Here is a 50452-nt window from a genome sequence, read left to right as displayed (position 1 = left end):
CCTCTGCTCCTCTGCCCCCCTGCCCCCCCAGAAGTTAGGGGAGGTTCAGAAGCCGTATGGCTTCCTCGCGGGTTAGGGCATCTCCAGGTCCGATCCTGCGCATCGACTCTTGCATGGCTGCAAGCATATAGAGGTCATAGTAAAGGGGTTCGAGAATTTTCCAAGCGTCTGTAAGGCTTTCATCAGGGAGTTGATCGATTAAGCTAGGAAGCTGTTGGGTTAAACGCTGCAATCGACCTCTAAGCAAATTCATAGGGACTCACTCTTGAACGAGTAACGTTACGAACCAAGTTTTTTAGAAAATAGGGTGAATACTAGAGAGTTAGAGTCTCGGAAAGAACTATGACTGATACCTTCTTTTTGTACAGTCAAGGTACAATCCGATTGCCACTGATCGTCATCATCTAGCATAGGGAATGGTTAATTATTTAGTTTTTCTAGCGATTTCGGCAGCAACATATGCATTATTTAGTCTGGGATTAAATTTACAGTGGGGGTTTACGGGTTTGATCAACTTTGGGCATATTGCTTTTATGACCGTTGGAGCCTATACCACCGTGTTATTGAGCGCCCAAGGCGTACCTTTAGCGATCGCAGTCCTGATTGGAGCCTGTTTAGCCGCAATGCTGGGACTGTTAATCGGCATCTCTACCTTGCGCCTACGAGAGGATTACCTAGCAATCGTCACAATCGGTGTTTCCGAAGTGGTGCGGCTGGTAGCACTCAATGAGGAGTGGCTCACTCGTGGCTCGTTTGGGGTGCAAATTGAGCAAAGTGATCTGCCCTTAGCAAATTTTAACCCCAGTCTGCTGAGTAAGTTGGTGATGATCGGAGTGTTAACGCTAATTGCAGGGTTAGTGTTGTGGCAGTTATGGCAATCGATTCGCAAACGGTGGCGGCAAAATCGAGGGGGGGATAAAGATACTAAGGGGCGTAAACCGATTGGTGTTGCGATATCTGGGTTAATCGCGGGAGCGTTGATTTTAACCTTTTACGGAGTTGGGGCTGTGGCTCTGTACGACTATGACTACAGAGCCGGGTTGATGCTGTTATCCTTGATGGTGCTGAGTGTCGTTTATTGGCTGTTGGAACGGTTAGTGCGATCGCCTTGGGGTCGGATTCTCAAAGCTATTCGTGAAGATGAACAAGTGCCTAAAGCCTTGGGAAAGAATGTTTTTTGGTACAAGATGCAGGCGTTTATGCTAGGGGGAGCGATCGCAGGAATTGCGGGTGCTTTCTATGCGTGGCAGCTTACAACGGTTTACCCCAGTAATTTCGAGCCAATTGTCACCTTCAATGCCTGGACTATTGTCGTACTGGGTGGTGCAGGTAACAATGTAGGTACAATTTTGGGTGCTGTGATTTTTTGGGCTTACGATTCCATCACTCGCTTCGTTCTGCCTCAACTCGGCTTTATCGACGGTTCCCGTTTGGGTGCGTTTCGGATTATGATAATCGGTCTGATCTTAATGGTGCTGATGATTTGGCGACCTCAAGGGATTTTGGGTAAAAAGGAAGAACTCACTCTTGGTCGATAATTTCAGTTGGGAGTTGGGAGTTGGGAGTTGGGAGTTGGGAAAACAGAAGCTTTGCCAGAGTCTATTCATCACTAATGGAAAAACCGCAAACAATAAACACGAAGGAACAAATAACGAATAACCCACCCGTTCCCTTACTCGCAGCGAGTGCATTGTGTAAGGGCTTTGGTGGTATTAGAGCCGTTGATAATGCCGAAATTTTAGTAAAACCGAGTAGTATCACGGGGTTAATTGGTCCGAATGGAGCCGGAAAAACTACCTTATTCAACTTATTATCAAACTTCATTCAGCCAGATTCAGGTCGGGTTATTTTTGATGGCAAACCCATTCAGGATTTGCCGCCTCATGAAATTGCCCAGCAGGGGATGGTGCGTACCTTTCAAGTCGCACGGGTACTCTCCCGGCTGTCGGTGATGGAAAATATGCTCCTAGCTGCCCAACACCAAACGGGGGAAAACTTTTGGCAGGTTTGGTTTCAACCTCGGCGGGTGGTACGGGAAGAACGCCTGCTGCACCGTAGGGCGATGGAAATTTTAGAATCGGTGGGCTTGGCTGCCAAAGCACAAGACTATGCGGGTTCGCTATCGGGAGGACAGCGCAAGCTGTTAGAAATTGCTAGGGCGCTGATGAGTCAACCGAAGCTGATTTTATTGGATGAACCAGCAGCCGGGGTGAATCCGGCGTTGATTGATAAAATTTGCGAGCATATTCTCGAATGGCGGCGAGAGGGGATGACTTTTCTGATTATCGAACACAATATGGATGTGATCATGTCATTGTGCGATCGCGTTTGGGTGTTGGCAGAAGGACGCAATCTTGCTGATGGAACGCCGGCGGAAATTCAGAGCAATCCGGAGGTGCTGGAGGCGTATTTGGGTCAGTAGTTGAGGTTAGGACGATTCTGTGAAATCCAGTTTGTAGTTTTGGCACATCGTGATTAGTTTTTCGATCACGCGCGCTCGCACAGTTTCTGGTGACACTATTTCGCAATCGGAACCGTATGGTAAAACCTCTCGTATAAACCAGAAGGTACTTGAGATTCGCCGAACTACTTGTCGAACTGGTGGTTTTTCTGATAACCAGTCATTACTGATATCTGTAGGTTTAGCTTTGTAAGCAAAGGCTAAGCCACCAAAAAGATGCATTTCAACTTCTATCTGACTTAGATCAGAACACCACTGTCCCTCCACAGGCACAATTGCAGTCCCTATCGGAATGCGATCTAGGCGCAGACACCAGTTGTGATGCAGTTCTGGTAAGTCTTGATTTCCTTCTGTTTCGTCGCACCAACAGTCCAGATATTCCCGTTTTTCGTGCAAGGTAATCTGTGCGTGGCGAATGGTGAAACTCCAAGGGCGGTCGGCGGCATCGCGGTAGGCAATTTGAAAAGGTTGCTGGCGGCGGATGTAGCGTTCGATTTCTAATCGCCAAGGTGGGGGAGGGGTCTTGAGGGAGTCTTCTATTTGTTCTCGTAGAGGCATAGATAGTTCACTACGTTCGAGTAGCAGACTCGCAATTTCTGTAGCTTCTTCAATCTGCCCAGCATCCGTCAAGGTATGGACAGCCTGCACAAGTGATTGAATACGAGTTTCTGACCAGTCGTTGTTTGGCGCAACTAAGAATTGCTGGCGAGCGATCGCTTCTACTAATCCTGAGATATTCGGGCGATCGCCCCGCATCATGCCCAATTCACGAGCGATCGCTTCAAGCTGGGCTTTATCTTCGTCGGAGATGGACAAAGTAATTGACTGACCTTTTCGGCTCACTAGCGCTCCTGTTTTAAGTTGATACGGACAAATTTCTATTTTGTCCTTGCTAATTTCTATTTTGTCTGGCATAGTGGAAAAGTCCACAAATACGGACAAATAAATTTTAGATACGGACAAAAATATGACATCCGTATATTCCATAACTCTCAAGCCTGTTTACTCTTGCCCTGCATCCGAGATACCAAAGGATGTGAAATTACCCGAGGGTTGGTCACTTTCTTGGCATCAAGCGGCAACGTTGGAGGCAATACGCGACCCAAATATTGACGTTATTTTTAACACTGCAATGACGGGTGATGGCAAAAGTTTGGCGGCTTATTTAGAGACATTACTGACCTATTTTTGTGCGATCGGACTGTATCCAACGAATGAGCTTGCCCGTGACCAAGAAATGCAAATTCAGGAGTATGTTGAAAAATTTAAGCCTGATATTAAGCCGCGTGTGGTGCGACTCAGTGGGCAAGAGTTAGAGATTTATGCTGAAAATCAGGGATTAAAGAAAGCCGCAGCGATTGAGTCTCGTGCTGGTAATTCAGAAATTCTCCTAAGCAATCCTGATATTTTTCACTATTTACATCAAGGTAAATATTTAACTCGTGATGATAGTCCTGACAAGCTGTGGAACCGGATTGACAAAGATTTTAATCTATTCATTTTTGATGAATTCCATGTTTTCCAGGCTCCGCAAATCGCCAGCGTGATTAACACAATGCTGTTAATCAAAAACACTAATCGTCACAAGCAATTTCTCTTTTTGTCAGCCACTCCGAATAAACAACTATTAGAGCGATTGAAAATAGCTGGATTTCGGTGTAAGGAGATTAACCCAATTGATGAGAATAAGTATCAGTTTCCAGATACACACTCTCAGTGTCAGCAACTGCAAGCACAAGGATGGCGGCAGGTATCACGCGAAATTTCTCTTCAGTTTATCTCTCTTGAATCCAGTAATAAGGCTTCTGAAACTTGGTTGAAAGACAATAGCGACTTAATCCTTGCTCACTTTCAGCAGTATCCAGGGAGTAAAGGGGCAATCATTCTCAACTCAATTGCAGCAGTGAAGCGTCTGACATCGTTTTTTCGGGAACTGTTGCAGCCTCATGGGTTGGTGGTTGGGGAGAATACGGGGTTATCTGGGAAGGAGGAAAAAGAGCGATCGCTTTTAGCCGATTTGGTTCTCGGTACTAGCACAATTGATGTTGGGGTTGACTTCAAGATTAACTTTCTAATCTTTGAATCAGCAGATGCAGGTAGCTTTGTTCAGCGTTTGGGGCGCTTGGGACGACATGATGGCTATGAACGCAAGGGAGAAAAGATTAAGTTTGAAACGTTTACTGCTTATGCATTGATACCTAATTTTTTAGTAGAACGGCTGTTTCAAGGTGACTCTCCACCTTTAGAAGAAACTGGTATCTATGATCGTTGTTTCTTCCACAACCAAATTCGGGAAAATTACCGCAGAATCAATGATTTTGAAGGTTATTACTCTCGCTGGGGTACTGTACAATCGCTGAGGATTTGCCGACAACTAGGACATAAGACTATCAAGCAGCAGTATGAAGGTAGTCAGAAGGCATTTCAGGCAGCTTGCGAAGAAGTCTTTAATACTAGCCTGAAAAAGGTTTTTGGTCGTACTAAGGCATGGGAAAAAGAGTGGCAGGAACTTTCAGGTAGGGATAAGGGAAATCCGATTGCTGAAGATGCTGCTAGTTTTCGAGGGTTTAGTTCTCTCCAGTGTGGCATCTATGATTTAACTGAATCGAGTGAGGTAGATAGATTTAAAACTTATGATTTACCAGGGATTTTGAGTAATCTAGAAATTGAGGTGATGACGAAAGAGGAGTTTATGCGATCGCTTCTCGAAACCTCTCAACGCCTCGGACAACCTATTGCCAAAGGACGATTTGCACACTGTCTCGCATTCCTGAAGTTACGCGCTTATCGGGAGGAACGGCTGAACTGGCGATTTACCTATTCCGGCAAGTTGGATGCGATCGCAGATGCTTGGAAGGTTCAGGTTTTGACGGGTATCGAGGTTTGGCAACCTGAGAACTATTGGATTGGTGAAATCAATAAGCGGTTGAGGAAGGAAGCGTTAGTTTGTTATGTGCTACGGCGTCCGGTTGCGGAAGTGCGATCGCGTTTGCGGCTTCCCATGCACTTTGCGATTTACCCAATTAGCGATCGGTACAGTTTTCACGATGCAGTTGCACCTTATTCTATTGCGTTCAGTCAGTCGGCTTTGTTGCTGGATACGCTTGCTTACTCGTTTAAAAGTCAAGGAGGTGAAATATGGATTGCTGGATAGTTTCAATCCCTGATAGGGATTTGGGTCACTGTCATTCAGTGGGAGGGCGTAAGCCTACAAGTTCAGTGGGCGAAATTTCAATCCCTGATAGGGATTACAGGTCGATCAATAGTTTGAAAACGACATTTTTACCCTCCAACTTTAATTATACAGAGCAAGTGCCTCAAATATTCCCCTTGTCTTCACACACTGAACTATTAAAAACTGTGCTAACTTCTAGATGGTGGCGTCAGCCTTCAAGTACAGAGACCGAGCTTCGTTGTTCCGATGCCTACACTTGTCCAATGTTCCTAGGATTGAGGGCAGGATTTATTTCCTACCTCCACCCTACTGTTGCGACTAACACAAGCATCCGTCTAACGTTAACACGCCTCTTTGAGGATAAAAGTCACCATTCACAAAATCTGAATGGAGGTTCAGCTATATGGGAAACCATAAGCAGCTAGAACTCTTCGATCTGCGTACTTACACATCTAAGCAGTCTGCTGCAATTGATCGTGAGGAAAAGCAGTTCGAGGAAGTTCGGCAATGCGTCCAGTACAAACAACTGGAACTCGATCTGTTTCCACAGCAATCTTACAAAACTCTTAAAGAGCAGGTGAGGTTGGCAGCATAACTATTAATGGGGGCTTAGAATCAATCAGTTCACAAGCCCCCTTCTTCTCAAAATTCAAATAATAAGAGCATAAACAGCTATGAAAACACCAACCCTGGAAGAACTCAAGGTAGTTTCTCTACAACTTCCAGAGAAAATACCTTATCTCAAAATGCTAGTTCTATTTGGTTCTCGTGCCCGAGGCGATACCCATGCAAATAGTGATTGGGATTTTGCCGCTCTCTACGATGAAGAACTCAGAGAAGAATTTTGTAAAGATAGAGGTTTTGCGTGGTTTGAAGTTCCTGGAGTTATTGGTCAAGTTTTTAGCCTCAACAGCGACGAAATTGATGTTGTAGAGTTACATCGAGCTTCGCCTCTTATTGCACATTTTGTTGCGCGTGATGGCAAGCTCCTCTACGAAAAAGAACCAGGGGAGTTTGATGAATTTAAACAGAAAGCTCTCATGAGTGATGTAAAAATGCAAGAGCTAAGTCATAACCTTTGCCAAGGTATTGATGAATTCCTCAAAGAGAGGGGTTTGGTATGAGTATTGAGCGGATTGTAGTTTTGGCAAGGCTTAAGTTTATTGCAGACAATTTTCGGGAACTTAGGCGGTTTGAATCAATGAGTTTGGAAGATTATTTGAATAGTTTTGACCACCGAATAATTTCTGAAAGAATTATAGAAGTGATAGTCCAAGCCGCCGTTGATATAAATGAGCATATTCTCACTCGAATCCAAGAGATTGAATCAGTAACTAATCGAAGCTCTTTTCTGCAAGCTGAACAATATGGAATTATTACCCATGAAGTGGCAGAAGAGCTATCAAAGTCAGCAGGATTGCGTAACATATTGGCTCATCGGTATCTTGAGATAGATTATGTCAAGTTATTTGATGCTATTAAATCTGCTTTAATTTACTATCCAATCTATATCCGGCAAATTTCTGAATATATTAATCGATTAGGAGAGTAAGAATGGCTAAGAAACGTAAAGGTTCTGAACAAGAAGAGAAACAGTTATCGCTATTTGATCATCAAGATGAATCAGACCTAACCCCCCTTCCCTACAAGGGAATGGGGGAGCCGGACTCCCCTCTCCTTGCAGGAGAGGGGTTGGGGAAGAGGTTAACCGAACAGAATGAGGATTGGTTGCAAGATGATGATGCAGACTCGGAATTTGAACCTAGCGATCGCACTATTGAACCCCAGTCTCGTGAGTTACTAACTCTCAAGTTACTACGAGAGGCAATGCAATCTCAAAATCCTGGCGACAAGGTAATGAGTGACTTCGCCGAATATGTATTACCGAATCTGCTGCGGGTTGCAATTGGTGTTACTGCAAAAGGCGGTAAGTTTTTTGATGAACTCGATCGCAAAAATGAAGCAGAAGGAAAAGATAGGGTTCGGCGGGATAATGCAGGCGATCAATCGCTCAATACCCATTTACTGAATGGGCTATTTCCAGCTAATTTAATTGAGCAACGGTTGGAAAAACTGAATACCACTGTGCAACGGGTGGTGAGAGAACGAGAACGGAGAATTGTAATAGCTGGGTTTATTCTTCATGACTTTGAAAAGTTTAACTACAGTAGCTTTGGCGCATTACCACAAAAATACAAAGACCTACGAAAAGACGAAGATAGCAAAATTCGGAGCTTATCTTTGCTAGAACACAGAGAAATTATTGATATTATGGCTGTTGAGCTAGGAATTGATCGCTTTCTCAACCCTGATAATCCAGAAGGTTATCGAGAGTATCTGGATGATTTACTCTGTGTCGCTTATAACGCTCAACGACGTTGGGATACTAACTGGAATTTCTCGGAGTTTGGACTAAACCCAGTATTGCGCGATCGCACTCTCCGCACCCTCTCAGACTTAACCTGTTTAGCCGACTCCCTAGCTTCCATAATCAAACATCCCCAAGATGCTGAAAATACCAGGCTCAACGAGTTAATTCATAGCCTAAGTAATGGACAACTGAAATTTACTTACCACAGCATTGCTGAAAACCGAGGCGTACTAACTAATGTAGTGAATAACGCCTTGATGGAAGCTCACGTCAGCCTTAATAATGAGGATTGCACTTACTATGAACCACTCCTCTACCTGCCAACTGGCGTAATTTATTTAGCACGACGAGACGCGCCTTCTGTTCAAGTAGAAGATTTACCAGAACGGGTGGTTAACAAGATTAAATACTTCTGTGCCAGTCAGTTACGCTTGCGACAAACAGGCTTTGGCAGAGATGGCAAGGGGATGAAATATGCAGACTATTACAACTTGTTTTTTGATGATACAGGTTTAATGCAAGTCGCCCTTAGTGCCACACTAAAGATTCTCAATCCCAGCAAAAACTCTGTTGCCAAAAGCCGTAGTGAAAATCTGATTAAGTTTCAGCAGCAGGATGTTTTGTCGGCTGATTATAACTTGAAGTTTACTGACGATATTCGGATTGATCAGATTGCTGAATTTGGAGACTTAATCAGTCGTAAAATTTGGGGCGAACGAGTTAATCAAATCGAAGCAGAACGGAAGAAAGATAAGAAACTTACTAAAATACCCCATCTAGATATTGTTGAAGAAATTGCCAAGTTTTGGAATCTCTCGCAGTACCTACCTCCGATTCGAGAAATCCAGAGAATTAATGAAAGTCTGAAGGAACACAAACTCAAAGGAAATACTGGCGGTGTCCCCTATGAATGGTACTACTTAGCCGCTAAATATCTAGAGTGTCATCCTGGAATTGAGACTAGAGACATTCAGCAAATTTGTGAAGATGCGATCGCGCATATTTCTCAACTCATTAAACCCATTGTGTCACAGTACCAGTTACCGGATGGTTGGGAGGATTTGCGGCTTTGGGTGACGCGAGTTGTCATGCTACCAGGAAAAGTGATTTCTACAACAGCGTCGGCTGAAGTATTTCTCCAGGAGTTGTCAGGCTATCAGTTAGCGAAAAAACAGGGGAGAGGACGACAACTGATTTGCTCTATTTCTCATTCTCCTTACACTGTAACGGAGCAGATGGAGTCAGCGGTTTTATTCACCCCTCAGGTTTATACCAATAAGCAAATGTTAGGAGGTTCTAACGCTAAACGAAATATTTCTAGCATTGCTGGAATTGAAATGATGCTCAGGCAAATCTTGATGAATCAAACTCAAGCTGTGGGTAAGAAGTTTGAGGATGGGAAGTATCGTTATCTCTATTTCTATCCAACTTATTACTTCACGCCAGAGACAAATAAGTTTCTGCAGAAGGCATATAGTGGTATTGCTCAAACTCGTTTTGATACCAGCATCCGTAACCACTTTATTAGTAAGGATTTGCAAGCGAACTTAGAACGCGATCGCTACCAAAGCGTAGATGCTTTCCTTATTGATGAAAACATCGAGCCAGGAAAAGACAGAACTTTTAAACTATCTTACCCAGAAGACCAGCCCTTAACATTCTACTTCATGGCATTACCTCCTGGACGGGATGGCACTGATACGGAATCTTGGGTAATGCCTAGCTGGTTAGCCTTTGCTTTCCCAATGATTTTGGATGTCAAAACTGTAGTCTCAGAGTCCCCTATCCCGCCATTTAATGATGGTGCGGAGTTTGAGGAAAGCGTATTTCTCGATAGTGCGCCACAAGCGTTTAGGGTACTGACAAAACGCGATCGCTTCCGTCTTGACTACATCCTTGAAGGTTGGACAGAAGACGGTAAGGAATATCCAGCGCCTCTTAATGTATTAACTGCTGCTTATGCCATTCATTTAGATGTAAATGCACGACAGGGAAAATCTGGTTATGACTCTAATTGGGGAAGATTTACTGAACTGGCAAAAGATTTTGAAACCAGTCCACTCTATGTGTTTAGCTACCTCAATAAGTGGGTTCGGAACCAAAAAATTGACGCGCCAAGCATTAGCAAAATTAAGCTTTATGCTTACCATTTTTACCCATGCTTTGACCCTTATGCAAAATTTAACTCTGAATTGGAGGAACTGATTGTGGGAGAAGAATCACAGTTGAATCATCCCAAGAACTTGACTGAACTTTATCGTAAATTTTACCGAGCCAATAAGCGATACAATCCCAAAGCGAATGCAGTATTAAAACCCATTGACATTGCCTCAAAAACTATTCTTGAAGCTGATTTAAGTTTTCAAGGTGAAGTAATGGTTTATATGGTAGCTGCTGAAGTGTTCAAGCTCATGGATCGGGTTCATGCGTCCACAGCCGAAGGGCGTTGGATGTTCAAAAATCGAGAAGAGGAACGACAGGCAATTTTAGAGTTTGCTCAGTACTTTGTTGTAGAGGTATTTGAGAAATCTTTTGCAGGCGATCGCGCCCGTTTAGCAGGGCGTCAAATCAACCTGATTCGAGATACTTGTGAGTTCTTGTATCGCTTAGAAGATGACAAAGAAAATCGTGCAAGGAAAGAACAAGAGCAAGAAAATTCTGAAGACGATAGCTTAACAAGTGAGGAGGATAAGTCGTGATTTATCTACGCTTCCCAGTTTTGCAATTAAGGAAACAAACGGAACAACTGCAAGGTTACTTATATTACCTTTTGAGAAGTGAAACAGAGTTACTAGTCATTGAAGCAAAGCGCGAAGATTTAGACTACGGTTTTACACAACTTGTTGCAGAAATGCTCGCCCTCGATCAGTGGGATAGAACTCCTGAACAATCTACTCTAATCGGTGCTGTCACAACTGGCAAGATATGGCAATTTGGGCGTCTCAATCGCGCCACAAAACACATTGAACAAGGCTTGGATAGCTATCGAGTTCCAGACGATTTAGAGCCACTCATGCGAATTATTGTTCAAGTTCTTGTTGCCTAGTTTTTTTTCAAATATTTATCTTTAGGAGAATCAATCATGTCTTTACTCAAAACCCTTGACTCTAAATTATTCCACGCCGAAATTCCCTACAAACCAATGGGAAAATATGTTCATTTTTTAACGGTTCGTATCACCGAATCTTACCCCTTATTTCAAACAGATGGAGAGTTAAATAAAGCACGGGTGAGAGCCGGAATAAAAGCCGAAAATCAAGCCCCTATCAGCCGTATAACGATGTTTAAGCGCAAGCAATCTACTCCAGAACGTCTAGTAGGACGGGAGTTACTGCGAAACTATGGATTGATGACGGCTGAAGATTGTGAATATAACGTCAAGTTTGCGATGAATAATCCTGATTGTATTATCTATGGATTTGCGATCGGTGACTCTGGTTCAGAGAAGTCAAAAGTAGTAGTTGATACAGCATTTTCTATCACTGCTTTTGATGAATCTCACGAAACGTTTACCCTAAATGCTCCTTTTGAAAATGGCACAATGGCTTCTAAAGGTGAGGCAGGTTCTAAACCCGGTGAAGTGACTAGCCGAATTAATCAGCAAGATCATATTAAGCCTCAGGTTTTCTTCCCTAGCATTGTAACGCTAAAAGACCCGACAGAAGCTGGTTTTTTATATGTTCTCAATAACATTTTACGGACACGTCATTATGGTGCTCAAACAACTCGTACAGGTCGAGTTCGTAATCAATTAATTGGTGTGGTATTTGCCGATGGTGAGATTACGAGTAACCTACTGTGGACACAAGCTATCTACGACAAACTACAAGCTTACAACAAGATAAATTCCCGCGATCCACTCAATGAAGATGATGTAATTGCTGCTGCTACAAGTGCGATTGAAACATTAATGTCTGAGGAGTTTATTGTGCATACCGATTTTATTGGTACTCAGTTCACTGCTCTGTTAAATGAAGTAAAGACTTTAACAGGAAGTGAAGAAGGTATTAAGCAGGTTTTGCAAAAAGCTGATGAAGAAGCCAAAGCTTACAATCAAAAGCATATCAAGCAAAAACCTGAAGGGGAAAAAGCTAAAGCAGGAAAGTCTGGTAAGGCAGGATAAAAAAAATGACAATTATTTACCGTTGTCAGCTAGAACTTCATGACAGCCTTTACTTTGCGACTCGTGAGATAGGGCGATTGTACGAAACCGAACCCATGCTGCACAATTATGCTCTTTGTTATGCATTGGGATTAGTCGATAGTGAAGCTTACTCTACCCGTGTTTCTGAAGAACACTCCTATCGCTACTTCTGCCCTGAACAAATTCCCAAGTATGAGGAACATTTAACACCCCTTAACCAGCAAGGAATTTATGTTACTCCAGCACGGGCAGTGAATCATACCTCGGTTCTCAATACCTGGAAATATGCGGATAACCGCTACCATGTTGAGATGCAGAAAACCCAGAAGAACATTCCTAGTTTTGGCAGAGCAAAGGAAATTGCACCTGAAAGTAGATTTGAGTTCTTTGCAATCGCTCAAAAGCCTCTGAAGTTACCAAAATGGATTCGCTTGGGTAAATGGATGAGTAAGGCTGAGGTGACGGTTGGAGAAATTACCAAATTCAAGCAATCAGAAGGTGAATTTACCTTCCCTTATCCCCTCAATCCTCTAGATGTGATGTTCTCCCATCAAGTCATCAGTTACGACGTGATTAATATGCCCCCGGTTAGCTTGATTCAAAACATCAAAATTCGAGGGCAATATTACGAATTTGACAATCTGAAAATTCCCGCTCAAATGCAATACCGATTTAGCAGTTAATTCAAAAAATGCCCCACAGCCTAATCCTCAACCTCCTCCCCCAATCCCCCATCCCCCTGCAATTCTTGACGGGGCGGCATTTCCACGCCCTATTCCTTAACCTCGTTAGTTCCGTCGATCGCGAATTAGGAGACTATCTCCATGAAGCCAAAGCAGACAAACCCTTTACCCTCAGCCCTTTGCAAATTGTCCGTAGGGGCGCACCGCCGTGCGCCCCTACAAATCACAATCACATTCTGCAAGCAGAGCACACCAAGCCCATCGCTGCGGGAACTCCTTGCTGGTGGCGTATTTCCCTCCTGGATGACACCCTATTTAGCCAACTCACCCAACTATGGCTCAACCTCAACCCCAATCGCCCTTGGCATCTAGGACCTGCTGATTTGCTTATTACCAGCATTTTAGGGACTCCTCAATCCCCTCAACCTTGGGCAAATGCCATCAGTTATGCTCAACTTTATGAGCAATCGTCAGATAGCGATCGCCAACTCGATTTTTGCTTCTGCACCCCTACTGCTTTTCGTCAAAAGCAACATGACTGTGCTTTACCGACACGAGATTTAGTCTTTAACAGTTTAATTAAGCGCTGGAATCAGTACAGTGGCATTGAACTACCCAAAACTATTCTAGATTCAATCTTTCCCAGTTTTTTCAACATCCATACAGAACTCGTTACTGATTCTCGCAGCAAATTTATCGGCTGTGTTGGCGCGATGAGCTTTCGCCTGTTGGGAAATGTTGAACCTCTCGTTATTAAGCAAATTAATGCCTTAGCCAACTTTGCCCTTTATAGTGGCGTCGGACGCAAGACGACAATGGGGATGGGAATGGTAAGGCGGTTGAATCATCAATAACTGACATTCTGCACCTGCCCCCTTACCCGCCAGGGATTCAAGTCTCTGTCTCATAGCTAAAGTCATCTGAAGAGGACTAAACGCATACTCTATATAGATTTCAGTCCATTTTAATGGACTTGAGCTATCAGCAAGGGAATTAATTCCCTTGCGGGTGAGTGCGTTATGGACAAGATATCAAGCTAACTCCTTAAACCTATGCAAGAAACCAACTACATTCCTATCGCTGCACTGAACCAATATTCCTACTGTTCCCATCGATGGTGGCGGATGTTTTGTGCGGGAGAGTTTACGGACAATCAATACACCATTGAAGGGACAAGTTTACATGATCGCGTCCACACCTTAGGTGAGAATCACCGGGAAGAAACCTGGCAAATTCGAGCCATTTGGCTGAAATCTGAACGGTATAAACTGATTGGAAAATCAGACTTAATTGAATCAGAATCGGGTCAATTGTATCCCGTGGAATATAAGCGGGGGCGTAAAGGGGAATGGGATAATGATGAGTTGCAAGTTTGTGCTCAGGCGTTGTGTCTTGAGGAGATGAGCGAGAAGCCTGTAAACAGGGGTTATATCTATTACGCCCATTCCCATCAACGGCAACCTGTGGAAATTTCGGAAACATTACGAAAGGAGGCGATCGCAACTCTAGAAGCGATTACTACGTTACTGCAAACTGGACAAATTCCCAAGGCTATTTACACGAAGCGTTGTAAAGGATGTAGTCTTTATTCGCAATGTTTGCCCCGATTGGTGGATAAGGTAGGACGCTATCAGGAAGCGGATTAGATTTTGTATTGATTCACATTCATCTTTATTCCCCTCATTACCAAGGCAGGAGTGATAGAAGAAAGTTTCTCTTATTCCCCCCTTACCAAGGGGGGTTAGGGGGGTAATTAAAGTTTTTCACAAAATCAGGAGGAATTATGGGTACAGTTTATGTCACTCAAGAGGATGCATTTATCGGGAAAACCGATGAACGAATTAATGTCAAAGCCGACAAAAAGACCATTTTAGATGTGCCCTTGATTAAGGTGGATGGCATTGTGGTTTTGGGACGGGCTACGGTTTCTCCGGCTGTGGTGTTGGAGTTGATGGAACGTCATGTTCCCTTAAGTTTTATGCAGGGAACGGGGAAATATTTGGGACGATTGGAACCGGAGATGACGAAGAATATTTTTGTGAGAAAGGCGCAATGGCAAGCGGCTGGAGAAACGGAGCAAGCCGTTCATGTGGTGCGGGGGTTTGTGCGGGGGAAGTTGAAGAATTATCGCTCAATTTTGAATCGCAATCAGCGCAAGTATCCGGAGTTGGATTGGCAAACACCGATTAATCGTTTGCAAAATGCTCTTGCACCCATTGATACTACAGATTCGATTAATTCTCTACGGGGTTTAGAAGGGGCGGGAAGTGCCGCGTATTTTGGGGCGTTTAATCAGTTGATTCGGGTTGAGGGGTTTAGTTTTGCCGCCAGACGCCGCCGCCCGCCTACTGATCCGGTGAATGCGTTGCTGAGTTTTGGCTATTCCTTATTGCGTCACGATGTGCAAAGTGCGGTGAATATTGTCGGATTTGACCCTTATTTAGGATATCTCCACTTTCAACATTACGGGCGTCCGGGTTTGGCGTTGGATTTGATGGAGGAGTTTCGCCCGTTAGTGGTAGATTCGATGGTACTTAGTGCGATTAATCAGCGTATTATCCAGCCTACTGATTTTACGAGTGAGCCGTTGAGTAATGCGGTGTTGCTCTCGGTGGAGGGGCGGCGTGAGTTTTTGAAGCAGTATGAGTTGAAGAAGCAGTCGGAGTTTAAGCATCCCGTGTTGGGGCGCAAGTGTAAGTATCAGGAGGCGTTTGAGATTCAGGCGCGTCTGTTGGCGAAGTATTTGATGGGCGAAATTGATAAGTATCCACCCTTATTTCTGCGATAACCATGTATGTAGTTGTTTCTTATGATATTCCAGAAGACAAGCGCCGGACGAAAATCCACAAAATCCTTAAGTCCTATGGGCAGTGGATGCAGTACAGTGTGTTTGAGTGTGATGTAACTGATACGCAGTATGCTAAGTTGCGATCGCGTCTGGGTAAAATTATCAAGCCTGACCAGGATAGCATCCGCTTTTACTCTCTTTGTCGTTGTTGCCAGGGTAAGGTGGAGCGAATCGGCGGTGAGCAATTGCGAGATAATTCGATTTTTTTCGCTTGATGGTGACAACCTGTAGGTGTTTTCTGAGGTTGTTTGGATTTTGGGGCTGCATTCCTTATTGGACAAGGGTTTGCAGCCTTTGCCTTGTAAAGGAGGGTGTCACCGCTTCTGAAAGCCTTGCTATAAATGGATTTCAGCGAATTTTAAAATTTCGTCTTGTCAACCTTTGGCTCTGGAATGCTATTATAAGAGGAGACTGTCACCAACGCACCTTGAAAACTAAATACGGTAAGGGTTCTGGGTGCCTGCTGTCGAAATCCTCTATAATCCCTATCAGGGATTGAAACTTCAAGCTCAAGCCGACTCGACAGCCTCAAGTGGGTCGAAATCCTCTATAATCCCTATCAGGGATTGAAACGCAAAACCTATTTTTCCCCAGAATGGATATGAGTCGAAATCCTCTATAATCCCTATCAGGGATTGAAACTCTTCCGCTATCTTTATCAATTTTTCCATTGCTTGTGTGTCGAAATCCTCTATAATCCCTATCAGGGATTGAAACACTATTCTTGCGTAGTAGATGCACCAGCGCTGTGCTTTATTCCAGGTCGAAATCCTCTATAATCCCTATCAGGGATTGAAACCACCTGATGCCCTACAGGACTCCCATAACCGCGATGGTGAGTGGTCGAAATCCTCTATAATCCCTATCAGGGATTGAAACTTGAGCCTTCTTGGGCAGCTCGGCTCTCTCCTGCAAAAAGTCGAAATCCTCTATAATCCCTATCAGGGATTGAAACAAGCTCAAAGAACCAGATTGATCAGCGTTGAACCTCATCGACAACATCGCGATCGCATAGTCAGGACTTACGCAAATTTCCCTGTAAACCACTAATAGTAGGGAAACGATATATCATGTCCCTACTAGATGTAGCGTCTGTGCGTAAGTCCTGATAGTGATAGAAACTGATATCTTTAGCCTAAAACCTGAAAATCTTTATCTGTAATGGTTTCAAAGTTTGATCTAGCAATAGTGACACAAATCACTATAAAAGTTGATCGCCATCACTGCCAAAAGAGACTAAAATCACCTTAAAAATAGGAAATTCTCACCAATACGTCCACCTTGAATCACGTTCTTCCTCGACAAAATCCTTCACACTAGATAGAGTCGAGTTCTGCTTTATTCTATGAAAGCCCCAATTCGACTCTTGCCGGGTGCGATCGCTGATCTATTTGCTCAAGTCAGTCACTCTGGTAGAGTGACTCTGGCTGATCAATATGGATTGATGGCAGCCTTGTTAGAGGATTCACTAACCGAAGAAGAGAGAGCCTCCATTGACCGATTGCTGTATGCTTGTCGTCGGCGAAAGATGAGGATAGTGGATGAACTTTCAGTACTTTCGTAACTCTTTCGGAACACTATAGCATCAATATGACGACCCGAGCAATGTTCAGTCGGATGCAATGCACACAGTGCATTTAGAGGGGGAAAGGCAGGTAGACTTCTTCCTTTTCCCTTCTGTTTGATATTAATTAAGACTCTCAGGTTCTAAGAATTCCAATTACAACCGATTTCAGTTCGGCTATATCTTGGCGCAATGATGCCAAGTTTTCTACTCGCTGTTCTTGAGATAAGTTGCGATCGCTCACATTCACCTCTGTCCGTAAACCTGCGTCGGTTTGACGTAACTGCACTCATTGCAGCGTCGCAGCAGGTTTTAGGCAGTTCCCAAATAGGATGGGGAAACGAAAAAATGACCACTCCTGAATTAGTGTTGCTCGGCTGCACTAATAACTAATAACTAAGGATAGAATACTCACCGAATAATTGAATGGAAAGGGTTTCAGGTTTTTATAATATAAATTGTGACCTATATCACCAAAATCTTTCTAAATTTTCACCTATTATAATTAGTTTAACTCACCCTAAAATCAGATTTACAACACCAAAAAATGGTGATATTCATAAGGCTAAAAAATGACAATCGTCACCAACTATTTTACATTCAAATCACATCTTTAATTCAGTCAAAATCCCATAGTTAATAGTGTCGAGTTTATTACAGTCTAATGAACATTCCACTTCGACTAATACCCGGTGCGATCGCCGAGCTATTCGCTCAAGTGAGCTGCTCTGGAAAAATCACCCTGGCTGATAGATACGGACTCCTAGCGGCATTGCTAGAAGAAGATTCACTCACAGAAGAAGAGAGAGATTCAATTGATAGGATGCTGTATGCTTTGTATCGAGGACGTATGCAGGTAGTAGAGGAACTATCGGCGCTTCCTAGATGCTAGTGTACCGATTAAGTTGCTATTTTTTGATTGTTCTGGTAGAGTTTTATCATGGAAAAGTATGTGCGCCTGTAGATAAACCTTCGCCTCGGCACTCTCACTCATCTCCCTACACCCCTCACCAATAGTAGCAAGATAGATTGAGCATGGGCGCTCGCACTCCAATTAACGATACGCTCAATAAAGCATCCCCCAGTTAAGTTGCAGTAGACCTGAGCAATTCATTCGGGAATTGAATGGAGTTAATCTCGCATTAAGATAGAGGGGAAAGAAACGGTAAAAATCGAATAACTAATGACTTCAACTCTGCTCAAAACTCCCCCACTTAACGCTCCAACCATCCAGAAGTTACCTAATGGACTCACCATTGTGGCAGAGCAGATGCCTGTCGATGCCGTTAACCTGAATGTCTGGATTAACGTGGGTTCGGCTGTGGAACCTGATGACATCAACGGTATGGCTCACTTTCTGGAGCATATGGTTTTTAAAGGAACGCCCCGCATTAAAAGTGGTGAGTTTGAGCAGCTCATTGAAGAACGGGGTGCGGTGACGAATGCTGCTACCAGCCACGATTATACCCATTACTACATCACTACGGCTCCCAAAGATTTTTCGCAACTGGCACCCTTGCAACTTGAGGTAATACTCAATTCCCTGATTCCAGATGATGCCTTTGAGCGAGAGCGTTTTGTCATTTTGGAAGAAATTCGCCGTTCTTTGGATAATCCCCGTCGCCGCACCTTTCGGCGAGCAATCGAAATGGCGTTTGATTATCTACCCTATCGGCGACAAGTCTTAGGTCTTGCATTGGTAATCGAACAACTTCAACCCCAGCAAATGCGGGACTTTCATGACAAATGGTATCAACCCAACTCAATGACAGCGGTAGCGGTGGGAAATTTGCCCGTTGAGAATTTGATTGAAATCGTCGCTGAGGGATTTGAAGAAACGAGAGTCAGGAGTCAGGAAGTAGAACCGCCTATCTATGAACCTGAACCCCTGTTTACAGAAATTGTTCGTCAGGAGTATGTAGACGAAACCTTGCAGCAGGCACGGCTGGTGATGGTGTGGCGAGTACCAGGGATGAAGCAGTTACAGCATACCTATGCGCTGGACGTTCTAGCAGCTATTTTAGGGCATGGTCGCCTATCACGACTCGTGAGAGATTTGCGAGAAGAGCGGCAACTGGTTACTCACATTGGAGCTAGTAACATGACGCAGCAGATTCAGGGACTGTTTTACCTTTCTGCTCAGTTACCGACAGAAAATTTAGCAACCGTGGAAGCTGCCCTCGTCGAACATATTGGCAAGTTGCAAACCGAGTTAGTTGCAGAAGCTGATATTGCTCGCATTCGCACCCAAGTCGCCAATCGATTTATTTTCGGCAATGAAAAACCGAGCGATCGCACGGGTTTGTATGGTTATTATTATTCCCAACTCGGAGACTTAGCTCCAGCCCTGAATTATCCAGCTTGCATTCAGGCTGTGGAGGCGGTGGATATTCAGCAAGCTGCCCAGCACTATCTGGCTACGAATGCTTACGGTATCGTTAGCATTAAACCAGCTTAGAAATCCAAGGGGGGTGTAGCGTTGAGAGAAAAATCAAATAAGTTGCTGAAGTCAGAGGTTCAGCAACTCATAAATTTTAACGGCAAGACTATTATTTTTGATTTTGCCAGAGTTGCCACGTAGCACCAAAGGCAGCACCTGCACCGGCTAGTAGCCCAATTCCCATCCCTTCAACTTTCTTCAATAAAGGATCTTCAGTTAAGCAATGGCTTGTAGGTGTTGGGGAATCCAAACAGCGCTCAAGTTCAGCTTGGCTAGCGGTAGCGCCCACGGCAAGACCTACAACGCTACAACTTACTACAAAAATTAATAGGCGATTAATTTTTCTACCCATAGATAGATACGTTTGGTGGTTAGCCCAATGCTATCCTATTGGGTTAGTTATTGAAAACCTTTGGTTCCTTTCTTTTTCCCCTTGCCCTTCGATTTGGTTTTATGAACTTCAGCGACAGCCACCTCAAAGAGATTGTGCAGGTGTATGGGAACGCTGGCTACTTCTGGCAACTCTGGCTCTAGGGGTTTGTTAAACTCTTGGAGTGTGGCATCTAAATCTCGCTGCACGCTAAAATCTGGGCGCTCCAGCACCGTTTGTAGTACCGTCTCCAGTTGAGTGGGATACTCCTGAGCCAACTGCTGCCAGATGAAGGCGTTAATTTGGGAGTCTTCTAAATACTTGCGTACTAGGGCTTCGGCATTGGGCTGGCTCTGCCAGTCTTCGGCTTCCAGCATAGCTCGAAATTTAGAGTAGGTGGGAATAAACATTTGACCCCACCGGGGATGAGTCAATACTGTCACCTGTTCAGCTTTTGTGATCTCGTCGGGTAAATCAACCTTGGGCATCATCATGGGTGATTTTCCCGAAGTGTTCAAAATCTTATCAATGTCTTTGGCGTCGCCACCCGCTTCTAAGACAGCCGCTTTCACCTCTTCTTCATCTGTGCCAGATTCTCGGATAACGTCCTGAAGTGACTTAGACTCATCAATGCCTGCGGCGGCAAGGCGCTCCTTAGTCATTTTCTCGCGTAGTTCGGCGAGTTTTTTGTTGAGCTGGTATCCTGGCAGGGTGACGCGATCGCTGCCAAAAAAGTCAACAAACTCCTCATGATAGCGGGCAACAGAGTCCCAGGCTTCCTGGAGCAATTCTGGAGCATCGCTGTAAAGGGCGTGTTTGTAGTTTTTCTTAAATTCCCCAATCGCAACTGCCAGCTTCGGCTTGCCCAATTTTCCCTTAGAAATGGCAGGAGCTGAGAACATCCAGTAGGTATCGGTGACGGGGGCAATGCGAGTGAGTAAAATTTCCCCCGGTTTAAACCCTTTCTTGTCTGCAACGGTTGTGGGATGACTGGGTTTAATCGTGTAATGCTTGGCAGTTAGCCAGTTCATCAGTTCCAAACCATCAGGCAGGATTTGAGTCACTTCAAACAAACCGATGAAGTTTTGCTGCCAACTGCTTACCAATGCGCGATCGCTCTTTGTCAAATCTGGATGGCTCTCTAGAAACAGCTCTAAAGGCGTTTGCGCTCCAACTCGACCTTCGGTGATAAACGTATCGATTGTTAAGTTACGGTGGTTGATATCGTAAGGCTCTCGATGCAACTGTTGAGCAGCATACTCTTCTAGGGCTACTGCTAACTCCCCCTCTGCCTCTAGCACAAATTCTGTTAAAGCTTGCTTAAGTGTTCTAGCTTGCTCCAGTTTGGCATCCACAAATATTGTCCAATGGTTTAGCAGCTTTTACGATACAGCAATTCAGATGCGATCGCCTCCCCTGTGGGGTAGATTTTAATGAGCATCAAGTTCTATTCGCGCAACGGGACAAATAAAGATGACAATAACAGGGGACTAGCCGGAGCATCCTGAAATCCTTATTCTAGATGAGTAACAGCGAGTACTGATCGCTAGCGCTGAGGAAAAGAGCAACAGATGGGACGAATCTTTATTTCTGCGGGTCATGGTGGTATAGAACAAGGCGGTCGCGACTTAGGGGCGATTGCAGGGAGTACAACTGAAGCTCAAGAAATGATCTTGCTGCGCGACCAAGTCGTGCCAGAATTGCGATCGCGGGGCTTTGAAGTGCTTTCAGTTCCCGATGACTTGAGTTCGAGCGGCTCCATCCAGTGGATTAATGCCCGCAGTCGTCCCAATGATGTGGCACTAGAAATCCATACCGGTGCGTCCTCCAATCCCAGCGTCCGGGGAGCGAGTGTCTACTATATTGCCAACAACACCGAACGCAAAAACCATGCTGAATTGATGCTATTAGCATTGGTGCGACGGCTGCCCCAACTCCCCAATCGAGGCGCTAAACCTGATACGGCTACGGGTGTGGGCAATCTTGCTTTTTGCCGCGATACAACCCTTCCCTCTTTATTAATGGAAGTGGGTTATCTGACGAATCCAGAGGATCGATTTATCATTCAGAACCGACGGCGCGAGATGGCATTGGGCATTGCCGATGGGTTGGCGGCTTGGAGTCGCGCAGTCTCTGGCACCGAACCGGGAAATGGTACAGATACCACTTATCCCCGTATCGATATCAAAATTAACGGTCAGACCTATGACGAGCAGGGCATCATTATTAACAGTAATGCTTACATTCCCATCGACTTGGCGGATCGACTAGGAGTTGATCTAACCGCTGTTCCGAGTATTCGTCGAGTGCAGCATCGGGGAGTTGTTTATGTCAAAGCGATTGAACTGCGAGACTATAACATCTCTGTCGGTTGGGATAGTGCTACTCGTACCGTGCTTTTGCGCTCTAACTTGCAGATTTGTCCAGGTCAGATTGACCGGATTATGGGACATGGTAATACATCAGAAGTGCAGCTTATGATGTTCCTGAAAGCCAATAATGAGAACGCTCTAATCCAGTTTCCCGACTTACCCAGACTTTATCGAGAAGAGGCATCCATTGAGGGAGTCGATTATGATATTGCCTTTTGTCAGGGAATGGTTGAAACAGATTACCTGCGCTTTGGCGGCGAGCTTAAACCGAGTCAAAATAACTTTGGCGGTTTGGGAACCGTAGGCGGTGATTCGGAGGGAGCAACGTTTCCCAGTGCCCGACTTGGCGTTCGCGCTCAAATCCAGCAACTGAAAGCCTACGCTAGCGTGGAGCCTTTAGTGCTAGAAGTGGTGAGTCCCCGATTTCGCTTCGTGACTCGCGGCATTGCTCCTTTGATACATCAGTTGAGTGGACGCTGGTCAGCAGATTTGAATTATGGCGATCGCATTATGGCAATTTTGAGGCGTCTTTACGAGTCGGCAGGATTGCTATAACAGATACCCTACTCTGCTTGTGGAACAACTGCAACCTGTATTGACTCTATAGGGCATAGGTTTTTTAAAGGAGCGACAGATGTCTGCACAATCTCAGCATGAACGGAGAACCCGCCATTACATCCCCTGGCTTTTAAGTCGAGTGTTGTTCTGTCTGAGTTTAGGACTAACCGTCGCCTGTCAAGCAGAGCCTCCATCTGGGGTTAATTCGTTGGAGAAACCTGCTGTCGCTTCTTCTCGTTCCATTGCCACAATTCAGGTAGCTCAAATTCAGCCATCCTCCAGGGATAGCCAAAATACTTATCAGAGCCAGCCTTTGGGTGTCAGTTTCGAGTATCCGAAGGGCTTTATTGTTGATGATACCAACGAGGAGCCAGAGACTGGGATGGCAGGAGGGCGAGGAACCTTAGAAGTGTGGACGCAGGCAGACTATCAGGCAATTCAGACAACTGAATTTGAAGGTACAGAATTGCCTGCAAATGTGAGCATTTCAGTTTATCGCAACCCCAATCGCCTCTCGCTGCAAGAATGGGTAGAAAGTCGCTCGGATTATTTCGTTTCCCCACAGAACTACACTCGCCAGAAAGTTGCCGATCAAGATGCGATCGCTTTTCAGTCTACAGGGTTGTACGAGTTTGAGAATGTTTTACTTCCCAGTCTTGATGGTAAAGATATAATCGTTATTAATTTAGCGCGGGGAAGTGGCAATGAGTCGGCATACCAACAGGTGTTCGAGCAAATTCTGGCGACATTGCAACCGCTGCCTTGAAATTATCGATGGGGTCTATAACTTTGCCTAATGCCGTGAAGCGTTGCTCTTGAGCAAGCGTAACATTTTCCTTCGCTCAAGACCACTCCCAATGCAATGGAGCAGGTTCACTCACTTGGGTGAAGCCAATCTACCCGATTGAGGGATTTCACAAAAATTCTCCTATCACAAAATAGAAGTAGCATCCTCACTCAGAGATACTACAATGAAACCTACTCGTGTAACTAGTGCAACGGTGTTGTTGTTATCAGTGGGGCTATTGGGTCAACAGGAATCGGTGCTGGCAAATCAAGAATCGCTGACGCCAGAATCGGCAGCACAGATATCCCGCGATTTAATTCCCTCAAGCAGTCAAGAATTTTTCCAGCGAGGGCGAGAGCAGTTTGAAAGAGAAATTCAACGTCTCTATCGAGGGCAAGATGCCTTGACCGAAAATCTTCTCACGATTAATGTAAACCCTGAGGTTGACATTCAGCAAGAGCAGATAAAACCAGGCGACTTTCCCACCCCATCGAATGATTAACCGTCGAGGGGAACTCCCAAAAATCAATTATCCCGTAGGACTCCTCAACATGAGCTGTCAATGACTTGACATTCAACAACTTACCAAATTACAGACAACGCGATCGCGTCCTTCTACCTTTGCCTGATAAAGCGCTTGGTCTGCTTCAGCAATCAATTGTTCAGGAGAGGTTCCAGGACAGGGAATAACTCCAGCAACACCAAAGCTGAGGGTGACACAGTCGCTGATCTGAGAACCACTATGGGCAATTGCTTTGGCATTCAACTCAGACCTCACAATCTCTGCTACCTTAACAGCTCCCTTGAGCTGAGTATTGGGTAAAACAATTGCAAACTCCTCCCCCCCATACCGTGCAACCAAATCGGCGGGACGCTTGACCGCTTGACGTAGGCTGTTAGCCACCTGTTTGAGACATTCATCCCCAGCTTGATGCCCGTAAGTATCATTGTAAGCTTTGAAAAAATCGATATCGCACAAAATCAAGGACAGCGGTGCTCGCTCCCGTGCCAGTCGCCGCCACTCCTGCTGCAAAGCTTCGTCAAAAGCACGGCGGTTAGCAATTTGAGTCAAGCCATCCAGACAAGCGAGGCGCTGTAACTCCCGATTAGCCGCTTCTAACTCAGTCATGAGTAAGCGCTCTTTCTCGATTTTGCGTCGTAACTCCACCATTGCCCAATGGGTTTCGAGGAGACGGCGCACGCGCTGCCGCAGTACTGCCCAGTGAATGGGTTTGGTGATGTAATCAGTCGCGCCTGACTCGAACGCCCGATCTACTGATTCCTGGTTATTGAGTCCTGTAATCATTAAGATCGGTGGGCAATCCTCTCCAAAGGTCGCTTTTAACTGAGCACAGCAGGTAAAACCATCTGTCCCAGGCATCATGGCATCCAGTAAAATAATATCTGGGAGTTGCTGCTGACAAACGGCTAGACACTGGTCTCCATCACTGACCTCCATCACCTGATACCCATCCTGCTCCATCGCCCGATGCAGAATCAATCGCAGGGTTTTTTCATCATCAACAATTAGAACCTGAGGGATTTTGCTGTCAACGTCAGGCTCACTCATTGCTCTCTCCTGGGATGCTTTTGTTGCAAAGCCGCCTTGACACGCTCATACTCAGCATCAAGGGGTGAAAGCTGTGTTGATGCGTCGCCGATAGTGCCTGCGTAACCGAGTGCTTCTAAGTCGGCACACAATTGAGCCAACAAGGTTGCGCCAACAGTCAGACTGGATGATTTCAGAGCGTGTGCTGATTGCTGCAAGTCAGCCGCATCATTTTGGGTGACAGCGTTGCGAATGGCATTCAACCGTGGCGGTGAATCTTCTAAATAGCTGTCAATCACCTCCGCTAACAACTCCTCAAAATCATCTCCAGCAATTTCTCTGAAACTTTCTAGTACCTCGTTATCAAGTGTAGGTGCCAAGATTAAATCCGATGCGGCTGTAGGTTCAAAGGATTCCTCGTTCATATCAACCCCTAATACGAGGGTTTCGCTGTGTGTTGGGTAATAGTTCTTCAACGCTTGCACAATGGCATCCGGTCGAATAGGTTTGCTGATGTAGTCGTTCATTCCAGCTTGCAAGCACTGTTCTTTATCACCCTGCATAGCATGAGCAGTCATGGCAATAATCCAAGGCTGAGAGGGAGATGACCACTCCTGGCGGATGTGTCGGGTGGCATCAAGTCCGTCCATTTCCGGCATCTGCACATCCATAAAAACCACATCATAGGACTGGCGGCGCAGGGACTCCAATGCTTCTTGCCCGTTGTTTGCCACATCAGCCCGGTAGCCTAACCGCTGTAGCATTTGGCGTGCCACTTTCTGGTTAACCGCCACATCCTCCACCAGTAGAATCCGTAGAGGCAACTGTTGGGCTAACTCTGATGTTAATTGCCCTAAGGATGCACCAGTGGGGCGAATAGAGATTCGCTGCCGGCAAAAAATGCCGATAAACACATTATAAAGCTGGGACTGCTTGATCGGCTTCGTGAGTATGGCGGCGAAGTCAGGGTTCTGTGTGGATTGCTCCACAATCTGCCGATTGACAGAACTCAACATGACGAGGGGTAGTTCTGCACAATCTGGTAAAGAGCGAAGGTGCAGCGCCAGATTCAAACCATCCATCTGGGGCATTTGCATATCCAGAACTGCAATATCAAAGCCCTCTCCATTCATCAACCACTCCAACGCCTGCACGCCCGATTCTGCTGCTCGCACCTCCATTCCCCAAGACTGAGCTTGCAGCGTCAGAATTTGGCGATTCGTGCCGTTGTCGTCAACGACTAAAAGACGTTTTCCTGTTAATTCGGCTTGGGGGATGGGCAAATCTGCGATCGCTGAATTAGGAGCAGGCTTGGCAACGACTGTGAAATAGAAAGTAGAACCAACTCCCACCTGGCTCTCAACCCACATTCGCCCCCCCATCATTTCACTCAAGCGCTTACTGATAACCAAGCCCAGTCCTGTTCCGCCGTAATTGCGAGTCATGGAAGTATCAACTTGACTGAAGGGCTTAAAGAGGCGGTTCATCCGTTCTGAAGGAATGCCAATGCCGGTATCACGAACGGCAAACAAAAGACGAATATCACCATCAGAGGTTGCCGTTTCCACCGTTACTGAGACAACGACTTCCCCTGCTGCCGTAAACTTCACCGCATTACTGAGCAGATTCACTAAAATTTGCCGCAGGCGGGTAATATCCCCCACAATTGCTGTAGGAGTTTGGGGTTCAATCAGGTAAGCTAGCTCCAGACCTTTGACTGCGGCTTGGGACGCTAGTAAATCCAAGGCTTCTTCTATACAACTGCGTAGGTTGAAGGGTTGCTCCTCTAACTCCAACCTGCCGGACTCGATTTTAGAAAAGTCGAGGATATCGTTGATGATCGTTAGCAAGGCTTCACCACTGTTGCTGATGGTGGTGGCAAAGTCCCGTTGTTGGGGAGTCAGTTCTGTATCCAACAGCAGTCCAGTCATGCCAATCACGGCATTCATGGGGGTGCGGATTTCGTGGCTCATCATTGCCAGAAACTCGCTTTTTGCCCGATTTGCGACTTCGGCTTCCCGTTTGGCTTTGTAAAGTGCTAAATTTTTTCCTGTCAGTTCTTCACGCCGCTGTTTCTCTTGAGCGAGTAGATTCGCTTGGGCAAGGGCAATGCCCACTTGAGCGGCTACGGCTTCGAGGAGTTCGATTTCATCCTCTGTCCACTGGCGAAAGCGATCGCATTGATGAACGCCGATCATGCCGTTGGTATCGCCTTGGTAGGAGGTGCGCACAGCCATCATCGACTTCAACCCAGTTTGACGGCACATGGGTGCAGCGATCTTTAAGAGGGGCTCATTATAGACATCTGCAGAAACAATCACTGTGTCTTGAGCAAGGGTTTGCTGGGCGTGGGGATTGCCGATAATCGGAATTTCTAAGCCCATGATTGAGTTGTAACCGGGTTCTAAATACTCGGCTACTAAGGGAATTTGGGGAGTGGGTTGGTCAATATAGCTGTGAATGAGACAGCGATTCACCCCAAAGGTTTGACCGATCTGAGTGGCTGCTATTTGGAAGATTTGCCCACTATCTAGGCTTTGGCGAATCTCTTGAGTAATTTGTTTCAGCAGTACCGCCCGTTGCAATTGCCGCTCTAGTGCTGTTTTGGCAGCGGTACGTTCTATCTCGTGCCCTACCCATTGAGCCATGAGCTTTAACAGTTGGCGATCGCTGGCTTTAAAGGAAGAGGAGCAGGGCTTGAGACTCAAAAAGCTAAGAGTTCCATAAGGCACTCCCCCGACTATAACTCGCATACCCCGGTAGGATTCTAGGTTTGACCCAGCGTAGGCAGGATGGCGTTTCCCCTGGGAGTCTTTCTCTGACTCAAAACTAATGGGTTCTTTGGCTCGAATCGTTTCAGCACAAAGAGTCTGCTCTAACTCAAACACCTCTCCGTCACGAATTGGCAAAGGAAATCGCGGCGGTACTTGAGCAGCAATCACTTCATAGCGATTTCCATCTATGCATGAAAGAATGCCGATGTCAAGTCCAAAATTTCGCCTACCCATTGCCAAGAGTCCTTGCAAGCGCTGCTTAAAGGTGAGTTGTGGGGCGGATGCCACCTTATATAACGCTCGGATTGCCGCTTCCCCTCGGCGGTGTTCTTTCTCGACTCGTTTGTTCTCGGTGATGTTGCGGAATGTCACGGCAAAGCCGTCATCCAACTTGACAGCAGCATTATGAAACCAAGCTTTGACTCGTTCGTGTTCGTAATAAAATTCCCACTCCATCGGTTTCCCAGTTTCAACAACCTCAACATACTGATGAAACAGTTTTTCACGATTTCCGGGCATCTCTTGCAATAACTGCTTGCCAATTAAGTTTTCAGCCCTTCGTCCCACCATTTTTTCGGCGGCTGGATTCACCAAAAGCCACTTAAAATCGACAATGCTGCTTGAAGTGTCTCTCACTGACTGAAACGCCATTACTCCATCTAGAGAGCTATTCAATACACCTGCTAACAGAAATTGGGAATATTGCAGGGCTTTTTGGCTTTCTTTGAAGTCGGTGATATCTAGGCAGGAACCGATATAACCGGCAAAACTGCTATCTGGGGCAAAGTGGGGGATACCTGTATCTAATATCCACCGATACTCACCATCAGCACCTCGTAGGCGGTACTCCATTCGGAAGCTTTGACGAGCACTGAAGGCGGAATTATAGGTATCCAGACAGTATTGCAAATCCTCAGGATGTACCCCTTCTATCCAACCATTACCCCATTCCTGTTCCAGGGTACGTCCAGTAAACTCCAACCAAAAGCGGTTGAAAAACGTGCAGAGTCTTTCTTTATTGGATACCCAGAGTAGCACCGGCGCACTATTCGCCATGGCGCGGAAGCGTTCTTCACTCTCGCGTAGTGCCGCCTCTGTTCGCTTGCGTTTGGTTACATCGTGGGCAACACAGTACAGTAAGCCCTGTTCTGCTAAGGGAGTAGCATTCCACAGAATCCATCGGTAAGAGCCATCTTTTGTGCGGTAACGATTCTCAAAGGCGACGGTATCGGTGCCTGTGATCAGCTTTTGGGATTCAGAAATTGTAACAGCGCGATCTTCGGGATGAACGAATTCGATGTACGGTTGAGCTAAGAGTTCGTCGGTGGTAAATCCTAGGGTTTTTTCCCAAGCGGGATTTAGGCGCTTGAAGTAGCCATCAAAGCCGGCGATGCAGAGCATATCCAGGGAAAGGGTAAAAAAGCGATCGCGTTCTTCCTCGGCTTGCTTGCGTTCGGTAATATCGGTTTGAATGCCAACATAATGGGTTAATTTCCCCGTTGCATCTCGCAGGGGAGAAATCGAGAGTTCGTTCCAAAACAGTGTGCCGTCTTTGCGATAGTTGCGCAGGGTGACGAAACAATCCCGCTTTTCGCCTAGGGCACAGCGCACTTCATCGAGTGCTGATTGTTGAGTTTCCTGCCCTTGTAAGAAGCGACAGTTTTTTCCGATGACTTCCTCTGCTGAGTAACCGGTGATGCGCTCAAACCCCGGATTGATGAAAATAATCGGATTGTGGGGCTGGGTAGGGTCGCTAATGATAATACCATTGCTACTAGCAGCGATCGCGCGTTCCAAAAGTTGCAGGCGCGTTTCTGTCTGTTTTTGTTCGGTAATATCTCGCGTGATTTTCGCAAAACCTCGCAATTGTCCAGTTTCATCGCTGAGGGCTGTCATAATGGTGCTGCACCAGAAGTACGTCCCATCCCGACGCACCCGCCAGCCTTCATCCTCAAACCGTCCCGTTGTCGCAGCTACCTGCAATCCTTGCTCAGGTTTGCCCTGTTTGATATCGTCAGGAGTGAAAAAACACTGATAGTATTCACCAATCACTTCATCGGCTGGATAGCCCTTGATCCGCTCGGCTCCTGAATTCCAGCTTGCAATTGTGCCGTCGGGATTAAGCAAGTAAATGGCATAATCTTTGACGCCATCAATGAGGATGCTCAAACGTTCCTCGCTCGCTTGCAGGGCGAATTCTGCTTGTTTGCGTAAGTGAAGCTCGTCGTAGACATCGCTGATATCGCGCACGATTGCGACAAATCCTAGGGTTTTTCCGTCTGCATCTTTGACGATAGTGCTAATTGTTTCGCTAATGAAGATTTCCCCTGTCTTGCGGCGGTATTTCATTTCATAGGGCTTGGTTTGCTCTTGAGGGTTGGGGTGAAATCGCTGTCTACCCTGTTCAGGGTAATCTTCTAGATTGGCGTATAGGGCTTGTGTCGATTGTCCCAGCATTTCCTCTATGCTGTAACCAAATAGCTGGGTAAAGGCTGGGTTAAGGCTGACCATCTGGCAGTCTGTATCTGCAAAAATGACAGCATCGGGAATAGCATTGAAAATGGCGGCAAATTGGGCAGTGTTTTGGTAGAGTTGGGCTTCAAATTGCAGCGCTTCGGTAATTTTGAGCTGGAGTTGCTTGTTGATTTCTGGGAGTTGGGCAGTCTGCACGGCTACAGTTTCAGGTTCACTCCCACGGGAAGTATTGAGCAATAAGGGTATGAGTTTGATGGCACCCCAGACGGATAGAAGAGCTGCGATCGCTTTTACAGTGCCCGATAGCCAGTATGCTGGATGCCAGAGAGTCCAAACCTCTAACAGGTGAGTTGTACCGTTAGCCATCAGCAATACTGCACCCAGAGTTAGCAGCCATGGGTGATTATAGGTTTGTTTATAGAGCAAATATGCCAGGATTGTTCCTGCGGAAAAATAAGCTAGGGTAATTAGGGAATCTGAAATAATGTGCAGTCCCAGTTGTGGAAACGAGCAGAGGTAGCAGTATCCTTGAGGGATAGACAGATCTGAAAGCAGCAGGTTTTTCAATAGCTCCAACATAAACACTCTCAACCGAGTGGGGTAAAATCGGCTCCTACTTCATGCTCATTAGTGCTGAAGTAAAACAAAACTAGATGCAGTAAATTTTATCTGAAGATGCCCTGTAAACCCAGCAACCTTGGCGATAGGAGCCACTCCAGGAAATTTGTAAATAGGGTAAACTTTAAACCATTTAGTGTCTAACCCCAATTGCTGGGATATAGCTATATTAACGATTAACTTTGGCAGTACGTCTTTAGGGAGCTTATCTCTTTATTTTAAGCCGTGTGTCCTCATTACCCTTAAAGAGTGACATCCACCAACAGAAGCAAGCCTATGCAGACTTACACTACCCAGCTACGGGTACGGCATTACGAGATGGATGCGTTGGGACACGTCAACAATGCCGTCTACCAAAATTACTTAGAACAAGCAGCCATTGAACACTCCGAGCAACTTGGCTTTTCCCTCGAACAATGCCGGAAACTAGGTGGCGTATTTGTAATGCGTCGCATCGCCATCGACTACCTACGTCCGGCGGTTGCGGGTGACACCCTAGCCATTACCACGTGGCTGCAACAGATGAAAGGAACCCGCGCTATCCGATTTTACGAAATCCGGTGCTTGGGGGAAGAGGATTTGTTAGTAACGGCTGAAGTTCTTTGGGTTTGGGTAGATAGTCAGACAATGCGCCCAAAGGGGATTCCCAAAGAAATTCTGGAGAATTTTAAGCAAATCCAGTCTTCTTAATCTATAGCTCTCTATCTCGCGGCAGAAGTCGTGGTAACAGGTAAACCCGTAGTATTTCATTCATTGGATCTGAATGGATGGCGATCGCACCAAGTTGGTGTAAATCAGCCCATTACCCAATTTAACACAAAACAAGAAGGAAATTGAAATGCAACGGTTCTTGAAAGCAATTCAACAATTTTTTAGCCAAACAATTTGGGTGTTGAGTTTAATCAGTCTACTGAGCCTGTCAGGTTTATTTATTTTTACCAGTCAACCCACTTTAGCCGCACCAGACAACCCCCTAACAACTCCACCACAAGGTAATAAAACTGAGCTAGGACTCTCAGAACAAGGGCAACAAGAAGCGTATAAAGAAGCCACGGAAACTCTGAATAAAGACCCCCTGAAAGGTACGGAAAAACTTTATGAAGAGGAGTATAAGGAGTACAAAGAATCTCAACCGAAGCAAGGACTAGTAGAAAAGACTAAAGAATTGGTTGAAGATATCACCAGTAAGTAAGAGACTTGGGTGGGTTAGGCGGCAACCGTAACCCACCCTACAAAATCTACACAAGCCCACCTACTGATATCCTGCTGCTTGAAGCGAAAAAAGCCGCGCATAGCGTCCCTCAAGCTGCAATAATTCCTCATGGGTTCCCTGTTCGGTGATTTCTCCCCCTGCCATCACCACTATTTTATCTGCCATTCGCACCGTAGAAAAGCGGTGAGAAATTAAAATCACCATCTGACTTTGGGTAATGGTGCGAAAGTGGTTAAATACCTGCACCTCTGCTTCTGCATCCATTGCGGCTGTGGGTTCATCCAACACTAAAATATCTGCACCCGTCCGCATAAACGCACGGGAAAGAGCAATTTTCTGCCACTGCCCTCCAGAAAGTTCTTGTCCCCCTCTAAACCAGCGTCCTAACTGAGTGCTAAATCCCTCTGGCATCGATTCAATAAACGGTAGTGCCATTCCTTTCTCGGCGGCACTTTTCCAGCTTGGTTGATCATTGAGGTGATTTACATCTCCCACCCCAACATTTTCACCCACCGTAAACTGATAGCGGACAAAATCTTGGAAAATAACTCCGATTCGCTGCCGCAATATCTCGATATCCCACTCCCGCAACTCCAGCCCATCTAAAAGGATGCGTCCAGAATCTGGCACATACAAGCGCGTTAACAGCTTAATTAGGGTGGTTTTTCCCGAACCATTTTCCCCCACGATCGCTAATTTTTCTCCCGGTTGCAGGTGCAACGATACACCGTTGAGTGCAGGTTTTAGACTGCCTGGATAGGTGAAAAATACGTTATCGAAGCGAATCCCATCCCCTGGAATTATACCCCTGGTTGCTTTACCTTGAGGTAGAGAAACATCCTGTTCGAGAAACTCATAGAGGTTGGACAGATACAGGTTATCTTCATACATCCCACCAACGGAAGTCAGAACCGAGGCAAAAGTAGACTGTCCCTGCCGAAATATTATTAAGTACATTGTCATATCCCCTAAGGAAATACGACCAACAATGGTTTCTACTACAATCCAAAGGTAAGCGGCATAGAAGGTAAGGGTACTCAACAACCCTAACAAATAACCCCAAAATCCTCGGCGAATAGTCAGGTCGCGGTCTTCTTGGTAGAGTCGATTGAAGGTATCATGATAGCGTTGCAGCATGGTAGAGCCAAGTTGATAGAGTTGAACCTCCTTGGCGTAGTCTTCTCTAGCAATTAGAGTTTCTAAATAATGCTGCTGTCGGGTTTCTGGGGAACGCCATTTGAACAAGCGAAACGCTTCCCCAGCAAAGCGGGTTTCGGCGATGAAGGGAGGAATTGCCGCAATAACCAGTACTGCTACCGCCCAAGTTGAAAAGTTTAGCAGCAGTCCCCCATACGTGACTAGGGACAAACCATCCCGAACTAACCCAAACGTGCGCGTTACGAGAGATAGGGGACGACTCGATGCTTCTCGCCGCGCTTGAGTCATTTTATCATACAACTCGGAGTCTTCAAAGTGAGGTAGGTCTAAGGTTAAGGCTTTTTCGAGAATCAGGACATTTACCCGTTGTCCTAACAATACCCGTAATAGGGACTGGCAAACCGTTTGTCCCCGTTGGCTAGCAGCAAGTAACATGACTGCGATCGCTTCAAGTCCCACATAACCGAAAGCAGTCATCCGATGGCTTGTCAGTTCTGAATTTGCCGCTAGCACAACGCTATCGACAATTAATTTACCGATATAAGCGATCGCGGCGGGTAATAACCCAGCGATTACCGTTAGAATTGCCAGTGCGATCGTGAGTTTGTGGCTAGTTGTCCAAACCAACCCCAAGGCGCGTCCGCTATAGCGGAATACAGAAAAGGATTGACGGAGACTGTGGGGCAGAAATCTTAGGGATTTAGGTTTCTTGCGTCGGTGCATGGGTTCTGGTGGGCATCCTGGCGGCGTTAATACGCAGTGTAGCTTGGGTTATATTCGCCAGTTATCGAGTTTTAGGGTGTAGCCCAAATCCTGAATACGCTGATAGTGGGATAAATTACCCGTTACTAAGGTGAGATTGTGCTGTAGAGCAGTGGCAGCAATAATTACATCAGCTAAACCAATAGGTTGTCCCGTGCGTTCTAAATCTGCCCAAATACGTCCAGCAAGTTCGGCGATTTTCGAGTCAACCATTAGCACTTCTGCGCTAACAATGTCAGCAAGAAACTCCTGAACTCGATCTTCTCTGTTTCGCTTACGCCAGCCTTTGACTATTTCTGTGACTGTAATTACGGAAATGGTATATCTACCAAACGTGGATAGATAGGCACTAGCCCTGACTACAACACGCTGATTGATTTGCTTGCGACTTTCGGAAAGAATGTCTGTGTCAAGTAATGCTTTGTCCAAGTTTTTGATTCAATGGGTGTGCTGCGCGATCGTTCATAATTTCTGCCATTATCTCATCAACTACTTCGGGTTCATCTTCCCAGCCACCTAGCAAGGGATACTTTTCTACCTCTGCTACTGACAGATATTCGATCGCTTTAATAATTAACTGTGGGATAGTACAGTTATGCGCTTTAGCTAACCAACGGACACGAGTCATCATCGCCTCGTCTAGTTCAAGTTCAATTTTCTCCATACCTTCTCACCTCGCTTTCTATGTTAAACATGGTTCGGCATACTTACACTCTAACAGCCTACGGCTATCAGAGTAAGCTGGGTGAGTTTCAGTGGATAGCGATCGCGCTTTGATATCAAATTAGCAATGCAACCTCAACCCACAGATCTTTCATGAGTTTTTAATCTGAGTTTTTTGGGCGAGTGTTTCTCCTTTCGCTAGCTCATCTTCGAGTTCCTCTGATATAGCCAAATCTTGCTGATAGTAATTAATCGCTTTGTCGTAATCTCCTAATGAATAGTGGGCATTTCCCAGATTGTTCAGCGCCGCTCCTTCTCCGGAAGGATCACCGAGTACTCGTGCGATATCCAAACTTTGTTGATAAAATGCAATCGCTTGCCTATAGTTCCCAAAACATTTGTTGACTTAGATTCTCATCAACTTACACCAGCCAAGCCAACCCAACTGCCATTATCCTGAGTATTGCCATCTTACTCTGGGTTTTACGTCCAGTGATGCTACACCAAAAGTTAGACCCGTCTGAGAAACCCGCTTCTCCTGAAAGCGAATCTACCCATCTTGCCAAAAGCGCGATCGCATCCCTACTGCGAATGTTAAATACTAGATAGTAAAAAGTTTCAAGCCCCTCAACGTGCAGGTACAGCCTACCTGCACAAATTCTATCAACGCTTGAGGATATGTGCGATCGCAATAACGCCAAAAATCCCCAACAGTAGCCATATCGTTACAATGATAACAGCGGCTATCCAGCTTACAAGCTTGGGCTGAGTCATCGCCTCTTTCGCCTTTTCGCGGCACTCTGTTAGAACCTGTGGTGGAATCAACCGCAGCACCAAAAGGATTCCCAAAGGCACCAGTACCAAATCATCCAGATAACCGATAATCGGAATTGCATCGGGAATTAAGTCAATCGGGCTAAAAAAATAGGCAATAACACAAGCAGCTATAGCTTTGGCATACCACGGTACTCTAGAATCTTGACAAGCCAGGTAGAGAGCATGGATTTCTTGCTTAAGTTCCCTGACTCGTTGCTTCCATGACTGCATCACCTTTTTTCTTTCTCCAGACCCCAAGTATTATTGTTGCAATTGATTATCATCACAAGTAGATCAGCCAACAGCCCAAACAACCTCTCAGAACTCCCGTGCAAATTCCAGAAAACGTAACCTTTGAAGATGCGATCGCTCTTACCGAGTCCCTGATGACTAAAATGGATACGGGTGAATTATCCCAGACAGAAGCCGCCGATGCGATCGCACAACTGGTGAAAACTCAAAACGGTGCTAGAGGTTTCTTTGTCACCTACCTCACCCCTGAGGGAACCCTAGCCGATAATCCTTCACCCGAAATCATCCAAGCACTCCAATCATCACCCGATACCGTCTCCGAACTGCTGGTAAAAAACTTGGCGATGTCTGCTGCCATGGCAATAACCCACCGTCGCAATAATAACGAAGAAATGGCGCAAGGATCTGACCGAGTGCGGATGCGAACGGCTAATCTTATCGAACGAGTTGAACTGCCTCAAGTACGAGAACTAGCGCTGAAGTTACGGGAAAGTGCGGTGACGGGAGAAGGCAGTTACAAAACCTTTCTAGAACGCTGGCAATATGATGCTGAACAACGAGAGATTATACGTCAGACTATTGATAGGGTAATTGTTTAAGTTTATTCTTGATAGAGACGTTATCTCAAAGACCAGGGAGTAGGGAAGAAAACGCCCCCAACTCTTCTTTTGAGCATCAATCCCATGCCCGTGCCTTCATCTCAGGCAGCACCTCAGCCCTAATCCATCCCTGAGAGTAGGACAGGCAACATGAGGTGTCAATGTCAGACTTGGTTCAACCCAGTCATCTGAATAAACCCAGCACAGGACAGACTTGAGACTTCGTTACTTCTCATCCTGCCTTGTTTCTCATAGATCTTGCCTCCCACTTTTGGAATATTTCAGCCCTGGCATTTTTGCAGTCTTTTCCCAGTCCTTGTATCGGGGTATGTTGAGGAGTGGAGTTTTCAAGATTCACCATCCATGAAAGGACAGCAAGTTTTACTAACGGGTGGCACTGGCGGCTTGGGGTTGGGCGTAACGCCAACAGTGCTAGCTCAAGGTGCAAAACAGGTGACGATTCCCTATATCAAGCCCCAAGAAGTAGAACGTCTCAAAGGAGTTTTACCACCTGCCGACTTTGCCCGAGTTCGTTTTGTCGAAGCTAACCTCACCGAGGAAGCCTCGGTTGCCAAGATTGTTAGGGACATGGAACGAGTCGATGTGCTAATCCATTTGGTGGGGGGGTTCTCCATGGGAAAAACCCAGGAGTACAGTTATGACGCTTGGAAAAAAGACATTAACCTCAACCTGAATACCACCTTTTTAACCTGCAAGCACAGCCTGTCGAAAATGTTACAACAAGACTATGGGCGTATTGTCACGGTCGGATCGCGGGGTGCTGTGCAACCCGGAGGACAGTTAGCCTCTTACTGTGCTTCAAAAGCTGGGGTGGTGGCGCTGACTCAAGCGATCGCAGATGAAACGAAAGGAACAAATATCACGGCGAATGTGGTACTTCCTAGCATAATCGATACCCCTGCTAACCGACAGGCGATGGGTACAGAAAATACCGACCAATGGGTGAAGCCGACATCCCTAGGGCAGGTTATTTGTTTTTTGGCATCTGAGGCAGCTCGGGATATGCGGGGAGCAGCTATTCCTGTTTATGGGAGTATTTAACTTGACAATAGGCAGGAAATGTAGGTGGTGCAGGAAGAAAAAAGGAAAGGGGAAAAAGTTCGTCAAATCGACCTTTACCCTTTTCCTTCGTCATTATGGAAGTAGTTGACAATCATACCCACTACTCATTCGGGGTAATTTTCTCAACCCAAACCCATCAGTCCAACTTGGTATGCAACCACCTCTCCCCCTAGTCCCTCAACCCACACCAGAAAATCGCTATCCGAACTGCGTTTACATGAAATTGCAGGGGGTTCCAGTACGATCCCAATCAAGTACCGTGCCAGAGGTGAGTTCGCAAATTGAGCTGCATTTAACCCTAAACTTTAATGAACAATGGGAAGCAGGGGTTGGGGGTCAAATTAAGTTTGGGTTGAGAGGTGGACGACTGAGGTTAACCCTAGAAAATGGTATTATTTCTCCAGAGTCACGCCCTTTAACTGGCTCCGTTAAACTAGCGATTCAGAAAAGCGAAACTTATCAAGAACAAATCCGTCTTCAGAATGAAACCTCTTCAGAGCAAGGACAAACCGGAACTTTAGCCAATTTACCAATAGCAGACTCGAGCGATCGCGTTTCATTCACGACTTGCAAAATAGCCACTAAAGGTGTGGCAGACAACAGGACTTGGGCGTTTGCCATAGATCCAGGAAAAGAGGTTCTCAACGGTTGTATTAAAAACGTTAAACTTGCCACTATTAATGTGATAGCTAAACCCTGCTGTATAACGGCAAGCTTTGAAATATCACCCCACGATGTATCCCTGACGCAAACCGATTTTTTTTGGCAAAAAACACTCACTAAAAAAAGAAATGCCGTAATCGAGCGGGCGATTGTTCGTCACTTATTTCAGCAAAAATTAACGCCCTATTTAAGTCGGCAAAGTCTGCAATATGACTTATGATTGAAGAAGAACGCGAGCAAGAAATTAAAGCCTTAATTCAGAGCATTATCAAGGCAAAAACTGAAACTTTTTCCCGGTTAGCACAGATGGCTAATCTGAGTCTAGCTAAAGATTTTGTTGGGATTGATTTGAGCGGCGAAGACCTCAGCGGGGAAAATCTCAGAAATGCCAACTTCAGCGGTGCTAACTTGAACGAAGCTGACCTGAGTAGTGCCAATCTTTATGAAGCTAACTTGAGTGGTGCTAGCCTGAGTCTTGCCAATCTCAATGAAGCTAACTTGAGTGGTGCTAACCTCTATGCCGCCGACTTGAGTCTGGCAAGCTTGAGCGAAGCCAATCTCATCAGCGCTAACCTCAGCCGTGCTGACCTGATTCGTGCCGATCTGAGCAATACTAATTTAAGCTGCGCCAACCTAAACCGTGCTGATCTCAGTGGTGCCGACCTCAGTAATGCCGACCTCAGCAGCGTCAACTTAAGCCATGCCGATCTCAGTGGAGCTAACTTAAGTGGAGCTAACTTAAATGGTGCCGATCTCAGCGAAGCTAACTTAATCGCGGCGGATTTGAGAGGAGCGAGCCTGATTGATGCCAATCTGACTGGAGCAGACCCCATCGCCGCTAACTTGACTGGTGCTGACCTAATCGGTGCCAACCTGAAAGATGCCAATCTCAGAGATGCTAACTTAAATGCCGCTAATCTGAGCGGTGCTAACCTGCGAGAGGTATCTTTACGGGATGGGACTGTGATTGGTGCCAACTTGCGAGAAACCAACCTCAAAGAGGCTAATCTCAGGGATGCTAACTTGCGAGAAGCCAACCTGAGTCGCGCTATTTTAAACCGTGCTAACTTGAAAGATGCAAACCTCAGCCGTGCTGATCTCAACCGTGCTGATCTGACAGATGCCAATCTCAAACGTGCAAACCTAATGGGAGCCAACTTGAGAGATGCAAACCTCAGGGGTGCAAACCTAACGGGAGCCGACTTCAGCGCAGCCAATCTCAGCGGTGCTAATCTAAACCGCGTAAAAGCAGAGAAGACGCTATTTAGAAAGAATCCAGGACTGTCTCCGGCAAGAAAGCTCAAGCTGATCCAACGAGGGGCAACGTTTGAAGGAAAAATAAGCGCCAACCCTAGTGAAGCCAATCACGTTTAAGCACAAATTACATTTAACTTACCCTTTTATCGCTATTGCCAAAATTACTAAGGCTAAGTTAGCAATAAAAAAAGCAATTGTATTTGTGACTGAAATTGAATAAACAATTAAGCCTGAACGTTCAAGACCTAATCCGGCAAATTATCAACTCAAAAACGGAGAACTTTCCTAAACTGGCACACCTGGCTGGTTTAAGTCTGGCTGAAGATTTTGTTGGGGTCGATCTGAGTGGCGAAGACCTCAGTGGCAATAACTTAAGCGATGCTAACTTGAATGGTGCCAATCTCAATGAAGCTGACCTGAGTGGTGCCAATCTCAATAGCGCTAAACTGAATAGTGCCTTGCTGAGTCTGGCTGACCTCAGCGATGCCAACCTCAGCCTTGCCAAGTTAAACAAAGCCGACTTGAGCCTTGCTAACCTCAGTCATGCCAACCTAATCGGCACTCAGTTGAGAAAAACTAATCTCAGCCGTGCTGACTTGATTGGTGCCAACCTCAGTGGTGCTAATCTCAGTGGTGCTAATCTCAGTGGTGCCAATCTCAGTGGTGCTAATCTCAGCGGAGTCTACCTGCTACGAGCGAATCTCAATGGTGCTGATCTAATCAATGCAGATATTAGTGGTGCCGATTTCCGGAATGCCCGTTTAATTGGTGCTAATCTCAGCGGTAGCTATGCAATCGCGGCAAACTTCAGCGGTGCCGATCTCCGAAGTGCTCACTTGATCAGTGCTAATCTTAGCCATGTCTACCTAATTGGTGCTAATCTTAACCGTGCGAACCTTAAGAACGCTTACCTAAAACAAGCTTACTCAATTGGTGCTAACTTGATCGGTGCCAACCTGAGTAGTAGTTCCCTAAAGGGTGCTGATTTCAGCGGTGCTAATCTGAAGGGAGCTTGTCTAGATGCAGCAGACTGCCACAGTACAAACCTTAGCCATGCTAACTTGAGGGGTGCCGACCTCAGATGTACTGAACTAAAAGATGCCAAGGTGGAAAAGTTGCTACTCGGATCAAATACGGGGCTTTCTGAGAAAATGAAGGTTCAACTGATCCGGAGTGGGGCAATTTTTGAATAGGGGACTAGTCTGAACAACTGAACAGCAGAATGTGGTTAATCTCTGAGATATGCACTCTCAGAAGACGAAGAGGATAGGAGCTATTCTATCTCAGTGTTTACCGCAATTCGACCCTATTTGAAGTCAGGGTAGCAATTAAAATGACACAAATACTATCAAAAAAAGTATGTATGTTGGGTGATTTCAGTGTTGGTAAAACCAGCCTAATTCGCCGATTTGTTGAACGTCAGTTTAGCGATAATTATCTTTCAACAGTTGGAGTTAAAATATCAAAAAAAACGGTACAAGTTCAATCTTTGGCTAAGGAAAATGCCGTCAGTATACAGATGCTGATTTGGGACTTAGAAGGCAATACTAAGTTTAAGGCAGTTACCCCAACCTACTTGCGAGGTGCTAGTAGTGCTGTGATTGTTGCTGATGTCAGCCGTCAGGTAACAGTCGATCATATTCTCGATCACGTTCAGTCTTTTTTATCGGTGAATCCTCAAGGTTTTGCTAGCGTGGCTTTCAACAAAGCTGATCTGCTGACTGAAGAACAACTAAGAGACATCTTTAAGCGTCTTTCACTTGACGAACAAAGGAGAATCATTGCCACTTATCCCACATCCGCTAAAACCGGAACGAATGTTGATAAACTGTTTTATAAACTTGCCTGTAAAATGATTGAATCAACAAGCTTGACTAGCCCTAAGCGTGAGACTCCGCCCTGAACCCCGAACTATAAACCAAATACATACCAATGCTCTCCCATGAGTACTCTTTTAAGTAAACTTCTATCTCTGTTAGCTCCACGCCGTCGGGAATATCTGATCGTGAATCGGGAGTTCAAGATTCTAGAGAAATCCTTGGGAGTGCAGCGATTTGTCGATTGCCCTGATGAACTTGTTCAAGGTAAGGATGTCCGCGTCAGTTTACCAGAATTGATAGGTCTTGAAACTATACTCATCGACATTCTTGAAGAGCGGGAAGTAAGTTTTGAATTGAAGGGAGTTGGACGGGGTTCAGAGCCGAATAAGCCGCTCTATGTCGATTTTTACATTATCAAAAATAATTTAGCATTTTATGACCGTACTCAAACCTTAGCAAACCAGTTGATTATCTTATTAGAAGATGTCACTGAGCAAATGGTTTTAGAGCAAAGTTTAGTTCAGGCAACGAATGAAAGCAATCTTCTTTTGATTAACTTGGAAGCGTCTAAAGCCTACATTGATAAAATTATTTCTTCAATGGCTGATGCTTTGTTGGTCACTACATCTTCAGGACAGATAAAAACCGTCAATTATTCAGTTCAAGATTTATTTGGATATAGTGAAACTGAGTTAGTCGGAAAGCCAATTTCCCTGATTCTTAACAAAGGTGATTTGTTGCCGACGACTAGTCAGCAGAATTCCATCGGTGATAAAGCTTTCACCAATCGAGAAGTTGTTTGTCAGACTAAAACGGGTGAAAAAATAATCGTGGCTTTTTCTTGCTCGGTTATTCAGACAGAGATAGAGGGTGTCAAAAACTTTATCTACATTGGTCGAGATATTACCGAACGCCAGCGGAATCAAAAGCGAATAGCGATGCAATATGCGGCAACACGTATCATATCGGAATCCGCTACTGTGAGTGATGCCATTCCTAAAATTTTGCAAGCTATTGGTGAAAGCTTGGAATGGGATTTAGGTGAATTTTGGATACTCGATAAAGCGACGAATTGGACGCGGAGAATTCCGAGTTCCCAATCCCCTCTCCCCAATCCCCAAGTTTGGTGTATTGAAACGTGGGTGAGAGTTTCTGTTACTGATCCAGCGTTTTTAGAGATGACTCGGAAAGCTGATGTTGGCTTCCCCAGTCGGATTTGGGCAACCAATTCTCCTCAATGGGTTAGCGATATCATGCAGGAGTCTGGCAGGGAACTATCACCAGCTTCCGGCATTACCCAGCTACACGGAGCCTTTGGCTTCCCCATCCGAGACGAAGAAGAAATTTTGGGAGTGATAACATTTTACAGCCATGATATTCAGCGACCTGATCTGGATTTGCTTCAGGTACTAGCAGCCATGGGCAGTCAGTTTGGAGAGTTTATCAAGCGCAAAAAAACCGAAACAGCACTGCGTCAAGAACAGGAAAAATCTGAACAACTTCTCCTCAATATTTTGCCAGAGCCGATTGCGGAGCGCCTGAAACAGGAACAATGCATTATCGCCGATGACTTTCCAGAAGTAACTGTTCTGTTTGCAGATATCGTTGGTTTTACTCAACTGGCTTCATCCATTCATCCAATTGCCCTGCTAGGCTTGCTCAATCAAATCTTTTCAGCTTTCGATCGATTATGCGAACAGTACAGTTTAGAGAAAATCAAGACAATTGGTGATGCTTATATGGTGGTTGGGGGATTACCGAGAGCACAGCCCAAGCACGCCGAAGCTATAGCTGCAATGGCACTCGATATGCAAGCAACAATTGCCCAGTTTCAGAGTCAGACCGGAGAAACATTCAGTATGCGCATTGGCATTAATACCGGACCGGTTGTTGCTGGTGTCATTGGTATCAAAAAGTTTAGTTACGATTTGTGGGGAGATACGGTGAATACCGCCAGCCGCATGGAATCACAGGGCTTGCCCGCACACATTCAGGTAACAGCCGCAACCTATGAGAGATTAAAGAAGAACTATCAGTTGCAGGAACGGGGAGTGATTGATGTGAAAGGCAAAGGGCAAATGACTACTTATTTTTTGCTGGGCAAAAAAGTTGATTGAAATTTTATAAAAAAAATCAAATATGCCTGAATGAGTTACTCAAATGCATCCTTGGTCGGGAGGAGAGATGGGGAGACTGCGGCGTGAGCGCTCAGTCGAACGCTGGGGAGATAGGGAAGGATATGCTTTGCTGCCATTAATTCCTCCTCTTCGGCACCTTCGGCACCTTCCCGAAAGTTCTTAAGTGAAGATTTGGTGAAGCTGCCGGAATGCTCTGTTATTCGATGTAATTTTGTAAAGCCAAATCCGAGAAATCCCTTAGATGTCAGCCTTCTATAAGCTGTGATTTCAGAGAATTTGCTGTTGGAATAAATTGTCTCAACGATTAAGATTTGTTTAACCTTACGGCTCTTAGATGTCAAGGATTATGATGACTACCTTCCTCCAAAAATTAGTGGGTTTTTTGCGGGATGAGTTAGCCATTCCTGCTGACTCCATCGAGTTGGCTATGCGTCATCATCCTGTCGATACGCCACATCTACTGCCCATGGTTCTATGGAACTACGGACTAGTAACCCTAGAGCAGTTAGATTTAATATTTGATTGGCTGGAAAGAGTAGCCTAAGAGTTGATGATTGAGTCAACTTGAATCATATAATCATTATCCATAGTGGGTTCTGGCAGTAGCCCTCACTCTCCAAAGCATTACAACCTGCTGCGTTCACCCTGAAAGCCCTCTTCAACAAGCTAATCTGGAAGAAATGATGCCCTATTCTTGGGGACACAAGATAGCCGTGCTGGGTGCCAGCCCTTACTCTGTTAACGTTTACAGATTCACTAATGTCACAGTTCTATTTTGATTCAGACAATAACGGTCACAAGTCCTTTGAGCTACCGGGAGCCAAACCTCACTACAATCCCGACCGTCCCGGACAAGTTAATCATATCTTCCTAGATTTAGTGCTTGATATTCCCCGCTCAAGCTTTCAAGGCACCTGCACTATTACCCTGACACCCGTCCGCAGCGGCATCGATCATCTAGTACTGGATGCCGTTAACCTAACAATGGCATCCGTGCAGGTTGACCAAACTCCCCAACCCTTTGACTATGACGGCGAACAATTGCACATCCAGCTACTAAATCCGACTCAAGCTGGACAAGATATCAAAATAGCGATCGCTTATAGCGTAGATAACCCCCAACGCGGTCTTTACTTCATCAAACCCACCCAACATTACCCCAACAAACCCACCCAAGTCTGGACACAAGGGGAAGATGAAGACTCTCGCTTCTGGTTCCCTTGCTTCGATTATCCCGGTCAGTTGGCAACCTCAGAAATTCGGGTCAAAGTCCCCAAACCCCTAATCGCTATTTCCAACGGCGAACTCATTGCCACCGCAGAAGACGGCGATAGCAAGAGTTACCACTGGTTGCAACAGCAGGTTCATCCCACCTACCTGATGACCTTAGCCGTGGGAGACTTTGCCGAAATTCGGGATGAATGGCAGGGTAAACCCGTTACCTATTACGTGGAAAAAGGTCGGGAAGAGGATGCCCGTCGCAGTATGGGCAAGACACCTCAGATGATCGAGTTCTTTAGCGAAAAGTTTGGCTATCCTTATCCCTATCCCAAATATGCTCAAGTCTGCGTCGATGACTTTATCTTTGGGGGCATGGAAAATACCTCCACTACCCTACTAACCGAGCGGTGCTTGCTCGACGAACGGGCAGCGATTGATAACCAGCGTACCGAAAGCTTGGTAGCCCACGAACTCGCCCATCAGTGGTTTGGCGACTTGGTAGTAATTAAGCATTGGTCGCACGCTTGGATTAAGGAAGGCATGGCATCCTATTCTGAGGTGTTGTGGACGGAACAGCAGTATGGCAAGGATGATGCCGCTTACTACCTGCTCAACGAAGCCCGCAGCTACTTAACTGAAGACCGTTCCCGCTACCGCCGTCCTATCGTCACCCACATCTACCGGGAAGCAATCGAACTGTACGACCGACACCTCTACGAAAAAGGGGCTTGTGTTTACCACATGATTCGGTCTGAACTGGGAGATGAGTTATTCAAAGGGACTATCCATACCTTTGTGCAAGACAACGCTCACAACACGGTCGAAACCGTTGATTTGCTGCGAGCTATTGAAAAGGCAACAGGTCGCAACCTGCTATTCCTGTTTGACCAGTATGTTTTTCGAGGCGGTCATCCCGATTATAAGGTTGCCTATTCCTGGGATGCTGATAGCCAGTTGGCGAAAGTGAGTGTTACCCAAACTCAGGTTAAACCAGGGGAAAACGGCAGTAAAAGCGAGTTATTTGACCTGAAAATTCTGATCGCCTTCGGTTATGTCCAACAGGATGCCAATGATTCTGTAGAGGCGTTGCCTGCAACATCTCTACGCACCTTTACCGTTAGAGTCCACCAACGGGAACAAAGTTTCTATTTCCCCTTAGATAAAAAACCCCAGTTTATTAGCTTCGATGTTGGTAATAATAACCTGAAAACGGTTTCTCTGGAATACCCCATACCCGAATTGAAAGCCCAGCTCAAATTCGACCCTGATCCCGTTTCCCGCATCTATGCAGCGACGGCATTGGCAAAGAAGGGAGGGCTAGAGGTTGTGAAAGCTCTGTCTGACGCCCTGACCGATGATTCGTTCTGGGGCGTCCGGGTCGAAGTGGTCAGACAACTGGCAAAGGTGAAACTAGATCAGGCGTCGGTTGCTTTAGTGGCGGGTTTACAAGATAATGATGCCCGTGTGCGGCGCTCCGTAGTGGAAGCGTTGAGTAAATTGAAAACGGTAGAAAGTTACGAAGCCCTCAAACAGCTTATAGAAAGCGGGGATACGAGTTACTACGTGGAAGCGTCAGCGGCTAGGGCACTTGGGGGAATGGTATCGGGAACTCTGAAAGACAAGGAGGAAGATGTCCTCCAGTTGCTGAGTGCTGTTCTCAAAGAACGGGCGGGTTGGAACGAAGTGGTGCGGAGCGGTGCTATTGGTGGCTTGAGTCAGATGAAGTCATCATCCGTGGCGTTGCAAGTTATTATGGACTACACAAATCCTACTATTGCGCAACCCCTGCGGCTCAGTGCAATTCGGGCATTGGGAACAATATCCACAGGGCAGACACCTAATAATACAGAGTGGATTTTGGAGCGGTTGGAAGAACTATCGGGTGAATCGTTCTTTTTGACCCAGGTGGCGGTTGTTTCGGCACTCGAACACATGGAAACAGCCAAAGCAATTGGGGTGCTGCAATCTCTTGCCGAGCAAACACCCGATGGCAGAGTGCGCCGTCGTGCTGAGGAAGCGGTTCAGACGGTTCAGGAGAATATCGGTTCTGATGGGGCGGTTAAGCAGTTACGGGAAGAACTCGACCAGCTCAAGAAAGAAAATCAGGATCTAAAAAGCCGCATGGAAAACCTAGAGGCGAAGTCCAAGTAGGGTATTTCCAGGGTGGGGATTGGGTGGAGACGTGGGATTTACAAGTTAAGATTCCGTTGCCCCAATCTCCCATTTTTTACCAATTCGCGGCACCATTCAGGCACTGTCTTTACAAAAATTTACGATTATTCGGATATTTTATGGAATATACTTAATAAAAAGATAAAAAAATAAATAAACCTAAAGTTAATCAAGAGGCAACCATTAGGCGTGACTCACTATCAACTTGAATTGGATTATCCTGAGCGGCAGCCAAGCTCACCGAGACGGCGCTATGACCAGAAAGCGATCGCCCGATATTACCGCTTCCGACCCTGGTTAGCAATCTGGCGTACCTTTACAGTTATCTGGTTTTTTGCGGGATTTGTCTTGAGTCTCAAGTTGGATGAGTGGCTCAACCAGATTGAGACGAACAAGTTGAAGCGAGCCGCCCAGTTGCGGCAAATCCTGACTCGCCTCGGTCCAACCTTTATTAAAGTAGGGCAAGCCTTATCGACACGCCCTGACTTAATTCGCAAGGATTTTTTAGAGGAACTGATTAAGTTACAAGATCAGCTACCCCCCTTCGATAACGAGATCGCGTTATCGATGATTGAAGCCGAGTTGGGGCGTCAGGTAAAAGAAATCTATCGCGAAATTTCTCCAAATCCAATTGCGGCTGCCAGCCTCGGTCAAGTCTATCACGCCTATCTGTACAGTGGCGAAGAAGTGGCGGTCAAGGTGCAGCGCCCCAACTTACTCCCAGTTATTACCCTCGACCTGTATTTGATGCGCTGGGCAGCGAGTTGGCTGTCGCCCTGGCTGCCGCTGAATTTGGGACACGACCTGACGTTAATTGTTGACGAATTTGGCACGAAACTATTTGAGGAAATTGACTATATCAATGAAGGTCGCAATGCGGAGAAATTTGCTTATAATTTTCGCAACGACTCCTCTGTAAAAGTACCGCATATTTACTGGTCTTATAGTAGCAACCGTGTTCTGACGCTGGAATGGATTAACGGCTGTAAGCTGACTGATACTAAAAGTTTGTGTACGGCTGGACTGGATGCTGACACAATCATTGAAACTGGTGTTATTGCTGGATTGCGCCAGCTACTAGAGCATGGTTTCTTCCACGCCGATCCCCATCCAGGTAATTTGTTTGCCATGCCCGATGGTCGAATGGCTTACATTGACTTCGGGATGATGGATCAGCTAGAAGAAGACACAAAGGAAACGATCACCAGTGCTGTCGTTGACCTGATTAATGGAGATTACTTAGAATTAGCGAAAAAGTTCGTCAAACTGGGATTTTTAACACCCGATACAGATATAATACCCATTATTCCAGCGATAGAACGAGTGCTGGGAGAAGCCATGGATCAAAGTGTTGGGGACTTCAACTTCAAGACGATTACCGATAACTTCTCGGAGTTGATGTACGAGTATCCCTTCCGCGTTCCAGCAAAGTTCGCGTTGATTATCCGTTCGTTAGTGACGCAGGAAGGATTGGCTCTAACTCTAAATCCCAACTTCAAAATTGTGGAAGTCTCTTATCCTTACGTGGCAAGGCGTCTCTTGACGGGTGAATCGCCAGAAATGCGGCGGCGGTTGTTAGAGGTTTTGTTCAAGGATGGTAAGTTCCAGTGGCAGCGGTTGGAGAACATGATTTCTATCGCTCGCTCTGATGAGAATTTTGATTTGTTCCCGACTGCTCAACTAGGCTTGCAGTATCTTTTCTCGGATGAAGGAAAGTTTATGCAGCATCGGTTGCTACTGGCGCTGACGGAAGATGACAGACTGCACACAGAAGAGGTGCAGCGTCTTTGGAATTTGGTTAAAGATGACCTGAAGCCAGGGCGGTTGTTTAATGTAGCACTGAGTTCGTTGAATATAATTTCAACAGAGGGGATTGCAGCAATTTTACGATAGTTGCGATCGCATTGTAGGGTTCATGACTAACACTCTGTATTTCCAGTAGGAAGACTCGACAGCAGAGTTCTGCCTTCTGTCTTTTACCACGGGCTACCAATCATTGTGAAAGCAGCCCAATAGTAGGGATGGGAGTACAGCGGTTTCAGACTCGATGTGATACACCCAAACAAGAGTAGAACATGGCTTTCTCATGGCTACTGTACTACACCGTGTTAGAAAGTGCTGTAACCTTGATTCTCTGGCAGTTCCGATGAAGCAGTGGCAGGTTGCAACACCACAGTTCCTCGTAGTTGTCCCGACTCTACACGCACCTCTCCTCGTAGCATGGCAAGTTGGGCGCGTCGTAGGGCTTCGGCTTTAGTTGTGACATCGGGTTGACTCAATTGATGGTAAAATTCAACCATTAAGGCTAATGTGCCGCCATCACTGACAGACCAGAGACTGGCTAGGGCTGATTTAACTCCCGCTTTCACGGCTAACCCCGCAAAGCCTAACTCCGCGTCTAAATCTCCCAACGCTGTGCGACAGGCACTGAGGACTAAAAGTTCGACTTGGGGAGGTTGGTTCCAGCCAAGTTGCCGAATTTGGTCTAATTGGAGTTGAGTGTCCCAAAGCTGAATGTAGGACTTGCTGAGATCTCCGGGTTCAAAGTTGGCATGGGTGGCTAAGTGGATAATTTGCCAGGGCTGTTGCTGGCGCTGGGTTTGGAGATTCTTGAGGGTGAATTGGTCGTTGAGGAAGGCTTCTCCTGACCAGACGTTTTGGGTAATGGTTTCGAGTTCGATGGGGACGGCTGGTAGGGGGTTTTGGTCGGTGAATTGAGACGCACCCATGGCTAGGATTGGGACATTTTTGACGGGGCTGTAGCGGGTGTTGGTGAGGCTGACGCTGGGGATGGAACCGAGGGCGTATTTTTCGATGAGAAACTGTTCTCCGTCGTGTAAGGCTGCCATGGGAATGGTGCGTAACCCACCGTCCATGGAAAAGATGAGGGTGTCGATACCGAGAGCTTCGAGGTGGGATTCTAGGGGAGCAATCATCCAAGTATAGAGTTGCTTTGCGGATTTCAGGTAGGCGGTGGGGCGACCAGAATTGGTAATGGAGTCGTAGAATGCTTCGAGAGTTTTCTTGAGGACAGGGGCATTGGCGGCGGGAACGGTTTTGCGGATGGGGGGACCGTCGGGAACTACCATAATGAGTTCCAGTTGGTCGGGTAGGGAAACGGCGTAGACGATAACGGGGTGAGTGCCAGTTTCGGCGGTGATGGTGTTTAGGGTGTTACGAATGGTTTCGACGCTGGCTTCTTCGTTGGCGATGTCTTCACCGAGGTAGTCTTCGTATTCTTCTTCAAATAAGTCGTCAATGCTTGTGATGGCATCATTGAGGTTTTGCGTCAGCAGGTTGGCGATGTTGATGCGTCCGGCTGAAGGGGTGACAAGCGGCTCAAAAGTTTGATGGTTCTTGCTTTTGAGGCAATTGAGGTCAAAAAAGATGAGCGCTTATTGACAGTCTTGTTGAGAATAAATTGGTTTCATCCCTGTTCGCGATAA

The 50452-nt window shown here is 45.9% G+C and carries 45 protein-coding genes, 1 pseudogene and 1 CRISPR repeat array; of the genes and pseudogenes, 32 read left to right on the top strand and 14 right to left on the bottom strand.

Annotated elements, in window-relative coordinates; translation table 11 throughout:
• Positions 1 to 34 precede the first annotated feature (34 nt).
• Positions 35 to 253, bottom strand: a complete 219-nt coding sequence (locus tag IQ257_RS10615; RefSeq protein WP_193879888.1) for a hypothetical protein — start codon at positions 251 to 253, stop codon at positions 35 to 37.
• Positions 254 to 416: 163 nt separating this feature from the next.
• Between IQ257_RS10615 and IQ257_RS10610 the strand changes: the two genes are divergently transcribed.
• Together IQ257_RS10610 and IQ257_RS10605 are read left to right on the top strand one after the other, a co-directional pair.
• Positions 417 to 1538 carry a branched-chain amino acid ABC transporter permease gene (locus tag IQ257_RS10610; RefSeq protein ID WP_193879885.1) on the top strand — a complete coding sequence of 374 codons (1122 nt, stop codon included), beginning with the start codon at positions 417 to 419 and terminating at the stop codon, positions 1536 to 1538.
• Between the two features lie 74 nt (positions 1539 to 1612).
• On the top strand, positions 1613 to 2422 hold the full coding sequence (locus IQ257_RS10605; RefSeq protein ID WP_193879883.1) for an ABC transporter ATP-binding protein: 810 nt from the start codon (positions 1613 to 1615) through the stop codon (positions 2420 to 2422).
• A 6-nt stretch (positions 2423 to 2428) separates the two neighbouring features.
• Here the strand turns inward: IQ257_RS10605 and IQ257_RS10600 are convergent, their stop codons facing one another.
• On the bottom strand, positions 2429 to 3304 hold the full coding sequence (locus IQ257_RS10600) for a helix-turn-helix transcriptional regulator (RefSeq protein ID WP_193879890.1): 876 nt from the start codon (positions 3302 to 3304) through the stop codon (positions 2429 to 2431).
• A 124-nt stretch (positions 3305 to 3428) separates the two neighbouring features.
• On the opposite strand from IQ257_RS10600, the gene cas3 reads away from it, so the two are divergent.
• The 13 genes from cas3 to IQ257_RS10535 all read left to right on the top strand — a co-directional run bounded on the left by cas3 (position 3429) and on the right by IQ257_RS10535 (position 17246).
• Positions 3429 to 5615: a type I-D CRISPR-associated helicase Cas3' gene (gene cas3 / locus IQ257_RS10595; protein ID WP_193879880.1), complete on the top strand. Its 2187-nt coding sequence runs from the start codon at positions 3429 to 3431 to the stop codon at positions 5613 to 5615.
• 424 nt (positions 5616 to 6039) lie between these two features.
• Positions 6040 to 6231 carry a hypothetical protein gene (locus IQ257_RS10590; protein ID WP_193879878.1) on the top strand — a complete coding sequence of 64 codons (192 nt, stop codon included), beginning with the start codon at positions 6040 to 6042 and terminating at the stop codon, positions 6229 to 6231.
• Positions 6232 to 6310: 79 nt separating this feature from the next.
• Positions 6311 to 6760 carry a type VII toxin-antitoxin system MntA family adenylyltransferase antitoxin gene (gene mntA / locus IQ257_RS10585; protein ID WP_193879876.1) on the top strand — a complete coding sequence of 150 codons (450 nt, stop codon included), beginning with the start codon at positions 6311 to 6313 and terminating at the stop codon, positions 6758 to 6760.
• Positions 6757 to 7188: a type VII toxin-antitoxin system HepT family RNase toxin gene (gene hepT, locus IQ257_RS10580; RefSeq protein ID WP_193879873.1), complete on the top strand. Its 432-nt coding sequence runs from the start codon at positions 6757 to 6759 to the stop codon at positions 7186 to 7188. The genes mntA and hepT overlap by 4 nt, the downstream gene beginning before the upstream one ends.
• A 2-nt stretch (positions 7189 to 7190) precedes the next feature.
• On the top strand, positions 7191 to 10706 hold the full coding sequence (cas10d, locus tag IQ257_RS10575; protein ID WP_193879871.1) for a type I-D CRISPR-associated protein Cas10d/Csc3: 3516 nt from the start codon (positions 7191 to 7193) through the stop codon (positions 10704 to 10706).
• Positions 10703 to 11053, top strand: a complete 351-nt coding sequence (locus IQ257_RS10570) for a hypothetical protein (protein WP_193879869.1) — start codon at positions 10703 to 10705, stop codon at positions 11051 to 11053. Before cas10d ends, IQ257_RS10570 begins: the two co-directional genes overlap by 4 nt.
• Positions 11054 to 11089: 36 nt before the next feature.
• Complete coding sequence (cas7d, locus tag IQ257_RS10565; RefSeq protein ID WP_193879867.1) at positions 11090 to 12130, top strand: type I-D CRISPR-associated protein Cas7/Csc2; 1041 nt, start codon at positions 11090 to 11092, stop codon at positions 12128 to 12130.
• 5 nt (positions 12131 to 12135) lie between these two features.
• On the top strand, positions 12136 to 12834 hold the full coding sequence (cas5d, locus tag IQ257_RS10560; protein WP_193933029.1) for a type I-D CRISPR-associated protein Cas5/Csc1: 699 nt from the start codon (positions 12136 to 12138) through the stop codon (positions 12832 to 12834).
• An 8-nt stretch (positions 12835 to 12842) separates the two neighbouring features.
• On the top strand, positions 12843 to 13688 hold the full coding sequence (cas6, locus tag IQ257_RS10555) for a CRISPR-associated endoribonuclease Cas6 (protein ID WP_193933027.1): 846 nt from the start codon (positions 12843 to 12845) through the stop codon (positions 13686 to 13688).
• A gap of 198 nt (positions 13689 to 13886) precedes the next feature.
• Positions 13887 to 14480 (top strand): CRISPR-associated protein Cas4, encoded by a 594-nt coding sequence (gene cas4, locus IQ257_RS10550; RefSeq protein WP_193874105.1) that lies wholly within the window; start codon positions 13887 to 13889, stop codon positions 14478 to 14480.
• A gap of 137 nt (positions 14481 to 14617) precedes the next feature.
• A complete protein-coding gene (cas1d, locus tag IQ257_RS10545; RefSeq protein ID WP_193874104.1) occupies positions 14618 to 15622 on the top strand; it encodes a type I-D CRISPR-associated endonuclease Cas1d in 1005 nt (334 codons plus the stop codon).
• Positions 15623 to 15624: 2 nt separating this feature from the next.
• Positions 15625 to 15897 (top strand): CRISPR-associated endonuclease Cas2, encoded by a 273-nt coding sequence (cas2, locus tag IQ257_RS10540; RefSeq protein ID WP_193874103.1) that lies wholly within the window; start codon positions 15625 to 15627, stop codon positions 15895 to 15897.
• 250 nt (positions 15898 to 16147) lie between these two features.
• A CRISPR array of direct repeats spans positions 16148 to 16637; the repeat unit is 37 nt; unit sequence GTCGAAATCCTCTATAATCCCTATCAGGGATTGAAAC.
• Between the two features lie 390 nt (positions 16638 to 17027).
• A complete protein-coding gene (locus IQ257_RS10535) occupies positions 17028 to 17246 on the top strand; it encodes a hypothetical protein (protein ID WP_193874102.1) in 219 nt (72 codons plus the stop codon).
• 136 nt (positions 17247 to 17382) lie between these two features.
• Here the strand turns inward: IQ257_RS10535 and IQ257_RS10530 are convergent, their stop codons facing one another.
• Positions 17383 to 17535 carry a hypothetical protein gene (locus IQ257_RS10530; protein WP_193874101.1) on the bottom strand — a complete coding sequence of 51 codons (153 nt, stop codon included), beginning with the start codon at positions 17533 to 17535 and terminating at the stop codon, positions 17383 to 17385.
• 375 nt (positions 17536 to 17910) lie between these two features.
• Here IQ257_RS10530 and IQ257_RS10525 point away from each other — a divergent pair, with 375 nt between their 5' ends.
• Together IQ257_RS10525 and IQ257_RS10520 are read left to right on the top strand one after the other, a co-directional pair.
• Positions 17911 to 18138 carry a hypothetical protein gene (locus IQ257_RS10525; RefSeq protein WP_193874100.1) on the top strand — a complete coding sequence of 76 codons (228 nt, stop codon included), beginning with the start codon at positions 17911 to 17913 and terminating at the stop codon, positions 18136 to 18138.
• Between the two features lie 291 nt (positions 18139 to 18429).
• Positions 18430 to 19704 carry a M16 family metallopeptidase gene (locus tag IQ257_RS10520; RefSeq protein ID WP_193874099.1) on the top strand — a complete coding sequence of 425 codons (1275 nt, stop codon included), beginning with the start codon at positions 18430 to 18432 and terminating at the stop codon, positions 19702 to 19704.
• A gap of 91 nt (positions 19705 to 19795) precedes the next feature.
• Here the strand turns inward: IQ257_RS10520 and IQ257_RS10515 are convergent, their stop codons facing one another.
• Together IQ257_RS10515 and IQ257_RS10510 are read right to left on the bottom strand one after the other, a co-directional pair.
• Positions 19796 to 20038, bottom strand: coding sequence for a hypothetical protein (locus IQ257_RS10515; RefSeq protein WP_193874098.1), 243 nt, complete (start codon positions 20036 to 20038; stop codon positions 19796 to 19798).
• 47 nt (positions 20039 to 20085) lie between these two features.
• A complete protein-coding gene (locus IQ257_RS10510; RefSeq protein ID WP_193874097.1) occupies positions 20086 to 21411 on the bottom strand; it encodes a hypothetical protein in 1326 nt (441 codons plus the stop codon).
• Positions 21412 to 21627: 216 nt separating this feature from the next.
• Between IQ257_RS10510 and IQ257_RS10505 the strand changes: the two genes are divergently transcribed.
• The 3 genes from IQ257_RS10505 to IQ257_RS10495 all read left to right on the top strand — a co-directional run bounded on the left by IQ257_RS10505 (position 21628) and on the right by IQ257_RS10495 (position 24275).
• Positions 21628 to 22983: an N-acetylmuramoyl-L-alanine amidase gene (locus tag IQ257_RS10505; RefSeq protein WP_193874096.1), complete on the top strand. Its 1356-nt coding sequence runs from the start codon at positions 21628 to 21630 to the stop codon at positions 22981 to 22983.
• 79 nt (positions 22984 to 23062) lie between these two features.
• Positions 23063 to 23752: a hypothetical protein gene (locus tag IQ257_RS10500; protein WP_193874095.1), complete on the top strand. Its 690-nt coding sequence runs from the start codon at positions 23063 to 23065 to the stop codon at positions 23750 to 23752.
• A gap of 205 nt (positions 23753 to 23957) precedes the next feature.
• Positions 23958 to 24275, top strand: a complete 318-nt coding sequence (locus IQ257_RS10495) for a hypothetical protein (RefSeq protein ID WP_193874094.1) — start codon at positions 23958 to 23960, stop codon at positions 24273 to 24275.
• 72 nt (positions 24276 to 24347) lie between these two features.
• Here the strand turns inward: IQ257_RS10495 and IQ257_RS10490 are convergent, their stop codons facing one another.
• On the bottom strand, positions 24348 to 25343 hold the full coding sequence (locus IQ257_RS10490; protein ID WP_193874093.1) for a response regulator: 996 nt from the start codon (positions 25341 to 25343) through the stop codon (positions 24348 to 24350).
• Positions 25340 to 31150, bottom strand: coding sequence for a PAS domain S-box protein (locus tag IQ257_RS10485; RefSeq protein WP_193874092.1), 5811 nt, complete (start codon positions 31148 to 31150; stop codon positions 25340 to 25342). The genes IQ257_RS10490 and IQ257_RS10485 overlap by 4 nt, the downstream gene beginning before the upstream one ends.
• A gap of 315 nt (positions 31151 to 31465) precedes the next feature.
• Here IQ257_RS10485 and IQ257_RS10480 point away from each other — a divergent pair, with 315 nt between their 5' ends.
• Entirely contained in the window at positions 31466 to 31879 is a 414-nt protein-coding gene (locus IQ257_RS10480) for an acyl-CoA thioesterase (RefSeq protein ID WP_193874091.1), read from the top strand.
• A gap of 148 nt (positions 31880 to 32027) precedes the next feature.
• Complete coding sequence (locus tag IQ257_RS10475) at positions 32028 to 32381, top strand: hypothetical protein (RefSeq protein ID WP_193874090.1); 354 nt, start codon at positions 32028 to 32030, stop codon at positions 32379 to 32381.
• Between the two features lie 60 nt (positions 32382 to 32441).
• Here IQ257_RS10475 and IQ257_RS10470 read toward each other — a convergent pair whose 3' ends face one another.
• The 5 genes and pseudogenes from IQ257_RS10470 to IQ257_RS10450 form a co-directional block, all read right to left on the bottom strand.
• Entirely contained in the window at positions 32442 to 34283 is a 1842-nt protein-coding gene (locus IQ257_RS10470) for an ABC transporter ATP-binding protein (protein WP_193874089.1), read from the bottom strand.
• A gap of 48 nt (positions 34284 to 34331) precedes the next feature.
• Positions 34332 to 34751, bottom strand: coding sequence for a PIN domain-containing protein (locus IQ257_RS10465; protein ID WP_193874088.1), 420 nt, complete (start codon positions 34749 to 34751; stop codon positions 34332 to 34334).
• Entirely contained in the window at positions 34732 to 34986 is a 255-nt protein-coding gene (locus IQ257_RS10460) for a hypothetical protein (RefSeq protein WP_193874087.1), read from the bottom strand. Before IQ257_RS10460 ends, IQ257_RS10465 begins: the two co-directional genes overlap by 20 nt.
• Positions 34987 to 35136: 150 nt before the next feature.
• Positions 35137 to 35364: pseudogene (locus IQ257_RS10455) on the bottom strand (tetratricopeptide repeat protein); the annotation flags it as partial.
• A 284-nt stretch (positions 35365 to 35648) separates the two neighbouring features.
• Complete coding sequence (locus tag IQ257_RS10450) at positions 35649 to 36032, bottom strand: YkvA family protein (protein WP_193874109.1); 384 nt, start codon at positions 36030 to 36032, stop codon at positions 35649 to 35651.
• 98 nt (positions 36033 to 36130) lie between these two features.
• Between IQ257_RS10450 and IQ257_RS10445 the strand changes: the two genes are divergently transcribed.
• The 7 genes from IQ257_RS10445 to IQ257_RS10415 all read left to right on the top strand — a co-directional run bounded on the left by IQ257_RS10445 (position 36131) and on the right by IQ257_RS10415 (position 43592).
• Positions 36131 to 36652, top strand: a complete 522-nt coding sequence (locus IQ257_RS10445; RefSeq protein WP_193874086.1) for a hypothetical protein — start codon at positions 36131 to 36133, stop codon at positions 36650 to 36652.
• Between the two features lie 363 nt (positions 36653 to 37015).
• Positions 37016 to 37714: a 3-oxoacyl-ACP reductase FabG gene (fabG, locus tag IQ257_RS10440; protein WP_193874085.1), complete on the top strand. Its 699-nt coding sequence runs from the start codon at positions 37016 to 37018 to the stop codon at positions 37712 to 37714.
• Between the two features lie 172 nt (positions 37715 to 37886).
• Entirely contained in the window at positions 37887 to 38618 is a 732-nt protein-coding gene (locus tag IQ257_RS10435; protein ID WP_193874084.1) for a hypothetical protein, read from the top strand.
• The gene (locus IQ257_RS10430; protein ID WP_228060597.1) at positions 38615 to 39772 is read left to right on the top strand and encodes a pentapeptide repeat-containing protein; all 1158 of its coding nucleotides are present in this window, start codon (positions 38615 to 38617) and stop codon (positions 39770 to 39772) included. Before IQ257_RS10435 ends, IQ257_RS10430 begins: the two co-directional genes overlap by 4 nt.
• A 95-nt stretch (positions 39773 to 39867) precedes the next feature.
• Entirely contained in the window at positions 39868 to 40848 is a 981-nt protein-coding gene (locus IQ257_RS10425; RefSeq protein WP_228060596.1) for a pentapeptide repeat-containing protein, read from the top strand.
• Positions 40849 to 40988: 140 nt separating this feature from the next.
• Positions 40989 to 41558: a Rab family GTPase gene (locus IQ257_RS10420; RefSeq protein ID WP_193874083.1), complete on the top strand. Its 570-nt coding sequence runs from the start codon at positions 40989 to 40991 to the stop codon at positions 41556 to 41558.
• A gap of 39 nt (positions 41559 to 41597) precedes the next feature.
• Positions 41598 to 43592 (top strand): adenylate/guanylate cyclase domain-containing protein, encoded by a 1995-nt coding sequence (locus tag IQ257_RS10415; RefSeq protein ID WP_193874082.1) that lies wholly within the window; start codon positions 41598 to 41600, stop codon positions 43590 to 43592.
• 35 nt (positions 43593 to 43627) lie between these two features.
• Here IQ257_RS10415 and IQ257_RS10410 read toward each other — a convergent pair whose 3' ends face one another.
• The gene (locus tag IQ257_RS10410; RefSeq protein WP_193874081.1) at positions 43628 to 43954 is read right to left on the bottom strand and encodes a hypothetical protein; all 327 of its coding nucleotides are present in this window, start codon (positions 43952 to 43954) and stop codon (positions 43628 to 43630) included.
• 5 nt (positions 43955 to 43959) lie between these two features.
• Here IQ257_RS10410 and IQ257_RS10405 point away from each other — a divergent pair, with 5 nt between their 5' ends.
• The 3 genes from IQ257_RS10405 (at position 43960) to IQ257_RS10395 (ending at position 48899) form a co-directional block, all read left to right on the top strand.
• A complete protein-coding gene (locus tag IQ257_RS10405; RefSeq protein WP_193874080.1) occupies positions 43960 to 44157 on the top strand; it encodes a DUF2949 domain-containing protein in 198 nt (65 codons plus the stop codon).
• Positions 44158 to 44372: 215 nt separating this feature from the next.
• Entirely contained in the window at positions 44373 to 46985 is a 2613-nt protein-coding gene (locus tag IQ257_RS10400) for a M1 family metallopeptidase (protein ID WP_193874079.1), read from the top strand.
• A gap of 210 nt (positions 46986 to 47195) precedes the next feature.
• Positions 47196 to 48899, top strand: a complete 1704-nt coding sequence (locus IQ257_RS10395) for an ABC1 kinase family protein (RefSeq protein WP_193874078.1) — start codon at positions 47196 to 47198, stop codon at positions 48897 to 48899.
• Between the two features lie 215 nt (positions 48900 to 49114).
• On the opposite strand, the gene IQ257_RS10390 is transcribed toward IQ257_RS10395, so the two are convergent.
• The gene (locus IQ257_RS10390; protein WP_193874077.1) at positions 49115 to 50095 is read right to left on the bottom strand and encodes a CHAT domain-containing protein; all 981 of its coding nucleotides are present in this window, start codon (positions 50093 to 50095) and stop codon (positions 49115 to 49117) included.
• Between the last annotated feature and the right edge of the window lie 357 nt (positions 50096 to 50452).

The organism is Coleofasciculus sp. LEGE 07092 (assembly GCF_015207375.1).
Lineage (GTDB): Bacteria > Cyanobacteriota > Cyanobacteriia > Cyanobacteriales > Coleofasciculaceae > LEGE-07092.
This window is presented reverse-complemented; position numbering and strand designations above follow the sequence as displayed.

What these genes read in the sequence shown, in the direction of transcription:
- IQ257_RS10615 (WP_193879888.1), bottom strand. Translation starts at nt 253, where the DNA reads ATGAATTTGCTTAGAGGTCGATTGCAGCGTTTAACCCAACAGCTTCCT.
- IQ257_RS10610 (WP_193879885.1), top strand. Translation starts at nt 417, where the DNA reads ATGGTTAATTATTTAGTTTTTCTAGCGATTTCGGCAGCAACATATGCA.
- IQ257_RS10605 (WP_193879883.1), top strand. Translation starts at nt 1,613, where the DNA reads ATGGAAAAACCGCAAACAATAAACACGAAGGAACAAATAACGAATAAC.
- cas3 (WP_193879880.1), top strand. Translation starts at nt 3,429, where the DNA reads ATGACATCCGTATATTCCATAACTCTCAAGCCTGTTTACTCTTGCCCT.
- IQ257_RS10590 (WP_193879878.1), top strand. Translation starts at nt 6,040, where the DNA reads ATGGGAAACCATAAGCAGCTAGAACTCTTCGATCTGCGTACTTACACA.
- mntA (WP_193879876.1), top strand. Translation starts at nt 6,311, where the DNA reads ATGAAAACACCAACCCTGGAAGAACTCAAGGTAGTTTCTCTACAACTT.
- hepT (WP_193879873.1), top strand. Translation starts at nt 6,757, where the DNA reads ATGAGTATTGAGCGGATTGTAGTTTTGGCAAGGCTTAAGTTTATTGCA.
- cas10d (WP_193879871.1), top strand. Translation starts at nt 7,191, where the DNA reads ATGGCTAAGAAACGTAAAGGTTCTGAACAAGAAGAGAAACAGTTATCG.
- cas7d (WP_193879867.1), top strand. Translation starts at nt 11,090, where the DNA reads ATGTCTTTACTCAAAACCCTTGACTCTAAATTATTCCACGCCGAAATT.
- cas5d (WP_193933029.1), top strand. Translation starts at nt 12,136, where the DNA reads ATGACAATTATTTACCGTTGTCAGCTAGAACTTCATGACAGCCTTTAC.
- cas6 (WP_193933027.1), top strand. Translation starts at nt 12,843, where the DNA reads ATGCCCCACAGCCTAATCCTCAACCTCCTCCCCCAATCCCCCATCCCC.
- cas4 (WP_193874105.1), top strand. Translation starts at nt 13,887, where the DNA reads ATGCAAGAAACCAACTACATTCCTATCGCTGCACTGAACCAATATTCC.
- cas1d (WP_193874104.1), top strand. Translation starts at nt 14,618, where the DNA reads ATGGGTACAGTTTATGTCACTCAAGAGGATGCATTTATCGGGAAAACC.
- cas2 (WP_193874103.1), top strand. Translation starts at nt 15,625, where the DNA reads ATGTATGTAGTTGTTTCTTATGATATTCCAGAAGACAAGCGCCGGACG.
- IQ257_RS10535 (WP_193874102.1), top strand. Translation starts at nt 17,028, where the DNA reads ATGAAAGCCCCAATTCGACTCTTGCCGGGTGCGATCGCTGATCTATTT.
- IQ257_RS10525 (WP_193874100.1), top strand. Translation starts at nt 17,911, where the DNA reads ATGAACATTCCACTTCGACTAATACCCGGTGCGATCGCCGAGCTATTC.
- IQ257_RS10520 (WP_193874099.1), top strand. Translation starts at nt 18,430, where the DNA reads ATGACTTCAACTCTGCTCAAAACTCCCCCACTTAACGCTCCAACCATC.
- IQ257_RS10515 (WP_193874098.1), bottom strand. Translation starts at nt 20,038, where the DNA reads ATGGGTAGAAAAATTAATCGCCTATTAATTTTTGTAGTAAGTTGTAGC.
- IQ257_RS10505 (WP_193874096.1), top strand. Translation starts at nt 21,628, where the DNA reads ATGGGACGAATCTTTATTTCTGCGGGTCATGGTGGTATAGAACAAGGC.
- IQ257_RS10500 (WP_193874095.1), top strand. Translation starts at nt 23,063, where the DNA reads ATGTCTGCACAATCTCAGCATGAACGGAGAACCCGCCATTACATCCCC.
- IQ257_RS10495 (WP_193874094.1), top strand. Translation starts at nt 23,958, where the DNA reads ATGAAACCTACTCGTGTAACTAGTGCAACGGTGTTGTTGTTATCAGTG.
- IQ257_RS10490 (WP_193874093.1), bottom strand. Translation starts at nt 25,343, where the DNA reads ATGAGTGAGCCTGACGTTGACAGCAAAATCCCTCAGGTTCTAATTGTT.
- IQ257_RS10485 (WP_193874092.1), bottom strand. Translation starts at nt 31,150, where the DNA reads ATGTTGGAGCTATTGAAAAACCTGCTGCTTTCAGATCTGTCTATCCCT.
- IQ257_RS10480 (WP_193874091.1), top strand. Translation starts at nt 31,466, where the DNA reads ATGCAGACTTACACTACCCAGCTACGGGTACGGCATTACGAGATGGAT.
- IQ257_RS10475 (WP_193874090.1), top strand. Translation starts at nt 32,028, where the DNA reads ATGCAACGGTTCTTGAAAGCAATTCAACAATTTTTTAGCCAAACAATT.
- IQ257_RS10470 (WP_193874089.1), bottom strand. Translation starts at nt 34,283, where the DNA reads ATGCACCGACGCAAGAAACCTAAATCCCTAAGATTTCTGCCCCACAGT.
- IQ257_RS10460 (WP_193874087.1), bottom strand. Translation starts at nt 34,986, where the DNA reads ATGGAGAAAATTGAACTTGAACTAGACGAGGCGATGATGACTCGTGTC.
- IQ257_RS10450 (WP_193874109.1), bottom strand. Translation starts at nt 36,032, where the DNA reads ATGCAGTCATGGAAGCAACGAGTCAGGGAACTTAAGCAAGAAATCCAT.
- fabG (WP_193874085.1), top strand. Translation starts at nt 37,016, where the DNA reads ATGAAAGGACAGCAAGTTTTACTAACGGGTGGCACTGGCGGCTTGGGG.
- IQ257_RS10435 (WP_193874084.1), top strand. Translation starts at nt 37,887, where the DNA reads ATGCAACCACCTCTCCCCCTAGTCCCTCAACCCACACCAGAAAATCGC.
- IQ257_RS10430 (WP_228060597.1), top strand. Translation starts at nt 38,615, where the DNA reads ATGATTGAAGAAGAACGCGAGCAAGAAATTAAAGCCTTAATTCAGAGC.
- IQ257_RS10420 (WP_193874083.1), top strand. Translation starts at nt 40,989, where the DNA reads ATGACACAAATACTATCAAAAAAAGTATGTATGTTGGGTGATTTCAGT.
- IQ257_RS10415 (WP_193874082.1), top strand. Translation starts at nt 41,598, where the DNA reads ATGAGTACTCTTTTAAGTAAACTTCTATCTCTGTTAGCTCCACGCCGT.
- IQ257_RS10405 (WP_193874080.1), top strand. Translation starts at nt 43,960, where the DNA reads ATGATGACTACCTTCCTCCAAAAATTAGTGGGTTTTTTGCGGGATGAG.
- IQ257_RS10400 (WP_193874079.1), top strand. Translation starts at nt 44,373, where the DNA reads ATGTCACAGTTCTATTTTGATTCAGACAATAACGGTCACAAGTCCTTT.
- IQ257_RS10390 (WP_193874077.1), bottom strand. Translation starts at nt 50,095, where the DNA reads ATGGTAGTTCCCGACGGTCCCCCCATCCGCAAAACCGTTCCCGCCGCC.